Genomic DNA, 56,104 nt, shown 5'->3' with positions numbered 1-56,104 from the left:
TGATTCCATTGCTTGTTGTGGTGATGCTGCTGTTCGGTGCGGTCATGACCGTCACGCGCCGCGAGGGTCTGGTAGAGCGGCATGACTTCAGCACGTCCAGCGTGATCGGCACCTGTTCGGTTCTGTTCTTCGTGATCCTGCTGGCCCATGTGCAACTGCGCGAAGGGTTCGCCGGATCGCCCGTGATCTACATGGAGTCGTTCTTTTTCCTCATGTATTTCATGCTGCTGGCGGTTTCGATCAACACCTACCTTTTCGCGTCCGAGGCGGTACCGTCGCTGCGGATCATCCATTATCGGGACAACCTGATTCCAAAGGCCAGTTTCTGGCCTTTCGTGCTGCTGTGCATGGTGGCGATCACGGCCTATAATCTCAGCATCAAGAACAGTTCCGAACCGCCACCGATCAGCACGCGAGAGTGTTAGGCCACCGGTTCAAACCCGGGTTTGGGTTCGCCCTGCGCCATATCCAGCGTATAGTCGCTCACCACTTCGGATGTGCCCTCGCGCCAGCTTTTCAGGTATTTTTCCGGATCCGCGATCACATAGGCATAAGCGGGTTTCATCGCCCCCTCGACGACGACGTTGATCTTCTTGCGCACATAGACATTCTCGGGTGAGCCGGGGCCGTGATACCCCTCCAGCCTGTCCAGTTCGTCGAGGCCGGATTCGGTGACACGGTAGACCTCTCCAACCACTTGCTTGCCCATCCCCTGCTGATCCACAAGGGTTGCCATGCGATGCAGATATCCACAATTGGGATTGTCGCAGAATGGTTCCTTCGGGATGATCAGGGGCATCGGTTGCCGGGTGCGCGCCGTTCCCACGAAGTCGTTCAGAACTTTGCTGTGTGCGTCATGATTGGGGAATCCCTGCTTTAGGGATCCATAGGTGAAATACAGGTAAGAGGGTTCTTTGACGGCCACGAAGCTTTCGTCGCGCCCCTGTTCGGGGTCTGCCATCTTCAGGTTGTGATCTTGCGCCCATCTGTCCAGCATGGAACGGATTTCCGGTTCGATCTGCATGCCCTGAACGAACTCGATGCACGGGGTCGCATCCATGTCATCAGCACCCAGCAGAATCTCGACCATCTTCGGCGCCTTGTTCATCACCGCCACATGCAGCGCCGTGAACCCGTGGTCATTGACGATGTTGACGTCGATATCCCGGTCGATCAGGTCCTGGGCGGCCTCATAGTCGGGCTTGCCCAGATCATGGCCGCTTTCGCCCAGTTCGCCTTCACCGCCCGCTGCATAGTGCAACAGTGAATCTCCGTGGGCCTCGTCCACGATGTTGACGCCGACCACGCCTTCGTCGATGGCGCGGAACACGCGCTTCCATTCGTTGATGTCATCGGCGGCGGCGGCCTCGCGCGCCCATTTGCAGACGCGATACTTCTGGTCGTCCAATTCCTCGAACGCATCCGCCAAAGCTTCCATGATCTGGTCCGGCGTTGCCATCATACCGATGCCCATCCGGCCGTTCGACAGGCGACCTTCGCGCGGTCCGACGAAATCGACCCCAAGCGTCCTAAGCTTGTCGACGTTGTTCTGCGTGGTGATATTGTTCCACATATTCGTATTGCAGGCGGGGCAGAGGATCACAGGTTTCTTCTGATATTGCCAAGCCACGAAGACCGAGGTCAGAAGGTTGTCGGCGATGCCATTGGCAACCTTGCCCATCGTATTGCAGGTGATGGGGGCCACGATGACGCAATCTGCCCAGTCACACAGTGCCAGATGCGAAGCGCGCACCGGCATGTCGAACTTCAAATAGCGGAAATTCCATTCGTCGTCGTCGCGGTAATAGTCGTTATGGGTGATCTTGGCGTCGATCCGTTCGGCCCCGAAATCGCGAAAGAATTTTTCGGCCGAAACAGACGGGATCAGTTTCACGTTATGCCCCGCATCGACGATGCGTTCGACCAGCTCGGGGATCTTGTCCGCCGCCGACGACCCGCAGGCGCAGAGCAATACGTTTCGCTTTCCGGCGTTTACCTGATTCATCACCCCTTTTGGGTAGCCGAAGGGGTTTTTCTCAAGGCTGGGGGTTTCGTTCAGATCGGATACCGGCAGCCCTTCCTTGCGCATCCTGGCCTGCAATTCACCGACCTGGATCATGTCGACGATGTCTTCCAGCTTTTCGCTTTTGCTGATGCATTTCCCTTTGAAAAACAGATACGGCACGTCCGGTCTTTCCCCAAGCGTCACCAGTTGCCGCCGCATCCTGATCATATTGGGATCCCGCCCGCCCACGTCGATCTGCTTGACGGTCGTTGCCCCGATATTCGAAAGAATGCTGCGCAGCATATAGGACCACGGGTCCTCGTCCTCGTAGAACAGAACCATCGTATTGTGCTTGATGATGCTGGCAACATCGCTTGGGTTTTCGGGCGGCTCGACCTCTTCGATCACCAACAATGCAGGGTCTTCGAGATCCCGCAGACCACGGAAAATGTTGCCGCGCGGTGCTTGCCAGACCTGCGAGGTCGCCGGACTCATATCAACTATGGTCACAACGTCTTCACCCTCGTCATAGTCTATGCACAGGCACCAGAACTCTTCCAGCAACGCAGTTTCCCGAAACACGTTGTCCGGCGGGCGGATCGCCTCGATCCCGGTGACGCGATTGAAGTCGATGTTGATCATCAGGTGGCGATTGCTGTTCGTGGTCAGGCTTTTCAACTGCGCCTTGAACCAGTCCTCGGAGGTCTGGATTGATTTGTCGTCACGGGTTCCAAAGCTGTGGAACGAGCTGCTCAGATGCAGGTTCTCGGATTGTCTGATATACATTTCGACCATGTCGTGCATGTCTTTGGCGGTGGCGACCCGACGGACAGTATCCGTGAACGACACCTGGGCCGCCCGCAGCAACTCGTCCTCGTCCACCCTGTAGTCGCCGTGGATGGCGAGGCTTTCCACCAAAACGCCGATCGAGTTCATGTTGGGCGTTGCCCGGCGGAACAGGTTGCGGCGTTTCTTGGGATCTTTCGCCAGGTAACGTGTGCTGTCGACGTAGTTGCACCGCTGCTTGAAGGTCTTCAGATGCGTCTTGACCGCTGCCCGTGCCGAAAACCGCAACAGGCCGCGGGACCGCATCGAGGTTCCATCACGATCCGACATGGCTTGCCACAACCGTTCGACGGTTGTCACCCAAAGCTTGCCGTATTTTTCAGGGTGCACATCCATCATATGCACCAGCCCCGTGCTTGGATTGCACTTGGCGATGACGGCAAAATGGCCGCCGGGCATATTCTCTTTGCCATGGGCAAGACCGACCTGGAAATTCGCCACCAGAATGTCGTTGTCACCGCCCAGCCGGTTGGATTCGTCGATCGCCTCAAGCAGCAGAGGCACACTGGTTGTGTCTTCGTCCATGAAATAGGCCTGAACCTGAACCCTCTCGCGCAGCCCCTGCGTGTGAATGTAGGTGCAGGCGACGTCAAAAAGCTCGCCCAGCGAGATTCCGTCGTTCACGACAAAGGACGAGGGCAATGCGCATTCGCGGAAGATGTCATTGACTTCGCAGCTGAACCCCAGCGCCGACATGCTGAGAGCGGCCGCCGTGACGCTGCAACAATTGATTGGCTGCTGAAAGTTCTGCAACTGAACGCTGACCAGATCACCAAACATCGTTGCAAAACAGGGTTGCCGGACGCTCTCTGGTATCTGAAGCCAGTTCTTGCTGGACAGATACGCCAGCCGGGTCCCATCAAGCGCAAGCGCTTCAAGGCTGACAGGGATATCCGAGATTTGCAGGTGTTCTTCATAGAAGTAATCACCGACATCCGCGCTGGCCAATGGATTCCCGTTCTGGCGCAGCTGAACCACGCCGCGCAGCACGATATACATGCCGTTCGCCGGCAGAACCGCGTTTCCGGTCACTTCGATACATTCGAATTGTGGGTTGATGACGGCTGGGTCGGCGATCTGCGCCTTGCCCGGAAGGACATCATATATCATCTTCCAGTCTGCGTCGCTTGGGGTGTAAGGTCTGGATTTGGAAATTTGATCTATGGTCACAACTGTGTCCCCCCGGAGTTGCGTTGCAATATTTCAATCTTCGGTCAGCCAGTGCTTCTCGTTCTTCGAAGCTCGGACACCGGTCATTCAGAATAAAAGACCTGCCTGTTTTCCGTACTTGTTCCTGGCAAGGGCCGTGTTGCTGATAGAAAAAGTATGAACAAAATGGCCCAATTGGCTGCACAATATCCGATATTTGAATAAAAATCACGAGTGCAGTTGCGGCAGCTGCTGCTGCCTTGCGTGGCGGAACACTTGCCATCCGCGATTTGGATTGCGCAGGGCACAGGTGCCCAGTTTCAAGCACACAATCTGTGAAGGGCTTTGGGGATCAGTCGAGGAAAAGATAATCCAACTGCATGATGGCTTGGGCTTTGTCTTCGCCAACCCCAAGAAACCTGGCAATAACCGCTTCGTTCTCGGCGCGCGGGGCCGTTTCCCGCAGGCGCAGGTAATTGTCCAGCCGGGCGGCGCGGATCCGTTCGGATTCATAGCCTAGATCGTTGCGAAGGGTCGGCAGCAAGGAAGCAACGGTTTCCGTTGGACTGTTGTCTCCGGCCAGCCCGACGCGACGCGCGTGGCCGATCAGATAATCGTCCGAGTATTCGCATTCGATCTCAAGCACGTGGGTTTTGGCCTGGTCGCCGCAGAAATCCTCGAGCGCGTCAAGATTGGCCGGGTCAAGGCACAGCACCAGCTGATCCGACCCGAAACTGTCGAACAACAGGTGCAGAACGGCGCGCCGGTGACGAGAGCGCTTGGTCAGTGTGGATTCGATCCCGCCCAGGTCCGGCAGCAACGTGTTTTCTTCGTTGAACAGGTATTCGACGCAAGGAATATCCGTTTCAGATGCGATCTGATCGACAAGACGTTTGGCGACATGCCATTTCTTGCAGACGATCACGAACAGTTCCCGTTCCGGGCCGAGTACGCTCCCGGCTTCCCAGAAGCGTTGTCCGAACCGGCGGCCGATGCGTCCGCGACCGGTGAGAAACGCGTACAGATTGCGCCCCTCGTTCGAGATCGGGAAATCGACGCCCTCACTTGCATAGAGCGAACCGAGCCGGGCCTTCAACTCATGCGCCTCGGCGCTGATCTTGCGTGCGAACAGATAATCCTGGCCCAGCAACATGTCATAGTGGTCATTGTAGAACGTGACCGGCATTCCATAGTCCGAAAACATCAGGAATGTCGGCGTTCGGTTTTCAATCTCGTTTTTCGGGATCAGGTGACGCACCAGCGTCTGAAAGAAGGTTTCATCAGGGATCCACGTGGTCGAAAAAAACCGTATCACATCCCGGCGCTGGCGCAGGAAATCCAGAATCATTTCGACGGTTCTGCGACGCAGGCACCACCATTGGCTGCCGATCATCATCTGAATGTCCTGGGGGATGTCCCGCGTCAGACCGAAGCGCTTCTGCAATTCATAGGCGGCATAGAACAGCTTGGACTGCGTACGTTCGTTGAAGTAGTGGCGATAGATCAACCGGTCTTCTTTCATGCCGGTCTTGATCCAGTTGCTGTCAAAGAAATCGTGGCTTTCGATGAAATCCTTGTCGTGATCGTCGAGGTAACGGTGCGTGTATTCAGCGGTTTTGATCGCCATGCAGTCACCCGACAGCATGTAGAAATGCGTGGCGCGGGGGAAGGTTTCCACGGCGGCTTGCAGGGCGTTCAGCGTGGCCTGCACCAGCGACCATTCTCCCCAGCCGCATCTGACGCGCTTTTTCGCAAAGGTAACATTGGGGTTCTGATCCAGTGCGGACCGAATGCGCTCATAGGCTTCGGTGCTGGCGCTGGCGTCAAAATGGATGGCCATGCAATCGCCGACAGCTGTCAGTTGTTCGGCCTGAGCAATGATGGCCTCAGGGTCCTTGTGACACAGCAATATATAGGCGACTTTTGCCATAGAGATAACGCAATATCCGTTTCTGCCTGATTTCAACCGTGATACTGAGGATGAACGATTGAATAAACAGAATAATTTTGGTTCTTTGTAACCAAAAGCTGGCGTATCGCATCGAGACTTGGCCAGCGGAGGAGGCACAGCAGATGGGGTTTCCCGGTACCTGGATGACCGAGAGCGAAAGCATGGTGTACCGTGTGGTGCCCAAATGTGCCTGCTCGACCATTGGTCAGATCATGTATTTTTCGGATCACGGTCAGTTCTTTGACGGTGATATCCATGATGCCAAGGACGGCATGCACAAATGGGCATTTGATCAGAGCCAGAACCTGATCTCGAACAACGTGCGCAATCACGCATCCTATTCGTTCACTTGCGTGCGCAATCCCTACACCCGCATTCTCAGCTCATTCTTTGACAAAATCTGCGGCATTCAGCGCAACGGCAAGAGATACCGCGGCAATCTGGTGCCGACGCTGATCTACAACTACGGGATCGAAGTGGGCGGCGACGATGGCAAAGGAGAGTTTGACCAGATCGCCAGCTTCCGCCGGTTTCTGCTGTTTGCGCGTGATACGATCCGGTGGCGGCGCCCGATGGACCCGGACATTCACTGGTCTGCGATGTCAGGCCACGTGTCCACTTTCATCGTGAACGGCGGTCACTATGACCGGATATTCTGGACAGAAGCGTTCAATGACGGGATGCAGGATGTTCTGGACAATGTCGAGCTGAAGCACCCGGTCAAATTGTCCGAGATCCCACGGTTCAATGAATCCGAAGGGCACGGGCCAAAACGTGCGCATCCGGTCGAGGACTACTTTGACGATCTGTCAATGCATCTGGTCTACGAGATCTACAAGCAGGATTTCGAGCTGTTCAAATACGACTTCGAAAACCCGGCCAACAAGATGCCGATCGGCGAAATCGATCTGGACGAAATCCACGCCAAACTGGGCGACTGACCGTGGGGTGCTCCCGCCCGTCGTCGATTTTTCTTGCGAAACATCTCCTCCGGTTGGGCCCGGCGCCGCGCGTTGCGCGGCGCCGGGCCCAAGGCCAAACGTGGCATCAGCAAAGCTGATGGTGCGATTTGGGCGCGGGAGTTCTTGAAGACGGTCGAAATCCCGGCTCGCCGCCTCAGCAAGCCGGTCCCGCAGGCGCTCAGACTTGGCGAACAGCCCCTTTTGCTGCGCTGGTCGTCAGCTTTGCATAGGCCTTGAGCGCAGTGGACACCTTGCGTTTGCGGGGCGCGGCGGGCTCCCACCCCTTTGCGTCCTGTTCCGTGCGGCGGGCGGCCAGCTCTTCGTCTGACACAGCCAGATGAATGGTGCGGTTGGGGATGTCGATCTCGATCGTGTCGCCATTCTGCACCAGGCCGATCTCACCGCCTTCGGCCGCCTCGGGTGATACATGTCCGATCGACAGGCCTGATGTGCCGCCCGAGAAACGACCATCGGTCAGCAACGCGCAGGCTTTGCCCAGTCCTTTGGACTTCAGATATGACGTCGGATACAGCATTTCCTGCATCCCCGGACCGCCGCGCGGGCCTTCATAGCGGATCACCACCACGTCGCCTTCTTTTACCTTGCCGGTGAGAATGTCGTTGACCGCCTGATCCTGACTTTCGCACACGTAAGCCGAGCCAGTAAACTTCAGGATATTGGCGTCCACGCCAGCAGTTTTCACGATGCAGCCGTCGCGGGCGATATTGCCGAACAGAACGGCCAGACCACCATCCTGGCTGAACGCGTGTTCTTTCGAGCGGATCACGCCGCCTTCACGGTCGGTATCCAGTTCCTTGTACCGGTTCGACTGGCTGAACGCCTGTGTGGTGCGCACGCCGCCGGGGGCGGCTTTGAACAGCTCCTGCGCCTTGGGATTGTTGGCGACCTTGATGTCCCAGTTGGCGATCGCTTCGCCCATCGTGGCGGAATGCACCGTGTTGCATTCCTCGTGCAGCAGGCCTGCGCGGCTGAGCTCTCCGAGAATCGAGAAGATACCTCCGGCGCGGTGGACGTCTTCCATGTGCACATTTTCGGTGTTGGGCGCGACTTTGCACAGGCAGGGAACGCGGCGGCTCAGGCGGTCCATGTCGGTCATGGTGAAATCAACGCCACCCTCATGCGCGATCGCCAGCAGATGCAGAACCGTGTTGGTCGATCCGCCCATGGCGATGTCGAGGCTCATGGCGTTTTCGAATGCTTCGAATGTGGCAATCTCGCGTGGGAGAAAACCTTTTTCATCCAGATCGTAGTGGCGCTTGGTGATCTCGACGATGCGGCGACCTGCCTCAAGGAACAGCTCTTTGCGGTCGGCATGTGTCGCCAATGTCGAGCCGTTGCCCGGCAGGGCCAGGCCCAACGCTTCGGCCAGGCAGTTCATCGAGTTCGCAGTGAACATGCCCGAACAGGACCCGCAGGTCGGGCAGGCATTCTCTTCGATGTGCTGAACCTGTTCGTCGGTGAATTTGTCGTCTGCCGCGGCCACCATCGCATCGACGAGGTCGATTTTCTTGGCATCCAGATCAGCGATATCGATCTTGCCGGCCTCCATCGGCCCGCCCGAGACAAATATGGCCGGGATGTTCAGGCGCATCGCGGCCATCAGCATGCCGGGGGTGATCTTGTCGCAATTCGAAATGCAGACCATCGCGTCGGCACAATGCGCGTTGACCATGTATTCGACCGAATCCGCAATGACTTCGCGCGAGGGCAGCGAATACAGCATGCCGTCATGGCCCATGGCGATGCCGTCATCCACCGCGATCGTGTTGAATTCTTTTGCAACGCCACCGGCGGCCTCGACCTCGCGCGCAACCATCTGGCCCAGGTCCTTCAGGTGGACGTGACCGGGCACGAACTGGGTGAACGAGTTGACGATGGCAATGATCGGTTTGCCAAAATCATCGTCTCCCATGCCGGTGGCACGCCAAAGGCCGCGTGCGCCAGCCATGTTGCGGCCATGGGTTGAGGTTCTGGATCGGTACAATGGCATGATGCTGTTTCCCTGTTGCCTCGGGTTGCATGTCTTGGGGTTCGTACGTTATAGCGCACGTACCACATGTGCGCTATAACGCACAAGAGGATTCGCGGGACGATGAGATGGACTCTGACGAAATAACGCTGAAACTGCGAGACGTGCGTGCGGCATCGGGCCTGAGCCTGTCGAAAGTGGCCGAGATGACGGGCGTGAGCAAAGCCATGCTGGGGCAGATCGAGCGCGGCGAATCCAGCCCGACCATCGCAACACTGTGGAAAATTGCCAAGGGGTTTCAACTGCCGCTCAGCGCGTTGATCGATACGATGAATGGGGATCCTTCGGTTTTTCAGACCGTCACTTTCCCCGGCTCGATCGAGGTCAAGATCGTCTTTCCCTTCGATCCCGCTCTGGGGGCCGAGACATTCCACGTCAACCTCACACCGAACCAAAGCCACGAGTCGCCCGCCCACGCGACAGGCGTGACCGAGGAGGTCTTTGTTCTGAACGGCACGCTTGAGATCCTGCGCGGAGACGAGTGGGTTTCCCTACAGGCCGGGCAGGGGTTGCGTTTCGCGGCGGATCTCCCGCACGGGTATCGCGCCGGTCCAAAGGGGGCGGCCTTTCTGAACATGCACCATTACGCCCAACACACCGAGTTTGTAGAGAACGGCAAGGCCCATTCATGACCGCATTTTTCGACAGTCTGACCATCGTTGACGCCATCGGCTCTTTCGGGGCCCTGATCGTGGTCGCCGCGTATTTCGCGACACAGATGCGGATGATGAACTCGGATGATCTGGCCTTTCCGGTGATCAACCTGGTTGGCTCGGTGCTGATCGTCTATTCCCTGCTCCAGAATTTCAATCTCGCATCGATGTTGATCGAGGGGTTCTGGATTCTGATCAGCCTCATTGGGATTATCCAACATTTCCGCCTGCGCAGCGCCAGGTGAGCGCTATCCAGCCTTGAACCCCTATGCTGCCGGGTATAGGGAAAAATCAAGCGCGCTTAGGGGAGGCTTTGATGCAGGACGATCCAAAAACCCTCGTATCCACCGATTGGCTGGCCGCGCATATAAAGGATCCGGATCTGCGGATTCTGGACGGGTCGTGGTACTTGCCCGCGCAAAATCGTGATGCAAAGGCCGAGTATGATGCAGGCCACATCCCCGGTGCGCGGTTCTTTGATATTGATGAGATATCTGATCACCGTTCCGACTTGCCGCACATGGCGCCTCCGGTCGAGAAATTCATGTCGCGCCTGCGCGCGATGGGGGTGGGCGATGGTCATCAGGTCGTGGTCTACGATGGCGCCGGGCTGATGTCGGCCGCGCGGGTCTGGTGGCTGTTCCGTCTGATGGGGCAGGAAAACATCGCGGTTTTGGATGGTGGATTCCCCAAATGGCAGGCGGAAGGGCGCGAGGTTGAAGACCTGCCGCCGGTCATCCGTGATCGTCATATGACCGTTCGGGTGCAAAATCAGCTTGTCCGGGACGTCACGCAAGTGTCCGCCGCCGCCAAGCTGGGTGATCATGAGATTATCGACGCCCGCTCGGCCAGCCGGTTTTCCGGGGCCGAGGCCGAACCGCGCGAGGGGCTGCGCTCGGGGCATATCCCGGGTTCACGCAATGTCCCCTTTGGCCAGTTGCTGAACGCCAATGGCACCATGAAGTCGCCGGAAGAATGCCGCGCCATATTCGAGGCGGCGGGCGTCGATCTGTCGAAACCGGCGATCACTTCGTGCGGGTCCGGCGTGACTGCCGCGATCCTGAGCCTTGCGCTGGAGCGCATGGGCAAGAAAGACCACTCGCTTTATGACGGCTCATGGGCTGAATGGGGTGCCTTCCCGACCCTGCCCGTCGCAACCGGAGAGACCTGATGTTCGAGAACCTGAAACCGCAGCCTGCCGACAAGATCCTGGCGCTGATGCAGATGTACCGCGAAGACCCGCGCGATCAGAAGATCGACCTGGGTGTCGGCGTCTACAAAAACGCAGAAGGCATTACCCCGGTCATGCGCGCCGTCAAAGCGGCCGAGCAGCGCATCTGGGAAGAGCAGGAAACCAAAGCCTATACCGGGCTGGCCGGCGACCCGGCCTATGTGGATGCGATGATCGGTCTGATCCTCGGCACCTCGGTTCAGCGCGGCAATATCGCGGCCGTGGCGACACCGGGCGGCACCGGCGCCTGCCGTCAGGCGTTCGAGATGATCCGCATGGCGAACCCGTCGGCCCGCGTCTTCGTGTCGAACCCGACATGGCCGAACCACTTGTCGATCCTGAACTACCTTGGGATTGAGACGGTTCAATACCGCTATTTCGATGGTGACACACGTGGCGTCGATTTCGACGGCATGATCGAAGACCTGAAGACCGCCAAGGCGGGTGACGTGGTTCTGCTGCACGGTTGCTGCCACAACCCGACCGGCGCCAACCTCAACATGGTTCAATGGCAGGAGGTCGTGAACCTGATCAACGCACTTGGCCTCGTTGCAATGATCGACATCGCCTATCAAGGCTTCGGCGATGGTCTGGAAGAGGATGCGCAAGCAACACGTCTGGTCGCGTCTTCGGTCAAGGAATGCCTGATAGCGGCATCATGTTCGAAGAATTTCGGCGTGTATCGCGAACGCACCGGTTTGCTGATGGCCATCAGCGCCGATGCCGGGCAGACCGCTTTGAACCAGGGTACATTGGCATTCCTGAACCGCCAGAATTATTCCTTCCCGCCCGATCACGGCGCACGTGTTGTGACCACGATCCTGATGGACGAAGCCCTGCGCGCCGACTGGATGGCCGAACTGGAAGAGGTGCGTCATTCGATGCTGGGCCTGCGTCGCCAACTGGCCGATGAACTCCAGCGCCTGAGCGGCTCGGACCGCTTTGGTTTCATCGCCCAGCACCGCGGCATGTTCTCGCGTTTGGGTGCGGCCCCGGAACTGGTCGAGAAACTGCGCGTTGAACACGGCATCTACATGGTCGGCGACAGCCGCCTGAACATCGCCGGTCTGAACGCGGCAACCGTGCCGATTCTGGCCAAGGCCATCATTGACGTCGGCGTCTGACTATCAGACATTCCCAAACAAGAAACCCGGGCACGAATGCCCGGGTTTTTTTGTTTTGGTTGAAGTGGGCTCAGCCTTTCGAGAACTCGGGATAGGCTTCCATACCCAGTTCGCCCATGTCGAGCCCGTTGATCTCTTCTTCCTCGCCGACCCGCAGGCCGACGGTGGCCTTGAGGATCGAGAACAGGATGAAGCTGACCACGAAGACGAAGAGACCGATGGCCGCGAAGCCGATGATCTGGGTCACGAAGGACGCATCACCGTTGGTCCATGCCACGATAAAGGTGCCCCAGAAGCCTGCGATCAGGTGAACCGGGATCGCACCGACCACGTCGTCGATCTTCATGCGGTCCAGCATCGGAACGGTCAGGACAACGATCACACCGCCGATTGCGCCAATGATCAGTGCCTGAAACAGCGACGGTGCCAGTGGTTCAGCGGTGATTGACACCAGCCCGGCCAGCGCGCCGTTCAGAACCATGGTCAGGTCAACCTTGCCGTACATCACCTGCGTCAGGATCAGAGCGGCGACGGCACCGGCGGCAGCGGCCATGTTGGTGTTGGCGAAGATACGGCTGATATCGGCCATGTCACCGATCGTGCCCATTGCCAGCTGCGAACCGCCGTTGAAACCGAACCAACCCAACCACAGGATGAACGTCCCCAGGGTTGCCAGCGCCAGGTTCGAGCCGGGGATGGGCACAACTTTTCCCTCCTTGTTGTATTTACCGATACGAGGGCCCAGGACGATGGCACCGGCCAGAGCGGCGAAACCACCTGCGGCATGCACCAGGGTCGAGCCGGCGAAGTCGCTGAAGCCCATCTCGGACAACCAGCCGCCACCCCACTGCCAGGACGCTTCGATCGGGTAGATGATGCCCGTCAGGACGATCACGAAGAAGAAGAAGGGCCACAGTTTGACGCGCTCGGCCATGGTGCCCGATACGATGGACGCGGTGGTGGCGCAGAACATCAGTTGGAAAAAGAAGTCTGAACCGACCGACGCATAATCCAGCGCGGTTTCGGTGTTGGCCAAACCAACCGGCTCGAGCGACGTTGGCGAGAACGCGCCCAGAATGCCTGTGATGGTCCAGCCATCACCGGGGTACATCAGGTTGAAGCCGACCAGCCAGTACATGATGGCCGCAAAGGAAAACAGGCCCATGTTCTTGACCAACTGCATGGCCACGTTTTTCGAACGCACCAGACCGGCCTCGAGCATGGCAAAGCCCGCGGCCATCCAGAATACCAGAAAACCGCCGACCAGAAACAACAGCGAAGTCAGGATGTATTGCGTATGCTGTGCGGTCTCGCCTGCGGCCTCTTGCGCCAGGCCCATCTGCGGCAGCGCGGCAATCGCGGCGGCAGGGATGAGAGATTTCATCAGGTTCATGTGTCTTCCTCGAATGAGTGTGATTGGGCGCGCTTTACAGCGCGTCCTCGTTGGTTTCCCCGGTCCGCACGCGCAGCGCCTGCTCGACATCGAGGACGAAAATCTTGCCGTCGCCGATCTTGCCGGTCTTGGCGGTTTTGGTGATGGTCTCGACGATCTGGTCGGTCATCGCGGCGGGCACCACGATTTCCAGCTTGATCTTGGGCACGAAGTTCACCGCGTATTCGGCCCCCCGATAGATTTCGGTGTGGCCGGATTGCGAGCCGAAGCCCTTGATCTCGGTCACCATCATGCCGCGCACGCCGGCCTCGGTCAGTGCTTCGCGCACCTCCTCCAGCTTGAACGGCTTGATTGTCGCAATGATCAGTTTCACGTCTTTCCCCTCTGGTTCTCCGGTGGAGCCGGTTTGTTTGCACCCGCAGAAAAATGCGCGACTGAACGTGGTAAGAAACGGCTCTTGGGGGCGAAAGGGCTGCCAAATGGTGAAAAGTTGCACATTTTTTGCACATGTCGGGTACATTGATTAAATAACAGGCGGTGTTGTGAGGGGAATTTTCGGAAAATCGGACCTCTACATACTCAGGTCAGCGGGGTATGGTGGCGCAAAAGAAAAACCGGGCAGAGTTTGAGCATGACTGAGTCCAAGCGACGCAAGCCGAAATTGGTTGCGGATAGAAGGTACCCGTCAAAGGGCCGTAAACCGTCGGCGTCCAAGCGCCCGGCGGGCAAGAAGGCAACGGCCCGCAAGACAACCACGCGCAAAACCGCGCGCAAGAAGACGCGCAAGAGATCGGGCGGCAAGGGCGGCGGGATCTTGCGTCGCTTTTTCCGCTGGGTCTGGCGTATGGTCTGGGGTCTGACCTGGCGGGTTGGCGCAGTTGTGGCCATTGTGATCGCTTTGGCAGTGGGCGTCGTCTATACCTCTTTGCCGGACCTGGATGCCTTGTTGGACGGGCGTGCGCGCGGGTCGGTCACGCTGCTGGACCGGGACGGCAAAGTGTTTGCGTGGCGCGGCGACCAGTTTGGCGGGGTGATCACGGCTGATACGGTGTCCCCGCATCTAAAAAACGCCGTCATCGCGACCGAGGACAAACGCTTCTATCGCCATTTCGGTGTCAGTCCGCGCGGTGTGGCAAGCGCCGTACGCATCAACCTGAGCGAAGGGCGCGGCCCGTTGTCCGGGCATGGCGGGTCAACCATAACGCAGCAAACGGCCAAACTGCTGTGTCTGGGCGTGCCTTATGATCCGACTGAATGGGAATCCGAGGCTGCCTATGAATCCGATTGTCGTCAGGGATCACTGTGGCGCAAGGCCAAAGAGGCTGTTTACGCAATGGCGATGGAGGTGAAATACTCCAAGGATGAAATTCTGACCATCTACCTGAACCGGGCTTTCCTTGGTGCAGGCGCGCGCGGGTTCGAGGCCGCAAGCCAGCGATACTTTGGCAAGTCCGCGGCCGAAGTCTCGCCGGCCGAGGCAGCGATGCTGGCCGGCCTGCTGGTTGCGCCCACACGCTATGCGCCGACGAACAATCTGCAACGGTCTCAGGACCGGGCCCGCCTTGTGATCGGTCTGATGGAGGATCAGGGCTATCTGACCACTGCGCAGGCCAGCGAAGCACGAGCGCGACCTGCGCAACTGTCCGAGGCGGCGGCTGCGCGGGCCGGGGGGTACTTTGCGGATTGGGTCATGGCCAGCGGGCCCGAGTTCTTTACCCGCAACACGACCGAAGATGTGGTGATCCGGACGACCTTGGATCAGCGCATCCAGACTTCTGCGGAAGAGGCGCTGAAATTCATCTTTCAGGAAAAAGTCCGCGAAGGATCAAAGGCGCAGGCGGCCATTGTCGTGATGTCGGCCGACGGCGCGGTACGTGCCATGGTTGGTGGGCGCAAAACACGCGTGTCTGGCGCGTTCAACCGGGCGACACAGGCGCTGCGTCAGACGGGATCGTCGTTCAAGCCGTTCGTCTATGCCACCGCGCTGGAACTGGGATATTCGCCGCTGGATACGGTGATGGATGAACCCTATTGCGTCGATATTCCGGGGTCAGGCCAGTGGTGCCCCAAGAACTATACCAACAAGTATTATGGGCGGGTGACCTTGGCCGATGCGCTGAAAAACTCGCTGAACATACCGGCGGTGAAAGTGGCCGAGATTTCCGGCCTGGACAATGTTCGGACGGTCGCCAGCGGCTTTGGGATTGCCAGCGACCTGGCACAGGGGCCCGCGCTGGCGCTTGGTGCCTCTGAAAGCACGTTGATCGAGATGACCGGCGCATATGCGGGTATCCTGAATGGCGGGTCACAGGTTGAACCTTATGGGCTGACCGAACTGAAGCTGCTGGGCGACGAAACACCTGTCATGGTCACGACAACCGGTATTGGCGAGAGGGTCATCAATGAAAAGGCTGCCAAACAGCTGACCTGGATGATGGAACGTGTGGTCTCTGAAGGAACCGGCGGGCGAGCCAAATTGCCCGGCTGGCAGGTGGCGGGCAAGACCGGAACGACCCAGGCCGCGCGCGATGCGTGGTTCATCGGGTTCACGGCGGATTATGTGGCCGGGGTCTGGATGGGATATGATGACAACACGCCTTTGTCCGGCGTAACCGGGGGCGGGTTGCCTGCCGAGATCTGGAAGGAAACCATGCTGCGCGTGACCGAGGGGATGACACCCACACCCTTGCCGATGATGGCGCCGGAACCACCGGTTCAGGTCGCCCAGCCGCAGCCCCGCCGAAAGCGCGGAGGTTTTGCCAATGACATCAACAATCTGCTTAAGAACATTTTCGGCGGCAACTAAAGCAAACTCGAAAAACTGAAACAAGAAAAAGGCGGTGCACCGGGCACCGCCTTTTGTCATTCACTCTTTTTCGTGACTTAGACGCTTGCGTCCAATGCAGACAGGATCGCGTCGCCCATTTCGCTGGTCGACACGGGCTGAACGCCCTCATCCGCCAGCAGATCGCCGGTGCGAACGCCGTCGGCCAGAACTTTCTCGATCGCAGCTTCCAGCCGATCCGCTTCCTCGCCCTGATCAAAGCTGTAGCGCAGAGCCATCGCAAAGCTGAGGATACAGGCGATCGGGTTGGCTTTGCCCTGACCTGCGATATCGGGGGCCGACCCGTGTACGGGCTCGTACATCGCCTTGGGGCGTCCATTGGCCATCGGAGCGCCCAGCGACGCCGACGGCAACATACCCAGAGACCCGGTCAGCATCGCGGCGCAGTCCGACAGGATGTCGCCGAACAGGTTGTCGGTCAGGATCACGTCAAACTGCTTGGGTGCGCGCACCAGCTGCATGGCACCGTTGTCGGCGTACATATGGCTCAGTTCGACCTCGGGGTAGTCAGCGGAAACGCGGTTGACGACTTCGCGCCACAGGATGCCCGATTCCATCACGTTGGCCTTTTCCATCGAGCACAGTTTTTTGTTCCGGCGCATCGCCAGTTCAAAGGCCGAGCGCGCGGCGCGTTCAATCTCGGATTCGGTGTAGCGCTGGGTATTGATGCCAACGCGTTCATTGCCTTCCTCGAAGATACCGCGCGGTTCACCGAAATAGACGCCCGAGGTCAGTTCGCGCACGATCATGATATCCAGACCGGCAACGATGTCTTTCTTCAACGACGAGAAATCGGCCAACGCGTCAAAGCACTGGGCCGGGCGCAGGTTCGAATACAGGTCCATTTCCTTGCGCAGGCGCAGCAGGCCGCGCTCGGGCTTGAGGCTGAAATCCAGATCGTCGTATTTCGGTCCGCCAACGGCGCCCAGCAGAACCGCGTCGACCTCTTGCGCCTTGGCCATCGTCTCATCGGACAGAGGCTTGCCGTGGGCGTCATAGGCGGCACCGCCGACAAGGTCCTCGCTCACGTCAAATTGAAGACCGCGATTGGCGCCGAACCAATCGATGATTCTGCGCACTTCGGCCATGACTTCCGGGCCAATTCCGTCTCCGGGCAGGATAAGGAGCGAAGGGTTGGACATGAAGGGTCTCCTTGCGTTTTGTTGCACAGGGCCTAGCGTCTGCGTTGCATCGGGTCAATGAGACGAACCTGCCAAAACAGAAGGAAAACACATGCTGACTCCTGGAAATCCGGTTCCTGCGCTGAAAATCGAAACTGTTGCCCATGGCAGCTTTGATCTTGACGCGGACAAGGGCGAAAACGGGACGCTGGTGATTCAATATCGCGGGCTGCATTGCCCGATCTGCATCAGGCAGATGGCCGAGGTCGAAGCGGCGCTGGATGACTTTGCGGCGCTGGGCGTCGAGGTCATCATGATCACCACCGATCCAGCCGAGCGCGCGACGCAAGCCGCCGACAAAGCCGGAGCGTCGCGCCTGCGTGTGGGTCACAGCCTGCCGCTGTCTGCTGCGCGCGACGATTGGGGACTGAACATCTCGATCAAGCGCGAAGGCAGCGCTGAACCGGACCTGTTCGCAGAGCCCGGGCATTTCTACATCGCACCCGACCGGACGCTGTACTATGCGTGGCAACAGACCACGCCTTTCGGTCGCCCGTCCATGGCGGATATTGCGGGTGGTTTGAAGTTCACTCTGGGCAACAACTATCCCGCGCGCGGCACTTATACCGGCCCTCTTTGATCGTCAGAGACTGGCTTTGAGCCCTTCGGCCAACAAATCCCAGACCCTGCGAATGCGTGGGGTCTGGCGCATGGCCTGAGGTGCGGCCAGCCACACCGGAAGAATCGGGATGTCCACATCCAGCGGCAGGATTTCCACGTCGGGGTCGGCTTCGGCAACCTGTACCTGACTGAAGCCTATGCCACAGCCCGCCCGGATCAGTTCCCAATAGGCGCTTTGCAGGTCACAGCGGGTGGCAAAGCTGTCGCGGCTGGCGGGCCATCCCTTTTCACGCATGGCCTTGATGATTTCCTGGTTCGCGTCAAAACCCACCAGGTCATGCGTAAACAGTTCTTCCGGCGTCTTGGGGCGCCCCTTCCGGTCCAGATAGGACTTGGCGGCACAAAAACACAGCGGCACATCCCCGAGATAGCGGGAAATGAGATCCACCTGAGCAGGGCGATACATACGCACGGCGATATCCGCCTCGCGATAGAGCAGATTCTCGGTGGTGTCGGTGGCCACCAGTTCAAGCTGTATCGTGGGTTCCTGCTTGCGGATGGACGCCAGTATCGGTGGCAGCAGGTGATGCGAGGCAAAGACCGATGCGGTGATACGCACCGAGCCTTCAAGCTGTTGCGATTGCCCCGCGGCGGCAAGACTGAACGCGGTCATGGCGCTGTGCATCTGCTGGGCCATCGGCAAAAGCTGTGAACCCGCTTCGCTGAGCTTCAGACCGCGCGCGTGGCGATCGAAAAGCGAGACACCCAGCTCGTCCTCGAGATTTTGAACCTGTCGCCCCAAAGTGGGTTGGCTGCGATTGAGATGCCGTGCGGCGGCAGACAGCGATCCGGTCTCGGCCACGGCCAGAAAGCACTGGATCAGAGACCAATCTGCATGTGTCAGTGCTTTATCCATTCATAAATGAATACACGTTCTGCGTTCTGCGGCAATTCCTTGCGCGAAGTGAATGGGTAGATTGATCTCAGTCAGGAGGCAGACATGGCACGATCAGCACTGGTATTGGGCGCATCAGGTCGCTTTGGACGCAATGCAGCACAGGCATTCAGGCACGCGGGCTGGGACGTGACAGAATTTGACCGCAGGTCCGATTCGCTGTCACAGGCGGCGCGCGGCGTGGATGTCATCGTGAACGGATGGAACCCGCCCTATCCCGATTGGGCGCGCGATGTGCCTGTGCTGACCAAGCGGGTGATAGATGCGGCCTCAGATACGGGGGCGACCGTGATTGTGCCGGGCAATGTCTACGTATTTGGCGAAGATACGCCGGGTCCATGGTCGGGCGGAACCCCGCATCAGGCCACCAATCCTCTGGGTCGGGTCCGGATCGACATGGAAGAGGCCTATCGCGCGTCGACCGTGCGCACCATCCTTTTGCGTGCCGGGGATTTCATTGACACCAATGCATCCGGAAACTGGTTCGATCAGGTCATGATCAAGCGTTTGTCGCGCGGTCGGTTCGTTTATCCCGGTGATCCGGAGGCGCCGCACGCTTGGGCCTTTCTGCCTGATCTGGCCCGCGCCGCCGTCGCGCTGGCTGAGATTCGCGAAGACCTCCCCCGATACTGCGATGTTCCATTTGAAGGGTATACTTTGACCGGGACGCAGATCGCTCAATCGCTTTCGCATGTCACCGGCCGGACGGTTGCAGTGCGGCGCATGAAATGGTGGCCATTGCAATTGGCCCGCCCATTCTGGCGCATGGCCCCTCATTTGATCGAGATGCGGTACCTCTGGCACGTGCCGCATCAACTGGATGGCGGCTATGTGAAAGAATTGCTGGGCTCGTTTCCCAAAACGAATTTGGAGGATGCCTTGCGTTCCGCCATTCCGCCCCAACGGGCCGCTTCATCGCCAACAACCGGGAACAGGGGCGAGGTTCTAGGGTAGGATTATGTCAACCCAGACCAGTCGATGCCTGCTGGCGCGTCGGGCACTGTCGTACAGCGTGTCACCTTCCACGGGCCAGACAATGCCGGTTTCCAAGATTTGCAGATCACTGGACGGCAACACATAGTCAACGCGCATTTCCCCGGTGGCTTTCCATTCGACTGTTGCTGATGAACCCGATGGGTCCTTTGGCATCGGGTCCTGCAACTGGGGATCGGTCAAAAGCGCGCGAATGGCCTGCTTGTGGCCTTCTCCGCGGGTCGGGTCGAGATTGGCGTCCGCAGCTATCACAAAGGGGCTTTGAGGAACTGGCCCCAGACCGCCATTCAGCAAAACCGACCACAGGCGAATCTCATCCCTGTTGCGCAGACCATTGCGATCTTCGGGGCCGTCAAAAACCGGTGGGGCAGCGTGAAAGGTCATCAGGCTGAAACGCCCATTCGGGGTTTCGATCGGAAGCACCCAATGCACGGTCGAGGACAGGCGCTGAATGTCGTGCGCAGCTTCAGACGGGAAGGGAAGGCCGTTTTTGCTTGGTAAAGTGGCCCCAGGCAGGTCTTTCCACCGCAGATCGGTGTAATCCTGAACGTCATCGGTCAGGATTTCGAAACGGGACAACACCGCCACCCCTCCGTGGCCGGTGAACTTTCCCCAGCCCTGCGCGTCGCCGGGACCTTGCGTTTGGCCATCGCCGTCCAGATCCAGCGGTGTTTCCAGCCCTGCATTTGGTCGGGCGGAAAAGTGATAGGGGAAATCCAGACCGGCATCGCGCAGTTTTTCGGACAGGGCGCTCAGGGCTGCGCCTTCCAGATCCCAGTCGATGCCTTGCAGGGCTATGACATCAGGTCGCGCGGCGGAAATGACCTCGACGACAGCCGCAACCTGCGCATCATCCCGCTGAATGTCGCGCAGCAGCAGGCCGGGGCCGTTTCTGCTGAGTTCAGTGTTGTAGGTGGCGATGCGATAAACCTCTGCCTGTGCCGAGAAAGGCAGCAGCAGCAAAGCAAGGGCGCGGATCATGCGGCTTGCGTTGTCTCGCTTGTCGAATAGGCGCGGCGCTTTTCCACGATCAGACCTGCGATGCGAAGCGTCGCCATGCCGCGCATGATCATGCTGGCGGGCAGGAAGGCCCAGGCGCACATGGTCCAGATCAGCGTCTGCGGATTGCTCAGCGAGATCGGGGCGACAACGCTGCTCATGAGCTTGATGACAGCGGGGATGACGAAGGGAAGCAGAACACCAATACAGATATTCAGGCGTCCGTCACGTTGCAGGCGGGTAACAACATCGCCGCCCTTGGTGGGATCAAACAGCGGTAGATTGGTCCACACGTTGAAGGCGCCATTGCCCGTGGGCCAGCCACGCACCTTGACCGCATAGGCAAAGCTGGCGACGGTGACCAAAGCAGCGACGTAGGCTACGCTGGCTGCGATCCGAACCAGTTCGATCAATGGCTGGCCCGCATCCAAGGGGAGCATCAGCACGATCAACCGAACCGGGGAATAGGGGAAGTCCGCGACATTCGCGACGGCCAGACCCACAGCGTAGGCAAACGTGGTCAGTTCAGTCGGTTCATAGGCGTTTTTGCAAACCAGCGTCAGAAAGGTGACCATCGACATCAACCCGACAAATCGCAGGCGGTTCACCGGTGGAGCATCGCGAAATTCAATAAAGCTGGGAAAGGCGGAATTGTACTCGGCGAACGTCAGGATGAACGCGAGAATCGCGAGGAAGACCAGAATCTCGGTCCCGTTCGTCGATGATACAGGCAGGTACAACGCGGGTGTCAGCACCATCAGTGCCACAAGTATTCCGCGTATCGCCGCCCCTGTTGTGCGCGCAATCACTATCCGAACCCTTTTTCAAACCGGATAAGCCGATCTTCGCCGACTTACATTCCAACTTGTTCCCATCGTCTCGAGTTTTGACGGATGCCTCTTTAGCGCCAACATGGACGATAAGCGGCATTTCGCTCAAGACAGGGTGCAGAAAACACGTGATTTCGGGCAAAATGATGGCGCAACTGGTGCGGGATTGCATCATTTTCGACGCAAATCCGACGTGTATCTCAAAGTGAGATCAAGATGTTGTGGTTCTGTGAAAATCAACCCCAAGAATGAGAGCGGGGCCGCCTTGGCGACCCCGTTAGGTTGTATGTCCAAAGAATCGGCTCGGGCCTTACACCCAGGGGCGGGCCTGACTTGCGTGATCCTCGAATTTGTCGATGTGGTGATTTTTCTCCATGGTCAGACCGATGTCGTCCAGACCGTTCAGCAGACAGTGCTTGCGGTGCGGGTCGATGTCGAATTCGATCACGACCCCGTCCGAAGTGGTGATCTGCTGATCTTCCAGGTGCACGGTCATGCGGGCGTTCTCACCCTTATGGGCGTCTTCCATCAGGATCGCGTGATGTTCTTCTTCGACCACGATCGGCAGGATGCCGTTCTTGAAGCAGTTGTTGAAAAAGATGTCGGCAAAGCTGGTCGAGATCACGACCTTGATGCCGAAATCCTTGATCGCCCATGGCGCGTGTTCGCGTGACGAGCCGCAGCCGAAATTGTCGCCGGCGACCAGAATTTCGGCCTCGCGATAGGCGGGCTTGTTCAGGACGAATTCTTCATTCTCCTGCCCGTCATCATGATAGCGCATTTCATCAAACAGCACGACGCCAAGGCCGGACCGTTTGATGGTTTTCAGATGCACTTTGGGGATGATCATATCAGTGTCGATGTTGATCAATGGCATCGGGGCGGCCACCCCGTGGACTTTTTCAAACTTTTCCATGTCTACACTCCTGCAGGAGAGGGCCGCGCCCGTGTCCTGCGATTAAGCTTCTTTCGCTTTGGTTGTTTCGTCCTTGGGTACGTTTTTCAAGAAGAGCGCCATGAACACCAATCCGAACCCGTTGAACAGCATCTCGATTCCCAGCAGGATACCCAGAAGGCTCAGCAAGGCGGCGGGTTCGCTGCTTGCGTAAGACCAGATGATACCTGCGAGGATGATCGACAAGATGCCCGAGATCATCGTGGGCCAGAAAAACTGTGTTCCTTTCATCTGGAACGACAGAATGACCCGTGCAATGCCGCCCGCCATGAACAGGATCAGCATCACGGTCGCCAGCGTCAGCGTTCCCTGTAGCGGGTGATCCAGAAAGGACCAGCCCAGGAACAGCATGACCGCGCCCATGATGAGTGACAGAATCTTGTTGCCGGTGCCTTCGACGGTGAAACCGCCGACCACCTGCAACGCGCCCGCAATCAGCAGTAGCGCACCGGTCACGACCGTTACGGCAAGCGAAGCCGCAATCGCATTGCCCAGCGCAAAGATGCCGAACGCTATCGATAGAAGCCCCAACAGGAGCCATTTAATCCAGTCACTCATGTCTTCAATCCCTCAAATATCTAGATATGAGGGCAGCTTACATCAATTCACGGACGTCTGTCAGCCGTCCCGTGATTGCCGCTGCGGCAGCCATTGCCGGGCTCAGCAGGTGTGTGCGCCCGCCGCGACCCTGACGGCCCTCGAAGTTACGGTTCGAGGTGGCGGCACAGCGTTCACCCGGTTGCAACTGGTCCGGGTTCATCGCCAGACACATCGAACAGCCTGCCAGACGCCATTCGAACCCGGCCTCTTTGAAGATGTCGGCCAGGCCTTCTTCTTCGGCCTGGGCGCGGACCAGCCCCGAACCAGGCACGACCATGGCGCGCATCCCGTCCTTGATCTTCTTGCCTTTCAGGATTTCGGCCGCGGCACGCAGGTCTTCAATACGTCCGTTGGTGCAGGACCCGATAAAGACGGTGTCGATTTCGACATCGCTCAGCTTCTGACCGGCTTTCAGACCCATATACTCGATTGACCGGCGGGCCGCCTCGACCTTGCCGCCTTCGAAATCCTCGGGGTGCGGCACGGTTGCCGTGATCGGCAGAACATCCTCGGGGCTGGTGCCCCAGGTGACGACGGGCGCGATGTCTTCGCCACGCAGGGTGATGACCTTGTCGAAATGCGCGTCTTCATCGGTATAGAGCGTTTTCCACCAATTCATCGCGGCTTCCCACTGCGCACCTTTCGGCGCATGCGGACGGCCTTTGACATATTCGAACGTGGTCTCATCCGGTGCAATCAGTCCTGCGCGTGCGCCGCCTTCGATGGCCATGTTGCAGACGGTCATGCGGCCTTCCATCGACAGGTTGCGGATGGCTTCGCCGCAATACTCGATGACATAGCCGGTGCCGCCAGCAGTGCCGGTCTTGCCGATCACGGCCAGGGTGATGTCCTTGGCGGTCACGCCCGGCTGCAATTTGCCGGTGATTTCCACCTTCATGTTCTTGGATTTCTTCTGGATCAGGGTCTGCGTGGCCAGAACGTGTTCGACCTCGGACGTGCCGATGCCGTGGGCCAGCGCGCCGAAGGCGCCGTGGGTGGCGGTATGGCTGTCGCCGCAGACAACGGTCATGCCGGGCAGGGTCCAGCCTTGCTCGGGGCCGACGATGTGCACGATGCCCTGACGGACGTCATTCACCGGGTAATAGTGAATGCCGAAATCCCGGGCGTTCTTGTCCAGTGCTTCGACCTGAATGCGCGATTCGGGGTTTTCAATACCGTTCACCCGGTCCGGTGTGGTGGGTACGTTGTGGTCCGGTACGGCGATTGTCTTTTCCGGTGCGCGCACCTTGCGGCCCGCCATGCGCAGACCTTCGAAGGCCTGCGGGCTGGTGACTTCGTGCACCAGATGGCGGTCGATATACAGCAGGCAGGTGCCATCATCGGCTTCGTGCGCGACATGGGCATCCCAGATCTTGTCATAGAGTGTTTTGGGGGACATCGGTCCTCTCCCGTATGTAATGAGAAATGGCTGGCGAGTTGGCTCAGGCGACGGGTAGGCGTGCCAGGACCGTGCGGGCAGCCCCAAAGAACCGTTCGCGCAGACGCGCGCGGTCTTCCAGATTCTGTTCTTGGGCCACATTGAGTCTCATGCGGTCCAGATATACTGCGCCCTTGCTGCAATCAAGGTTCAAAACCGGTGTCAGGCTTGCAACGCCCGGCGTTGCTGTCCAAGCTGCGGTGCAGGAGGCGCGCATGAACCAAGATCTGATCCCCGGCTCACTGTCTGACCTTTACAACAACATGGTCGCGGGGTTCTCTTCGGAATTTCAGGAACTGATAGAGTTGGTGATTACGCCGGGCTGGCGGCAGTATCAGTTGATCATCATCCTTTTTCTTTGGGCGCTGGCTTTCCTTCTGAAAACTCTGACACAGCCGCGATGGGATGCCTGGACGCGTGCCCGCACCGGATGGCCGAAATGGCGGCTTCGCATCATGGTGCAGATGATGCAGCGGCTGACACTGGTCTATTTCGTGCTGCTGTCCTGGTTCCTGTATCAGGTTATGCAGCATGTCACCTGGCCTTCGCGCAGTTACCTCATTGGGATCATTGCAACTCTGGCAACTGCGTGGCTGGCTATCGCATTGGTCGCGAGGCTTGTCCGCAACCGGACGCTGCGCCGGATATTCAAGTGGGCAATGTGGGTCTATGCAACGCTTGTTGCGTTGAATCTGACGGATGACGTGGCCGAATTCCTCGATGGGGTCGCGATTTCCGTCGGGGAACTGCACATTTCTGTGCTGGGCATTCTCAAGGCCATCCTGCTGATCGGAGTCCTGTTGACGCTGGCCCGCATCGGCACGCGCGCGGCCGAGCGTGGCTTGCAGAGCAATGACGACATCACCCCGTCCATGCAGGTGTTGTTGGCCAAGGGAATTCAGGTGCTGCTGTACGGTGCGGTCTTTCTGGCCGCGATCCGCACGCTGGGCTTCGATCTGACCGGCATAGCGCTGCTGTCGGGCGCAATCGGAGTGGGCATCGGGTTCGGCCTGCAAAAAGTGGTGTCGAACCTGATCTCGGGGATCATCATTCTGATGGACCGGTCGATCAAGCCGGGCGACGTGATCTCGCTGGGTGACACGTTCGGTTGGATCAACGCGCTGGGCGCACGCTATGTCTCGGTCGTCACGCGGGACGGGCGGGAATACCTGATCCCGAACGAGGACCTGATTACCAACCAGGTGGTCAACTGGTCGCATTCCGACAAATTCGTACGGTTGGATCTGGATTTCGGCACCAGCTATGAGGATGATCCCCACAAAGTGCGTGCAACCGCGATCCGGGCTGTAAAGGCGGTGACCCGCGTGCTGAGTGGCGGAAAACATGAACCGGTTTGCCATATCACCGGCTTTGGTGACAGCAGCGTGGATTACGTTCTGCGGTTCTGGATCAGCGATCCGACCAAGGGGCTGACCAATATTAGGGGTAATGTCTATCTTGCGCTATGGGATGCGTTTCAGGACGAAGGCATCTCGATCCCCTTCCCGCAGCGCGAGGTTCGGATTTTGCCCGAAAACGCAAACATGCAACAAATCGCAGAAGAGTGATCACCTGTGGACGGGGCCGGACGCGCTTTCATTGAAATGTTGCATTCCCCTTGTTACCTTATTAGTACCCCGGCGCCGGGGTTTGGCGGCGCGCAGCAAAGGAGGACTATGTCCTGTCTCTACATACACAGGCGGGTTTGCCCGCCGAAGACGGGGCCGGTGTAATGGCCCGCTCTCAGTCAATCAGCGACAAGCTGCTTGAGCGTATCCTTTCCTCACTTTCCGATGACAAGGCCGAAGACGTCGTGCAGATCAACCTGCAAGGCAAGTCGTCTGTCGCGGATCACATGGTGATTGCTTCGGGTCGGTCGACCCGTCAGGTCTCGGCCATGGCGGAAAAACTGACGGATCGCATCAAGCAGGAATTCGGTTTCACCTCGAAGGTCGAAGGCAAGGATGCCGGCGACTGGGTGCTGATCGATACGGGCGACGTGATCGTCCATATCTTCCGCCCCGAAGTGCGCGAATTCTACCAGCTGGAAAAGATGTGGCTGCCTCAGGGCGGCAGCGCCTCGGCGAACTGAGGCGCCATCCCGGCCCGTATTGAGGGGCCGGAGGCGAGAGAGATATGCGTATCAGCATAGTTGCGGTCGGGCGATTGCGCGCCGGACCGGAGAAATCCCTGCTTGATGATTACCTGACCCGCTTTGACCGGACCGGCCGTGGCCTGGGTCTTGGTCCTGCGAAGGTGATCGAGGTTGAAGACAAGAAAAACGCAGGCATGGGGGCCGAAGCCGCGTTGCTGCGCAAGGCGCTGCCCAAGGGCGCGGTGATCTGTACGCTGGACGAGCGCGGGCGCGTGATGTCTTCGCCCGATTTTGCCAGGAAACTGGGTGGTTGGCGCGATGCGGGGCGGCAGGATCTGGCGCTGATCATCGGCGGGGCCGACGGAATAGACCCTGCTTTGCGGGCAGAAGCCGACTTTTCCCTCTCGTTCGGGTCGATGGTCTGGCCTCATATGCTGGTCCGTGTGATGCTGGCCGAGCAACTGTATCGGGCCGCGACCATTCTGTCGGGCGGTCCCTATCACCGGGTCTGACATGGCGCAGCTTCTGATCGTTTACCACTCGCGCACTGGCGGTGCCCGGCAGATGGCCGAAGCGGCGGCTGAAGCAGCGCGGGGTGAGGCGGACACGAAACTCGTTCCCGCGGATCAGGCCGGGCCTGAAGATGTACTGGCCGCCGACGGCTACATCTTCTGCGCGCCAGAAAATCTGGCGGCGATTTCGGGCCTGATGAAGGAATTTTTCGACCGCTGCTATTACCCGGTGCTGGGAAAGATCGAAGGTCGCCCTTATGCGCAGATGATTTGCGCCGGATCGGACGGACAGAATGCCGCCCGCCAGATTGCCCGGATTGCCACTGGCTGGCGGTTGAAAGAGGTTCAGCCTCCGTTGATCATCTGCACCCAAGCACAAACGCCCGAGGCCATTTTGGCCCGGAAAGCCATTCCGGAAGATGAACTGGATCGGTGTCGCGAGATCGGTTCCGCGCTGGGTGCGGGTCTTGCCATGGGGATATTCTGAAGGTTAGTCCAATTTGACCAATGTGGTGTCTTCATTCCAGCCATGCACATTGCACCGCGCCTGAATCTGCACCTGCGAAACGCTTTCCGGAATGACCACGCCACCAAGCGAGCGTGTAAAAGGCTGCTCGGTCTCATGCGGATGGTGCAGCACACGCATTCCCAGCTCATTCCCGTCCATGTCCAGAACGCGCCAGCCGTCGGCGTAATGATCCCAGCCTGTATCGGGATGCCGGATCGTCACGTCGAACCGCCATGTGTCACCTGTGGCACTGGCGCGGACCTGTTCGACTGTCGGCGGGTCGGCAAGGGCTGGGGCAGCCAGAAAGGCACTGAGAATCACATATCGCATGGATCGAACGTACGGTGTAACGCGGCGCATGGGGATCACGTCTCTGTGTTTGAGGTTTGGGCCATGAGGATCGCGCGGGACTGCGATGCAAACTCGCGGCGATACAGGACACCGAATGTGATCATCGTGCCCAAAACCAATGCCATCGGCCCAAGAAACCATGCCAGCGAAGCAAGGGCGAAATAGGTGGCGCGGAGACCACGGTTGAAGCTTCGGGCGGCGGTCACGCAGATCTCGGCCGCCTGACCGGCCCGAGGATAGGCGTTCGGGTCTTCGGGGTCGTTGGGGACCGAGGCCATCAACACGGCGCAGTAGCCAAAAAGACGATGTGCCCAGACGTATTTCAGAAAAGCATTGGCCAGCAGCAGGACGACGACAAGAATCTTGATTTCCCAGACCATCGCCGGAGCGCTGCCGATGGCAAGATCCGTAGCCACCCCGGCCAATCGCTCGGTATTGCCCAACAGGGCCAGGCCACCCCCGATGGCAATCATCGTGGTTGAGGCGAAAAAGGTACTGCCTTGACGCATGGCGGCCACGACCTGAGCGTCGAACATGCGTGGCTGGCGCGTCACCATCTCGTGCATCCAGCCGCGGCGGTAGCCATCCATCACAAGGGCGACGGACGGCTTTTGTGGTGACGGGTGTTCGATCTTCCATCCGATCCACAGCCACGCACCCAGCAATATTGCGATGGCAGCATAATCCAGAGGGGAAAACAGGGCGGCACGTTCGATCCAGGTCATGGTGCGACAGTACGATCGGAGATCGGAACTTGCCAGTGCGGTAAATTGGTAATATTATTTTACCAAAGGGAGGGACGCCATGGAAATGCCAAAGCCAAGCCCGGACGTACTGAACCGGAAAGGCGCGATCGTTTCGCGGCTGTCGCGGGTTCTGCCAGATACGGCAATTATCCATGATCCGGTTGAAACCCGAGCCTATGAATGCGATGCCCTGACGGCTTACAAATGCCCTCCGATGCTGGCCGTGCTGCCGTCGAGCACGCAGGAAGTCTCGGACGTTTTGCGCATTTGCCATGAAGAAGGCGTGCCGGTCGTGCCGCGCGGTGCGGGTACGTCGCTGGCCGGCGGGGCGTTGCCGACGGCCGATTGCGTCATTCTGGGCGTCGCGCGGATGAATGAGGTGCTGGAAGTTGACTATGACAACCGTTTCATCAGGGTGCAGACGGGGCGCACAAATCTGAGCGTCACCGGTGCGGTCGAGGAAGAAGACTTCTTCTATGCGCCGGATCCGTCTTCGCAACTGGCCTGTGCCATTGCCGGCAATATCGCGATGAATTCAGGTGGTGCCCATTGCCTGAAATATGGTGTGACAACGAACAACCTTCTGGGCGTGACCATGGTGATGATGGATGGCAGTGTTGTCGAGATCGGCGGCGCGCATCTGGATGCGCCCGGGCTGGACCTGTTGGGCGTCATTTGCGGCTCGGAAGGTCAGTTGGGCGTGGTGACCGAAGCGACACTGCGCGTTCTGCGCAGACCCGAAGGCGCCCGGCCGGTTCTGATGGGGTTCGACGATAACGAAGTGGCGGGCCGGTGTGTCTCGGACATTATCAAATCGGGTATTCTGCCGGTTGCGATCGAGTTCATGGACACGCTGTGCATAAAAGCATGCGAAAACTTTGCGCATGCCGGATACCCCGACTGCCATGCGCTGTTGATTGTCGAAGTGGAAGGGTCTGAAGCGGAAATCGACCATCAGCTATCGAAAATCATCGAGATCGCCAAACGCCACAACCCGGTCGAACTGCGAGAAAGCCAGTCTCCCGAAGAAAGCGCAAAAATCTGGCTTGGTCGGAAATCGGCCTTCGGCGCCATGGGGCAGTTGAACGATTACATGTGCCTGGACGGTACGATCCCGGTGTCGGCCCTGCCGACGGTGCTGCGCCGCATCGGTGAGTTGAGTGAAGAATTCGGTCTGCCTGTCGGGAACGTTTTTCACGCAGGGGACGGGAACATGCATCCGCTGATCCTTTTCGATGCCAACAAACCGGGTGATCTGGAAAAATGCGAGGCATTCGGGGCCGAAATTCTGAAACTATGCGTGGACGAAGGCGGTTGTCTGACCGGTGAGCATGGCGTGGGCATCGAGAAGAGGGATCTCATGTCGCATCAATATGCCCCTGTCGATCTTGAGGCGCAGATGGCGGTCAAAGATGTGTTCGACCCCAAGTGGCTGCTGAATCCTGCGAAAGTTTTCCCTTTGGATGTGTCTCGGGCGCGGCGCATTGCGGCGGAGTAAGGGGGCTCTGCCCCCTTGCCCCCGGAGTATTTTGGAAAAGATGAAGCAAATGAGACCTGAGACGGAAGCTGAATTGGCCGAACTTGTGGCCGGGCTGAGCGGTCCGGTGCGGATTGCCGGAGGTGGTACGCGCGGTGTGACCGGGAGGGAGCCCGAACTGAAGGTATCCGGGCTGAGCGGTATTACCCTCTATGAACCCGGGGCGCTGACACTTGTGGCAAAGGCGGGTACACCGCTGGCTGAGATTGAGGCGGCGTTGGATGGGGAAGGGCAACAACTGGCCTTTGAACCGATGGATCACCGGGGTTTGCTGGAGACTCGGGGTGAGCCGACGATTGGCGGTGTTGTGGCGGCCAACATCTCGGGCCCGCGGCGGATTCAGGCCGGGGCGTGCCGGGATTACCTTTTAGGAGTGCGCTTTGTCGACGGGCGCGGGCAGGTGATCAGGAACGGCGGGCGGGTGATGAAGAACGTCACCGGCTACGATCTGGTCAAGCTGATGGGTGGGTCTTGGGGCACTTTGGGCGTTCTGACCGAGGTGTCGTTGAAGGTGCTGCCCAAGCCGGAGCGAAGTTCAACCCTTTCCGTTGCAGTCTCAGACATCGGCGTTGCTGTGCGGGTTCTTTCGGCAGCACTGAAATCTCCATTTGAGGTGACGGGCGCGGCCTATGACCCAAATCTTGAAAAAGCCTTGATTAGGGTCGAAGGTTTTGTGGATTCGGTTGCATATCGGACAAGCAGATTGACAGCTGAGTTGGAAGGTTTTGGGGACGTTGCTGAGGAAAGCAAGTCCGAGGCGCTTTGGGCTGGAATACGTGACGTTCACCCATTTCAGGGCAAGGAGGGGGACGTCTGGCGGCTTTCGGTAAAACCGGGTGACGCGGCGGAGATTTCGGCGCGCGCCGAAGCGGATCAAGCGCTGTTTGACTGGGGCGGTGGTCTTGTTTGGCTGCGGGTCCCGGCTGGCACGGATGTGCGTGCCCGGCTTGGTGCGTTTTCGGGTCATGCAACTTTGGTACGATCTGACCACGCGACGTTCGGAAAACTGGGGCGGTTTCATCCGGAATCCACATCAATATCGGCTCTGACAAAGGGCTTGCGTGCGAAATTTGATCCGCGCGGTTTGTTCAACCCAGGACTGATGGGATAGGGCGATGCAGACAAAATTCACGGAAAAGCAATTGCAAGACCCGGCCATCCAGCGCTCGAACGAGATTCTGCGCAACTGCGTCCATTGCGGATTTTGCACGGCCACGTGCCCGACATATCAGGTGCTGGGAGATGAGCTCGACAGTCCGCGTGGGCGCATCTACCTGATCAAGGACATGCTGGAAAACGAGCGTGTGCCCGACGAAAAGACGGTCAAGCACATCGACCGCTGCCTGTCCTGTCTGGCCTGCATGACCACCTGCCCGTCAGGCGTGCACTATATGCATCTGGTCGATCATGCGCGCGAATACATCGAGGCAAACTACAAGCGCCCGCTGACGGATCGTGCGTTGCGTTGGGTTCTGGCGCAGATCCTGCCCTATCCCATGCGATTCCGTTGGGCCCTGATCGGGGCCAGGCTGGGCCGTCCTTTCCGGTTCCTGATGCCTGATGCCCGGCTGCGCGCGATGTTGGACATGGCGCCCAAGCATATCCCGCCTGTCAGCCGCAACGATGATCCGCAGAGTTTTGTGCCCGGCGGCGAACGAAAAATGCGGGTGGCGCTGATGACGGGCTGCGCGCAAAGGGCGCTGAACACCGATATCAATGACGCCACGATCCGCCTGCTGACTCGATTGGGGTGCGAGGTCGTGATCGCCGAAGGTGCCGGGTGTTGCGGAGCTTTGACCCATCACATGGGCAAGGTGCAAGACAGTCATATGGCGGCAAAAGCCAATATCAGAGCCTGGAAACGGGAAATGGACGGTGAGGGGTTGGACGCCATAGTCATCAATACCTCCGGCTGTGGCACCACCGTGAAAGATTATGGACACATGTTTCGCAATGACCCGCTGGCCGAAGATGCGGCGCGTGTGTCTGCAATCGCCATGGATATCAGTGAACTTCTGATCAAGTTGGATCTGCCGACGGGCGAAAACCAAAACCTGACCGTCGCCTACCATGCGGCCTGTTCGTTGCAGCATGGGCAGAAGATCAAATCCTATCCCAAAGATTTGCTGAAACACGCGGGTTTCTCGGTTGTCGAACCCGCCGACAGTCATTTGTGCTGCGGCAGCGCGGGAACGTACAACCTGATGCAGCCGGAAATATCGGGCCAGTTGAAACAGCGAAAAGTCAGAACACTTGAGGCGAAAAAGCCTGATATCATTGCCGCCGGCAATATCGGGTGCATGATGCAGATCGGTTCTACTACGCAACTGCCGATTGTTCATACGGTAGAGTTGCTGGACTGGGCGACGGGCGGGCCAAAGCCACCGGCCTTGCACAGAACAGGCAACGCCGTTCCCGTCCTGCGGTGAATCGTGCTGATGCCAGCGCGCATCATTTTCCAGGGAAATACCTTTGGTGCCTGACCGCCCTATTTTCGCCCAACGCGGCACGTAGGACAAAAGCTTCGAAGTGAGTCTCGGAGAACCGCGTGCGCAACTGGATCAAGGCGATCGTGCTCTGTGTCTTGCCATTGGCGGCCACGGCGCAGGACACCGGGCTGGAAAGCCTGGATACGTCGGATTCCGGGCGCGAGTGGATGGCTGTCGGGCGGTTGGATATCGCCGGGGCAGGGTTTTGCACCGGAACGCTGGTGTCGCCGACCCTTGTACTGACTGCGGCGCATTGCCTGTTCGACAAGAGATCCGGTCAACGGATCAACCCCGCAGATATCGAGTTTCTGGCCGGGTGGCGTTTGGGACGTGCGTTGGCGTATCGGACCGCGCGCCAGGCTGTGATCCATCCGGATTACCAATATGGCGTCGATTCTACGGCCGACCGGGTAAGTGCGGACGTGGCTTTGATCGAGCTGTGGCAGCCGATCCGTAATACCGCGGTAATTCCATTTGAGTCGGGCGATCAGCCCAAACGCGGCGCTGAAGTGGGCGTTGTGTCTTATGCGCATGACCGGTCAGAAGCTCCGTCTCTGCAACAGGTCTGCTCGGTCATGAACCGGCAGGCCGGGGTTTTGGTCATGTCCTGCGATGTTGATTTCGGGTCTTCGGGGGCACCGGTTTTTTCTTTCGCGGGCGCGCGTCCTCAGATCGTATCGGTGGTAGCGGCCAAGGCCAGCATGGACGGCCAGAGTGTTGCAATCGGAACCGCGGTTGAGCATTCGCTGCAATTGCTGCGTGACGAGCTTTCTGCGGGGCGGGGATTTGGGCTTTCCTCGTCCGGATCGGGAGCGAACAAGAACATAGGCGCAAGGTTCATTCGACCATGATGAGAGTCTTCTGGAGCCTGTTATTGGGCCTGAGCGTCCTGGCGACAGCACCGCATGCGCAATCCAACAAGCGTATGCTGACTGACCGAGAGGATCTTTTGGGTTGGGAGGCTGTCGGACGGCTGGATGTCCGCGATGCCTCGTATTGCACCGGTACGTTGATCGCGCAGGACATGGTGCTGACCGCGGCCCATTGTGCGGTGGATCGTCGTACCGGGAAGACTTACGTGCCCGAAGACATCACGTTTCGTGCAGGCCTCAGCAACGGCAACGCCTTGGCCGAACGTCAGGTCACGCAAATCGCGGTTCATCCCAGCTATGGTTCGCAGAACCCGCTTTCGCACGAAGGTGTCCAGTTGGACGTCGCACTGATGCGGCTGAACGAGCCTATTCCGTATTCGGTCGCCGACCCCTTTGCGCTTCACAGCGGCCGTGTTCCGGGCAACGAGATCAGCATTGCCTCGTATGGGCGGGGCCGGTCCGAGGCGATCACCCGAGAACGGTCGTGCCGTATCATCGACCGCAGGCAGGGGCTGATCACCTTTGATTGCGACATTACGTTCGGGTCTTCCGGGTCTGCAATTCTGGCGAAAAACGGTGCGCGCTGGCAGATCCTGTCCGTGGTTTCGGCGGTAGGGACAAACGGCCGCAGAAAGGTGGGGTTTGGTATGGAGCTTGACGGGATAGTCGCAGAACTCAAGGCCATCATGCGGCGCGACGCACCTCGGCCCAAGGCGTCGATCCGACGGTTGCAGGTCGGGTCCGGCAAGTCAGAATCCGGTGCCAAATTCATCCGTTCCGGCGGGGGTTGAACTCGGCGAAATCGCTACCCATGTGATCAGTATCGGACCGCCTGAACGGGGTCCGGTGTTTGGTATTGCCCGTCCGATGCGAGGGCACTGATCACAAATCGCTCAAGAATGAGGATATGACACATGCGTACGTTTGATTTTGCACCGCTGCACCGCGCCACCATTGGCTTTGACCAGATCGCCGACATGATGGATCGCGTTCTGACCAACGATGGCGCCCAGCCCAGCTATCCACCTTACAACATCGAAAAAACCGATGTCGACACCTACCGAATTTCGGTGGCCGTTGCCGGTTTTTCGGAAAACGACCTGACCGTAGAAGTGAAAGAGAATTCACTTGTCGTGTCAGGCAAGAAAGCCGCTGAAGACAAAGAGCGCACCTATCTGCACCGTGGCATCGCCACCCGCGCGTTCGAGCGTCGGTTTGCCCTGGCGGATCATGTCCGCGTCACCGGTGCGAGCCACGAAAACGGTATGCTGAACATCGAACTGAAGCGCGAGGTTCCAGAGGCCCTGAAACCGCGCCGGATCGAGATCACCTCGGCCAAAGCCATCGAAAAGGATGTGGTGGACGCCAAAGCCGTGAACTGAGGCTTCTGACTATCCCGTGGCAGTCCACTCCTCCCGGGCTGCCGCATCACACGCCCCGCGTTCCTCCAGACGCGGGGCGTTGTGTTTTGGGCATGCGCGAAAATTGGTTCCCAGCAAATTATCCGCCTGATAGTCTTGGGTATTATGGAAAGCCGACCAAAACGTCGACTAGCAGCTATCCTGGCAGCCGACATCGCCGGCTACTCAAGATTGGTTGGTCTGGACGAAGAAGGTACCATCGCAAGACTTCGCCTGATCCGCAGCGAAGTCATAGAGCCGGCGATCGCCCGGCATTCAGGACGTATCGCGAACACTGCTGGAGACAGCTTTGTGATCGAATTTCGCAGCGCCGTCGATGCGGTTCATGCCGCCGTGGAAATTCAGGCCGAGCTTGCAAAGAGAAATGCGGGAACCGATCAGGATAGCGTCATCACGCTTCGGATCGGACTGAATGTCGGCGATGTGGTTTCGAACGGGGATGACATCCTTGGCGACGGCGTGAACGTTGCCGCGCGGCTCGAGGCACTGGCAGACCCCGGTGGTATCATTGTTTCACAATCCATCGTCGATTATGCGCGCAACAAAGTGCCTTACGATTTTGCTCCGATCGGGCCACAGAACGTCAAGAACATCGCAGACCCGGTTCAGGCCTTTCGCGTGGAAGCGGAAACTTTGCCTTCCCCGCGAAAAAGCCGCACGAAGAGGAAATCCCGCTGGCTGCCACTGTCGGCTCTATTGGTGATGTTGGCGGTCGTTGGGCTTTTTCTGACGAAACCGTGGAAGACCGGCCAATTGCGTGCCTCAGAGGCGCAGATGGTTTACCCCTTGCCGGATCTACCTTCCATCGCAGTGTTGCCGATTGCGAATTACACCGATGACGCGTCCAAGGACATGCTGATCAACGGTATCTCTGAGGATTTGATCACGGACCTGTCCCGAATATCCGGTTTGTTCGTCATCGCGGGCAACTCATCCTTCGCATACCGCGACAGAAACATAGATATCGCACGTTTTGCCGAAGAGCTGGGGGTTCGTTACGTCGTTGACGGCAGCGTGCGACGTGCGGATGAAGATTTCCGGATCAATATTCGCCTGACCGACACATTGAACGGGCGATTGATCTGGGCCGAAAGACTCGATGGTGCGATTGATGACATCTTTGAGGTACAGAAAACCATTGTTCTCGCAATTGCTCAGGAGCTGGATCTTCCACTCGACCCTCAAAGCCGGCAGGCCATCGAAAGCGTGGAAACCCAGACCATTGCAGCACGCGAAGCCTTCCAACGCGGGTGGGAGTTGTATTCGCAGTTCAACGAACAGGACAACCTTGCGGCAATTCCCCATTTTGAAAAGGCCGTGGAACTGGACCCGGATTATGGGCGTGCCTGGGCGACGCTTGCCCTGGCGCATTTGCGACCGCACATCTTTCATCATTGGAATGGGTTCGCAGGGTCAGGCGCGCAAATGCACATTGGCCTGTTTTTCAAGTATTACCGGGATGTGATAGAGCAGGACACCGCCCTGGTGCACGTCATCCGGGCTATTGTCAGTCTCAGTCTTCCGGATTGGAACAGTACCGAAGGGGTAGGCCGGGGGACGGAAGACGCCAGACGAGAAGCAGCGAAAGCCATTGCGCTGCAACCCAGTGACCCCGAGGCGCATCTGACGATGGGATGGGCCTTGATTGCAGCGGGTGAGCCCGAGGAAGGACTGGCCTTTGTGCAGGCCGCGACCCGGCTGGATCCCAATTATCCCAGCCACTACGCGCTGTTTGAAGCGGCGGCTCTGTACGCATTGAATGACCTGACGGGCGCAGCAGATGTGATCGAGAAAGAGTTGAACAGAAACCCTCAGGCAACCGAGCTGATGCCATTTGCAGCCTCGGTTCTGGCCCTGAATGGAGATCGCCGTGCGGGCAGGGCCATCATCGACCGATGGCAAAAGGGCAAGCATGCCGGTGTCATACAGGACGCTGTTCAGAATTACCTTTTTATCATCCACTGGGTCGGAGAAAACCAGCATCTGAACGCCCGGCTGAACGATGGGCTTCGTCTGGCGGCGTTGCCTCCGGAAAAAACCATAGCAAGTCTGAGGGCAGATCTGTCACGGGGGGATGCCAAAGATCAGAGGACGGCAGCCCAATCACTGGCCCTGTTTGGTCCCGAGGCAGAGCCAGCGGTGCCGGAATTGATCGCGCTTCTTGAAAGCCCGTCGGTGTTTGTCCGGAAAGAGGCAGCAATTGCATTGGGGAAAATAGGTGGCGCGGCGTCGTCTGCATTGCCCGCGCTGGAAGCGATGGTGGACGGTTCGTTGCAGGGAAAGTTCGCGGCCCGCGCAATCGAACAAATCCGGGACAAATCCGCAGACTAGCCGTGTCACCGTCGACTGGGCCGCCGCTATACACTTGTTTTTACAACGACGCGATCGCGTTTCCGGATGCGGGGTCTCTGCCCGCCGCAATGGGACAGAGACCGTATTGGATCAGACCGACATGCAGACGTATTTCATCTCCAGATAGTCTTCCATGCCGTGATGGCTGCCTTCGCGGCCCAGACCGGATTGCTTGACGCCGCCGAACGGGCCCAGCTCGGTCGAGATGATGCCGGTGTTCACGCCGACGATGCCGTATTCCAGCGCCTCGGCCACCTTGTAGACGCGGCTCAGGTCCTTGGCATAGAAATACGAGGCCAGACCAAAAATCGTGTCATTGGCCATGGCGATCACGTCGTCTTCGTCTTCGAACTTGAACAGCGGGGCCAGCGGGCCGAAGGTTTCGTCCTGCGCCACCAGCATGTCCTGAGTCACGCCGGTCACGATGGTTGGCTGGAAGAACGTGCCGCCCAGATCATGGGGCAGGCCGCCTGTCAGAACCGCGCCGCCCTTGTCGGTCACGTCCTTGATATGTTCTTCGACTTTGGCGACCGCGTCGGCATTGATCAGCGGGCCGGTGGTGGTGCCTTCGGTCAAACCGTCGCCGATTTTCAGCGCTTCCACTGCCGCTTTCAGTTTGGCCGCGAACGCGTCATAGACACCGGCCTGCACATAGATTCTGTTCGCGCAGACGCAGGTCTGACCGTTGTTGCGGAACTTGCACAGCATCGCGCCTTCGACGGCGGCATCCAGATCGGCATCATCGAACACGATGAACGGCGCGTTGCCGCCCAGCTCCATCGAACACTTCATGACCTGATCTGCCGCCTGCCGCAGCAGAATGCGCCCCACTTCGGTCGAGCCGGTAAAGGTCAGCTTGCGCACGCCGGGGTTTTCGCAGAACTCCTTGCCGATCTCACTGGCCCGGGATGAGGGCACCACGTTGAACACACCCGCGGGCACGCCGGCCTGTTCCGCCAGCAGCGCAAGTACCAGCGCCGACAGGGGCGTTTCGGTGGCCGGACGCGCCACAAAGGCGCAGCCGGCGGCCAAAGCCGGGCCTGCCTTGCGGGTGATCATGGCATTGGGAAAATTCCAGGGCGTGATCGAGGCCGCAACGCCGATTGGCTGTTTCATCACCATGATCCGCTTGTCGCGCTGATGGCCGGGAATGGTCTCGCCATAGACACGCTTGGCCTCTTCACCGAAGAACTCGATGAAAGACGCGCCATAGCCGATCTCACCGATGGCCTCTGCCAGGGGCTTGCCCTGTTCAGCGGTCAGGATTTTGCCCAGATCCTCGGCGTTTTCCATCATCAGATCGAACCAGCGCCGCAAGATGGCTGCACGTTCCTTGCCGGTCAGCTTGGCCCATTCTTTCTGCGCGGCTTCAGCCTGCGCGATTGCTCCGGCGACCTGAGCGCGGCTGACGTCTGCCACCTCGGCGACCACATCGCCCCGAGCGGGGTTTGTGACTTTGAACGTGCCATTGTCACCGTCTACCCACTGACCGCCGATATAGGCTTTGGTTACAAGCAATTCGGGGTTCTTCAGAATTGACTTCAGATCGGTCGTTGCGTCCAGCATGATAAGCCTCCGGCGTGAATTGGGTTGCGCGCACCCAATCAGGTGATGTCTCAATTGTCTATGGCCACTCTGGATGTGGAATCAATCCAGATTTGATCAAAAATTTACTTAACAAGTTAATCTAATGAAGTCACTCGATATCTGTTTCTTTCATTCGGCGGTCTCGCCTTTCCTTTTGCAAAGGAGTTTGTCAAAGTCTGGGTGAATTTTGAGGCCCAGGGGATGTAAATCGGTGTAACATTCCCTATCTTATTGGGTAAATAAAGAAAAAGAGGACAGCAGAGATGTCGAACCAGCAATTCGAAGCGTTGATAGAAGAGACTCAAGCCAAAGTGCGTGAAAGCCAGTCTCAGATCGAAGGGCTGACTTCGCGCATTGAAGCGGCGCGCGCCAAGATCGGCACGGCCGAGGCGGATATCGACATCGAAAACGCCACGCTTGAGGATGTGCATGCCCATACCGAGGTGATGAACGCCAATATTGCCGAGCTGATTATGGGCTTGGATGATGTTACCAGTGCGTTTTCGAAGGATTTCGACGAGATGCGCTCGAAATCCGGGTGGGAGACGTTTGTCGGTATCTTCTCAAAAGGTAAATCCGAGTCGATGCGGCAGGAGCGGATGCGCACCGCTAATATCGACGACAAGTTGCAGGACCTGATCGCCAAGTCCGACGTGATCGTGAAGCTGTTGGAAGGCCAGCTTTCCGTTCTGGAAGAACAGCGCGTGAAGGTTGAAGAAAACCTGACCGGTACGCTGGACGACCGCGAGGCCACTGTGGCTGAGCTGGAAGCGCTGCGGGCTGAGATTCAGGGCATGGACCCGACGATCATCACGCTGGAAAACAAGATCAGCGTTGAACAGGACGCCGCTGCGCGGACGCAGTTGGAAACCGAACTGGCCGAGCTGAACAAGCAATACAACGCCAAGGTTCAGGAAGAGCAGGTCAAGCTGGCCAAAAGCCAGACGCTGGAGCGCTATATCGAAAAGGGCAAGACCTGGGTCGACTCCCTACAGAACCAGGCGGCGACGCAGATGGTGTTGATCAACAAGCTGCAGACAGACACGCAACAGCGCGTGGTGCTGTATGACGCCCTGACCAAGTCGTTGAAAACCGCCCAACAGCAGGACGTGGCCCACCGCATCAACGAGATCGGCGTGCAAACGGACCAAGAGGCGCAAACCGCCATGGCCGCCATCGGCACCGCGACCAACCAGAAAATGGCCGACATGCTTGAGGCGCATGAGGACCACATGGTCTTCGCCCGCGACGTGCTGGAGAAAAAGGCCAAGGCGGATGAACGCTTTGCGCGCCGGTTTGCCTCGATTGTCGAGAAGCATGATAAGAATTTGTATGGCGGGTGAGGCGCTTCAGTGACGTTCCGTTCCAAAGGCAAGCCAAAAGGAATACGCTACAGGTTCAGGATAGGGATTCTCTTTGTTGTTTTTGGCGGGTTCCTGACTTTGCTTCTTCTGACAGCTGATTGGATGCCAGACCATTTGGTGATCAAACTTGTGCTGATCGTGGGTGTTCTTCTGGCAACGTTCTGCCTCTGCGTATTGTTCGCCAACGGTCTGATCAAACTTGAACAGCTTGATGAGAAGTTATTCGGCCACCGACAAAGAAAAGAGCGCGTGGATAATGACTGACCCCACCCAAGACCATGTCGGCCTGACCGACACTTTTGCCTCGCGCCGCTATTTCCGCAAATTCGAGGTGATCACCGTCCACCTCCTGCGCGTGGCCGCGACGATGGAGGCGGAGGGTGCGATCTCGAAACAAGAGGTGCGGATCGTGTCGCGCTACCTCTCGGGGTTGCTCTACACCTTCCGCGCGCTCTCCATGAAGTATCTGCTGGTCGGGCGCGATACGGGGCGGTTCTTTGGCAGCCTCGCCATGGACAAACGTGACAGCGGGTTTCCGGTGGCGGCCGAGTTGCTGACCATGGCCAATGACGCGCAGCAGGCGCAGGTGCATCTGGCAAACATGCCCTCGGAAGAGGACCTGAAAACCGACATGGTGCGAACGATCATCGGCGATCAGGAAATTCCCACCAAGCTGCAATTTGCGCTGTCCCAAAGGCTCTATTATGAGGAATTGCTGAAAGGTCAGCTGTTCTGGGCCCGTAATGATCCCGAGTGCCACTGGATCGGAAATGAGGGGGACCGACGCAAATTCCTGATCCACTGGGCGGTCTATGACAGCCAGATCAACCTGCCCGTCATCTATCTGATGCAGCTTGAGGACAGCGGCAAAACTGCCCTGCCCAAGGATCAGCGCCGCTGGCCCGAGGTTCAGGCGCATCTGATGGCGCAAGCGCTGGGTGGGTTGAAACTGGTGACGATTGCCAAAGGCTTCGATCAGGATTTCGACGACCTGCATCCCAAACACCTGCGCCGCATCCATGTGGGTCCGATGTATTCCTCGGCCTATACCGAGCAATCCGGCCCCCTGCGGCAGGTGCTGGAGGACGCGCAATCTCCGCAAGGTCAGGATTGGGCACTGGCCTGGACCACCGAAGAACTGGAGAGCGAAGAGGTGATCGAAGAGCGCTCCGGGTGGTTCTCGACCGTCGAGCGCGAGATTTTTGCGCTGGACCCGTTCGGCGGACAGGGGGCCGAGACCGGGGCCACGCGCACTCAGCGCTCGATCATCCTGCCCCAGCGTCCGTTTCAGGTGCTGGCCGAGCGCAACCCGCCGGGTTTTGCCGATGTGCGCAAGTTCGTCGTCAGCAAGACCGGGCAGGTGTTGAGATATTGAATTTTTCGCCTCCGGCGGGAGTATTTTTGAAAAGATGAAGCAAGGGCGGTTTTTGAGATGAGTTTGACGTCAGATCAGATGGAATTGCGCGAAGACGACATTCGCAAGCATTATCCCGCAGCAACCGCCTTGCTGAACGGGTTCGAGCATGCACCGCGGATTGCCAAACCCCTTGAGGCCGCCGTCGAACGCTCTCCGGGTGTGTCAACGGCACGGCGGTTTCGGTCGACGACCCCAGGGTTGGTGACGCGGCGCACGGTGCGCGCGGATGGGGTACATCTGGTCGAACGGATCGAGGCGTCGGATGATGGCGATGCATTGGTCTCGCCACCTCAGGCCACAACGCAGCAGGCCATTCGTCGGGCCATTGCCATCGCGCTGGCCGTGGCTGAAGCTTATGCCGAACAAACCCCGTTGGCCGATCTGAAGCGGGCGAATCTGGCCGGGGATCTGCCCGCCGCCCGCAAGACCGAATTCTCGGAATTGCTGACCGCTGAGGCTTTGATCACGCTACATACGTTCGGCAACGCGCTTGCCTATCTGATGTCTTCGCATCTGGGCGAAATCACGGTTGATCTCGGTGAGATCGAAGAGGTTCTGACCGACAATGGCCAGCTTGCCCTGCATGGCGCGCTGTGGGAGCTGGATCAGGTGCTGGCCAAACACGCCCCCGACGACGCCCGTCTGATCGCGGCCACCAGCGCCTATGCCGAACAACTGATGGAGAAAGCCGCCCTGCGTGCAGGGTCGGCAGGCCATCTGGCCCCGTTCCAGAACGCCGCCTGGCATATCGAGGCAGACGATCTGACGATCCGGGGGTTTGAGCCGGCCTCAAAAGCCAAATCCACCACCCTGACCATGACGTTCAAGAAGCCGAACGAGGTGGTCGGCAACCATATCGCCAAATATCAGGCCATGAAGCTGGCCAAGATGGTGATGGCCTATGATTTCGACCGCCGCCTGAACCCGTTTGCCGAGCTTGGCGGGTTCATCTTTACCTTCATGGGCGACGGCAAACCGGGCACCGGTAAGACCACCCTGATCCAGATGATGGCCGGGCTGATCAACGACTATTGCCAGAACGCGGGCTATCCGTTCCGCTATCAGAACCTGAGCACCGACAATATCGACAGCTATCAGGGCAAGTCCGGTCAAAACGCCAAGGCGTTTATCAACACGATCATCGACCCTTCGGTTATCGGGTTCGGCACCATCGACGATATCGACCAGCTGGCGGGCAAACGCGGCGACCGGCAGTCGTCAGCCGGTCAACTGGAAATCACCGCCGTGCTGATGGAGAGCTTTGCGGGCGCCAACACCGTCGTGCGCGGCAACTGCACCTTTGGCATGTTCTCGAACTACCCCGAGAATGTGGACGACGCCCTGCGTCAACGGGCGGGTGCGCGGTTTCTGGTGGACGGGCCACAGACGCGCGAGGATTACATCGACATCCTACACCTGCTGATGGGCCGCAACCATGACATCCCGCTGGGTGAGCACGAGGCCTATGCCGCGCAGGAAATCAAAAAGGCTGTCGCCGCCAGTTTCGAAAGCCACTCCCGCCCGCATGAGGACGCTCTGCTTCAGGTCTATGACCGGGTTTCGGCTGAGATCGGCCAGATGGACACCATCGCCAAGCTGGGCACCTACCTCAAGGCGATCCAGCAGGCGGATGAGCGCTTTACCGGCCGCGCGATCAAGAACATCACCGACGCGGTCAAAGTCCGCGCGATGGATTTCGAACTGCCCGACGAGTGGATGGAAAACCCCGACCTGTTCCTGTTCCGCGACTACGACACCAAGAAAGCGATGATCGAGGACCTGCGCCAGCCGATCACGGTTGAGATGGTGATGCAGGAAATCAACCGCTACGCCGACAGCGAGTTCCGCTATGCCGACAAGAGCGACGAGGTCGCCATCGAGAACGCGGTGCGCGAGATGGGCCGGATGGAAGAGGCCAAGCGGCGGTATCTGGAGGGGAAGGGGTGAATTATTTGATCGCCATAGGTCTGCCTCTACTGCTGAGCACTGTGGTTGCTGTTCCAATAGGGTTCCGAGCCTATCGAACGTCTCGCGCGGCTAAAGAAAGCGGAAAGGAATGGTTGCTTCTATTCTTAGCATATGGCGCGGCTTGCACTGTTCTTACAATTCTTGCCAGCTACACTTTGATGGATTTTTTTGTCGACCGATTTGCCGTGGACGTTGGTAACGCAAATCCCGCAGATGTTATGGTCTATTTTCAGCTACAGTTCTGGTTGATTGCAATACCCCTTGGTTTCGCGATCATTTTTGCATTTGCAAAAGGACTGAGAGCATGAGTTTCGAATTCATGGAGTACAGGTTTCTTTTTGAGAGTGATATCGCGGCGCAGCCGCGACGCGCCCGACCCGCCCCCCAGGGCGGGCGCGTTCAGCACCCACCCTCAGGCCGGGCGCATCGCTACCGTTGCGCGGGAAGGCAATTGTTATGATCCGCCTCATCGAAAAAGGCCTGATGTTCGGCAATCTCGTCCACATCTCCAGCCCGGCTCTGGTCGAACGGTATAACCGCGCGTTGCAGCATCTGGCGGGCAAGACCACGGCGCTGACGGATTTTCATGTCGATATCTCGGGCTATTCGCCGGAGGTGGGGATTGAGCTGGACGACCCGCTCTACCTCAACCCCAACGGGGTCAACCGGCAGTTCATCCTGCTGACGACCGAACAAAAACGCGCGCCTTTGCTGAACGTCAAATTCTCGACCTCGCGCGATATTCTGCGAGACTTCATCGAGATGAACGAGGCGCAGCTGTTCGCCCTGACCGCCACCGATGCGGTGGCCGGAGAGTTGGTGAACTCGGTCTTCAAACTCACCACACCGCGCGACCTGCTGAACCTGCGCAAGATCGAGATTGAGGCCGACACAACAGGCGGCACCCTGCGCAAGGCACAGCAACTGGCAGGCATGGTCGAACGTTTCAAAACCAAAGAGGACGCCTGGTTCGATGATGTGCTGATCGCCAAGATGATCGAAACCGCCAGGGAAACCGGTGACGTCACCCGAAACCCGGTGCGCCTGCGTCATACGGATTTTGAGCAGCGAAACTTCTGGACGGCACATTTCGGTGGGCTTTATCTTTTTCCCGACGTTGATCACCCGGCAGCGATTTGCATGGGTGAAAAGCCTGACGACCTGCCGATCAAATACACGTTTGATCCGTCGCAGCGGAACCAGATTGCCAAATTTCTGGACTACAACGATCTGGTTGAGCCCATCGTCAAGGCGCGCGGCGTGGATGCGGCCGCGATCCTGCAACAGAAGATGGATTTCCTGACCGTCGATGCGGCGGCGGATGCCGATGTCAACCTGACCGGGCTGGATCGCAGCGACATGCGGCGGTTGGCACGGAACCACGCGGATCGCCTGCCGCAGGCCTATCACGGGCTTGCGCAACTGCTGCGCTGGGCAAGTGATGGGGGTCCGTGGCCGCGCATCACTTCGGACCATCCGGCCTATTTCTACACGCTACGCGCCGCCGATACGCCGAACCGCGATCTGGTGAACATGCTGCTTTCCGAATTGGCCCCGCTGGACCCGCGCCAGATGTTCATCTGCCACAAAGAATTGTTCTACCGAACATATTCGGGCTGGCCCGAGAGCAAGAAGGCCTATGTGGCCGACTTCCTTGCGCGCGAATATCAGGTGGACAAACAAGGCGCCCGCGCCGCCCTGTTCGGACATGAGCTGGATATGAGCGGCGACGATCGCGTCAGCGATGACATAATTGCCCGGGTCGGTCCGTGGGGTTCGGTGAGGAAAGGTTGAAATGATTGGATTATTGCGCCTTTTGCTGATCTTGCTGGTGATCCAGACGATTGCCTATGTCGGGCTGTCTTTCTATTCGCGCGGCATACGTCGGCGCAAATTGGAGAACTGGTGGGACGAAAAGGGCAAGACGGGCAACAAAGAAGCCTTTGTCGAACGCGGATTGCATGTGTATGACAACTCGTTTCGGCGTAAACTGATCCTAGGTGTCTATATCGTGCCGTGGGTGGCGATTGGCGCGCTGATCTACATCGTGAATTACATGTGAGGGTTTAGGCATGGCCTATGTGAAATGGGCGTTCATTATCATTTTCTGGGGCACGATTGCCGTGATCCTGCAATATTCTCTGCCCCAGCATGACATTGTGCGCATCGTCAACACCTATGAAGAACGGCAGGATCTGAACGACTGGACCCGGATCTTCTGGTCAGAGCCGGAAGATCAATCCACCAGCCTGTCCAACCGGGATGTGCAGTTCATTCAGGCGGTGCGGGCCAATGGAAAACCCATCGTGTACCGAAATGAGGATACCGGCTGGGGATGGCCGCCGTATTTCAAGTTCGACACGGCGAACCTGTATACCGAGGCCAATGATGCGAAATCGACCAAGGAGAACCCGAAATGGGTGGTCGTGACCCATTACGGGTGGCGCAATGAATTCATGTCGATCTTTCCCAACGCCATTTTCATCAAGCATGTGGATGGCCCGGATGTGCGGATCATTCCATGGTTCAATATCATCTTCCTGACGATCTTTGCGGCGTTCGTTTGGGCGGTATGGGTGCGTTGGCGCAGGTTCCGGCAATCCCGGATCGATCCGATGATCGAAAACGTTGAAGACGGCCTGTATGCGGCCGGTGATGCCATTGAAGAGCGGCGCAACAGGTTTCGCCGCTGGCTGGACAGCTGGAAATCGAAATAGATCGCAGCTTAGGCGGGCGTGGCAGCAGCACGCCCATCCGGCTGGCTGTGCCCTTCACCTGACGATGAATTCCGCATGCAGCGCGCCTGCTGCCTTGATCGTTTTCAGAATGTCGATCATGTCCTGAGGCGAGACCCCAAGCGCGTTCAGGCCTGCGACGACCTCGGACAACGTGGTGGCCTCGGGGATTTCGGCGAGGCCGGTTCCCTCTTCTTCTTCGATCCCTGCGATTGTCCGTGGCACGACCACTGTTTCACCTCTGGCGAACGGGTTGGGCTGCACTGCAATCGGTGCTTCCTGAACCGTCAGAGTCAGGTTGCCTTGAGACACCGCAACACGCGAAATTCGGACCTCTTGCCCCATGACAATAGTGCCAGAGCGCTGATCGACAACAACGCGCGCTTTCGATTCCGGTTCAACCAGAATGTTTTCAATGCGCCCAATGGCATGGGCTGTCGAAACCGCCTGAGTCGCCGCGACGTTGAGCTCAACCGTGCCGGAATCCCGCATAATCGCCACGGCTCTGTTGAACTCGGTGTTTATCGCGGTTTCGATGCGCGCGGCTGTGGTGAAGTCTGGCTCTCTGAGTGCGAGGCGCATCTGAGTGAGAGTTGACAAGTCGAAGTCAATTTCACGCTCGACCCTCGCGCCGGATGGGATCACGCCCGAAGTTGGCACCCCGCGCACGACTGAAGCTGCCTCTCCTTCAGCCGAAACGCCGCCCGCAAGGATTGTGCCCTGAGCGACCGCATAGATTTGGCCGTCGGCCGCGTTCAGCGGGGTCATGATCAGAGTGCCCCCCAAGAGGCTGCTGGAATCGCCTATGGCTGAAACCGTTACATCGATTTGACCACCCACCCGTGCAAACGGCGGAAGGCTGGCCGTGACCAATACCGCTGCCACGTTTTTGGGCCGGAAATCCTCACCGGTGACGTTGACGCCAAGACGTTCGAGGATGTTGGACATGATTTCTTCGGTGAAGGGCGCGTTGCGTAATCCATCACCGGTTCCGTTCAAGCCGACCACCAGGCCATAACCCACCAGATCGTTGCCCCGTACACCGTCAAAATCCACGAGGTCCTTGAGACGGATTGTCCCTGCCCAAGCCATGCCGGGAAGGAGAAGCAGGAGAAGTATCAGCGCCCTCATCTCAGAAAGTTCACCAGTGAAAGGTTCGCATTGCGAACGGTTACGGAATACAGGCTTTCCAATTGAAATTGCACCGTTTGCAGTTTTGCTGCCGTCTCATAAGGATCGGCCGCGATCAGTTCGTTCCGGCTGAATTCCAAGCTGGTCCGGGCCGAGGAATTGCGTGTTGCAGCCTCTTCGATGCGGGCTTCGGCCGCCCCGACTTTTGCCCGGAGTTTTACGGTGGCATCCTGTGCGTTGGCCAGATCGACCCCTAACTGCGTGAACAATGCGGTGCGCTGATCGGGCGAAAGTGCCAATGCGCTGTCGGTGGCCAGCGCTGCAACGGCGACATCCCTGAGTGCGGCCTTGAACGCCGGATCCGTTGCCGTGATCGGCAGCGTGACGCTTTCGTTTTCCGAAATCTGCATCGGAGACAGTGTGCTGCTTGACCCCTGATAAATCACGGCGTCGAAACCGGCCGGGTCATTGAACCAGTTTTCTGCCGCCAGCCTGATATCAGCGACCGTCGCAAGCCCCGTCAACTGCGACTTCAGCGCCGTCAAAAGATCGTTCAAAGATTGCAGAGGCGACACATCGGTGGCGGTGCCGGAAAACAGGCTGCGCCCTCCCACGCGTGTGTTCAGTGCCGAGATCATCGTGTCCAGCTCGTTTTTCGCCTGTTGGGACGCTTGTTCATGATTGACGGGCTGATTGGCGGTTCCGTAGGCCAGCAAAGACGCGGTCATGTCTCCGACCGAATCTCCGAAGGTTTTCAGGCTCAGTTGCATGGTGTCGGTGAACAGGGCGGCTTCGGACGTTGCGATGCCAAAGGCGTCGAGTCTGGCGAGGCTGCGGTCGAGATCCAGAATTTGCGAATAATCCCCGCCAAGCCGACCCGAGACGTCCTGTACCCGCCCGGTGGACATTTCATAAGAGAGGGTTTCGATCTGGGTTTTGATATCTGTTGCGCGGGTTCGCAAGGTCATTCCTCGCGCCAAATCGCCGATAGAAGTGATGTTCATGGTCACAACCTCAGAAGAGTTTCCATAAGCTCGTCAACAACCGAGATGACGCGGGCGTTCGCGGCATAGGTCTGTTCGACCTGCATGAGCCGTTGCAGTTCCTGATCGGTATCCACGCCCTGCGCGGCCTCGATCTGCGCCATTTGCTGCTGGAAGCTGTTTGCAAAAGTCTTGCGTTGATCCGCGGCATGGGCGTGTGCGCCCGCTTTCGACAACAGGGCCTCGGTCAACTCGGCAGCGCGCATGTTTCCCGTGCCGAACAGCCCGCCGGGTACCGGGCGTGCGTCGTTCAATATGTTCCCGAACGCGCGCAGTTGAGCCGCCTGCCCGGGGTCACCCGGTGTTGCGGCACCCAGACCCGCGCGCAGTTTCCAACTGTCCCCGCCATTGTCAGGGTCGACCGTCGAATTGAGTGAGATCCGTGATGCAAGTCCGACAACAGATGCAGGATTGAATCGGTTGCCGTCGTCGGTGAACAGACCGGGATCTGTCGCAAGAGCCGTCGAATCCAAACCGGGCGTTTCAAATCGTTCAATCAGGTCCCTTGCAACCGTGTCGAGCTGAACCTGTGCCTCGACTGCCAAATCGTCGCGGATGGTGAACTGCGCCATCAGTGCCCCGCCGCGGATTTGAGCGTTACCTCCGCTTGTCCGCACCGGGTTGCCGTTCATCTCCAGACCGGACAACAGACCATTTGCCACGGTCATGTGAGGCTTTGTTTCACCGGTCGTGGAAAAAGTGAACTCCGAGGCCGTGCCTTCCAGCAGGATCAGCCCGCCCTCCGAGTACAGGGATACCTGATCATTGGCGCGGGGCACGACATTGACCGGGATCAGGGTATTGACCTGGTCGATCAGGACATGCCGCTGGTCCAGCAGGGCACCGATGTCACCGCCAGAGTTTTGAATGGCAGGAATCTTGGCGTTCAGGTCTTCGATATCTTTCAGAGTCTGATTCAGGGTTTCGATCTGAGCGCCAATTTTTCGATCAGCATCCGAGCGTGCCTGGCGTACGCCTTCTGATGCTGCGTTCAGCTCGTTGGTCAGATCGCGGGCCGAGCGCGCAACCTGATCCAGCCGTTCGATCGAGTCAGGCAGACTGGCCGCCGTGATGAAGGCGTTTTCCAACGAGGACAGACGAGTCGACAGCGAAGGGCCGTCATCAAGAGACCCCACCAGATGTTCGAACCGAGAGTGAAAATCTGAAACGTCCGACCGAAAGGCGAGTTCAGCATCAGAGGAACGTCTGTTGGCTGTCAAAACCGGATCCTGATGCCGGATCACGCCTACGGTGCGTACGCCATTTCCGGATATAGGGCTTGTTGCAAGCTCGAGGGACCGGCGCGCATAGCCGGGGGTCAGCGCATTCGCGATGTTTCCGGACACCACAGCGGCCCCGCGACTGGCCGCAGTCAGCCCGCCCAGTGCGTTATTGAGTGCTGTCGACATGTTCATGAGGCCGCTCCTTTCTTTGGGTCAGAGCTGGATTAACGTTTCAGGTTTGTCGTTTCCTGCAACATCTCGTCCACCGTCTGGATCACCGTGGCGCTGGAGGAGTAAGCACGTTGCGTCTGAATCAATGAGGTCAGCTCGGTCGCTACATCCGTGGTGGATTCCTCACGCGCGAAAGAAACAAGATCCCCAGTCGGGCCTTCGCCCGCATTCCAAAGAAAGAACGTACCGCTTTCACGGGAAGGCGCGTAAGTTTGGCTGTCCAGCGCGGTCAAACCGTTGGGATTGGGGACATCTGCCAGCGGAATCTGATACATTCGGCGGCTGACGCCGGTGTCGTACAACGCATAGACATATCCGTTCTCATCAACCTGGACGCTGGTCATTGTGCCAACGGCAGAACCATCTCGTGTGATCGAAACGGGCGCGAACGTATCGGACAATTGGGTTATACCGTCTGCATCCCCGATCAGGCCAATATTTACCTCCATCGGTCCGCCGGCGACGTTGACCATGACACTGCCCGTTGCTGGATCATAAGCACCGCCTGAAACAGCTGTGACGCTGGCCAGAGTGCCACCTGCCGTTCGGTTGTCGGTGAATGTCAGCGTGTATTCACCGATGATCGCGCCACCCGAGGCCGAGTCACGCAAGACCATGGTCCATTCGTTGCTGCTGCCGGTTGCGGGAACAGTTGGAACCAACTGGATATCGACGCTTTCAGACTTGCCGAGATTGTCGAAATACTCAACTGACAAAGGTTGAATGTCGCCCGGCGCGCCCGCATCTGTCGCCGTGGCCGGAAGGTTCATACGCAGTTTCATTTCCGTGGTTGGGGAACCCGACAGCTGATTCACGCTGAGCTGAATGGGTTCAAGCGCGGCGGGTGTGTCGCGCGAAACCGGTGGAATAGTGCCATCAGGTGCCGCCCGCCACCCCAGAAGAACAAGACCGGATTCGGTAACCAAATACCCCTCGTCGTTGGTGCGGAATGACCCGGTTGTTGTCAGCAGCATCTCGTTCGAGCTATTCCCGATCTGCGAACTGGGGCGCACAGGCAACATGCCGCGCCCGCGAACTGCCAGATCGGTTGAGTTGCTGGTCGTGACCAGGGGCCCGCGTTGATCAATCATGCGCTGGCTTGTCGTCCGCACGCCGCCTGCCGAATAGCTGCCACCCTGGCCCGACGTGACCATTGAATGAAAATCCGTCTCGACCCGTTTATACCCATAGGTCGAAGAGTTCGCGATGTTGTCGGAAATCGTCGCCAACCTGTTGGCATTGGCTTTCAGCGCCGCCACACCGGCATTGAGCGAAGAGGAAATGGTCATGGGTGCGCCCTTCTGTTGCGTCCGTCTTTGATGCAACAGGTAACGCGCTGCCCCTTAACAGCGCGCTAACATGTAAAATACGCTCTATCATTTAGGGCTGGCGCAGGAAGATCACTTCGATCCTGTTGTTCCGCGCAGCCATGGGATTTTCGGCGAACAGTTCTCTGTCGGCATGGCCCGTAACACGATCCATCCTTTGTGCCGCAACGCCCTTGTCTTGCAGCAACTGGCGCAATTTTTGGGCCCTTGCCGTGGACAACTCCCAGGCTGTGTTGCGCGCCTGTACGACCGGAGATGCGCTGACATGCCCTTCGACAGCGATCGAATTGACGACAAGATCCGAGGCTCGGGCGAGGATCAGGGCCAGGGACCGCAGAAAGCTGGTTGGTTTGTCAGAGCCCGATTCGAACAATGCCTGATCGTCGGTGTCGAACAGTTCCACCACCAATCCTTCATCTGTGACCCGTGTGACGATATGCTTGAGCAGCTTGTCCGAGACCTCGCTTTCACCCGTGCGCCCCAGCAGTTGCGCCTCCAACGTAGTGAAGTCTTCCTTGTTCCCTTTGCCGCCGCCCTCGGCATTCACTCCGATCGAGCCGCGGGCCTGATGCGATTCGGTCGGGTGTGTGGTCGTGGCACCCTGACCGTCCCGCAGCAGCACTTCTTCAGACAGCATGCTGTCGCCGCCAAACGCCCCGTCTCCGCCGCCGGATTCCGGGCTCAGCGGGATCGTTGGCGCGAAATAATCCGCCAACCCTTTTCGTTGCTGTTCCGTTGTTGCGTTCAGCAGCCACATCAACATGAAGAAGGCCATCATGGCCGTCACAAAGTCGGCATACGCGACTTTCCACGCGCCACCGTGATGGCCATCGCCACCCGATACACGCTTCTTCTTGATGATGATTGGCGCCGCATTGGTTTGCGCACCCATCTCCACCACCTTTTTATCACCCGACTATCGGGATAGCAGCGCAGGTCTTAAGGTGGCCTTAACACTTAAAACTGTTCAGAGTTCGCTAACGCGGCAGGCCGGCCGAAGCACGGCGCAGAATCAGGGACAGCCGGTTAAAGCTGTTTTCAATCCCTTCGGAATCGGGTTTGCCGAAAAATGCGTCCAACTCCTCATGAACGCGCACGGCCTGATCCAAGAGCGGGTCTGATCCTTCTGAATACAGCCCGGCCTTTATCATGACTTCGGATTGTTCGTAGCTGCCGACAAGTTTGCGGGTTTCGTTGATCATCTGGTTCTCGGCCTCGGACGCGGCCTCTGGGAGGCTGCGGGATACGGATTTGCTGAGGTCAATGGCCGGGAAGCGCCCGCGTTCGGCAATCTCGCGGCTGAGTACGATATGCCCGTCCAACACACCGCGCAGTATGTCGGCGATTGGTTCATCCATGTCGGAGCCCGCAACCAGGACACTGAATACGGCGGTGATATCACCCTGCTCCTGCGTGCCAGGGCCTGCGCGTTCACACAGATTGGCAATCAGGGGGGTGACAGAGGGCGGATACCCTCGGAGCGACGGGGCTTCGCCCATGGCAACGGCGATTTCACGGTGCGCTTCCGCGAAACGGGTTACCGAATCGGCCAGAAACAGGACGTTCAGCCCCAGATCCCGCAGAAACTCTGCCGCCGACATGGCCGACCACGCGCACCGTCTGCACGCCAATGCAGACTGGTCGGACGTCGCGGCGACTACGATAGTGCGCTTCATGGCTTCCGGGCCTATGGCGCGGGCAACAAATTCGTTCACTTCACGCCCGCGTTCGCCGACAAGAGCCACCACAACCACGTCAGCCTGCATGAAGCGCGCCAGCGTCGACAGCAGCGTTGATTTCCCCACACCCGATCCCGCAAACAACCCAACGCGTTGACCGCGTACAATCGGCAGCATGGTGTTGAGAACGGATAGTCCGGTGGCCATCCGCTTTCCCAATGGCTTGCGCGCCACCGCAGGCGGGGGGGCTTGCATGATATCGCGATCCTGTGGCCCGTTCAGCAGGGGTTTTCCGTCCAGCGGTTTGCCAAACGGATCAATGACGCGCCCAAGCCAGTGCGTTGCGGGCGCGAATCCAGGCGAGGGATCAAGGTACACACGGTCCCCGAGGCTGACACCGTCAGGGGCGGACCCCGGAATCATGTGGATATGGTCTGCACCGACATGCAGCACTTCACCGGCCAGATCGGGCCCTGCGCGCCGCCGCAATGTAAGCAGGTCTCCGATTCGCGCATGTTCATTGAGGCCACTGATCTCGATCAATCCTTGTGCGACACCAATGACCAGGCCGACGTGGCGGATCGAAGTCATCCGATCGAATTCATGTTTCAGAAGCATCGGGTCGAGATCAGACATCTTGGGTTCTCCAATTGGGTTCTGAAAACGGTTTCTAAAGGAATCGGGGTTAAGCCTTGATTGAAATTGATCGAGGGAGAAGCCCCGATGTTCTATGACTTGAACGTCCTTAAGACTGCGTACGCAATGGCAACCCATGCCGGGCAACGGCAGGCGGTGATTGCGCGCAACATGGCCAATGCGGATACGCCGGGCTACCAGCCGCGCGATATCGAACCCTTCCATACAGCACTTGAAACCTCGGGACGCGAAGTGACCATGGTGGCTACGCGGCGGGGTCATCTGCACGGCGGTACAGGTGCGCAGCCATGGGCAGAGCATCAGGCCGTTCCGTCGGGTGATCCAAATGGCAACGGTGTATCGCTTGAAGAAGAGATGCTGAAATCGGTCGAGGTCAAACGACAGCACGACCGCGCGTTGGCGATCTACAAATCCTCGATCAACATCCTTCGCACCAGTCTGGGACGTGGATAAGGGGGCCGAGGATGAGCGATTTTTCCCACTCACTTGCGGCATCCGCCAGCGCCCTGCGTGCGCAGGCAGCCCGTCTGCGCCACGTGTCCGAAAACATATCGAATGCGGATACGCCCGGGTATCGGCGCAAGACGGTGCCGTTTGAGACCATAGAAAAAGATGGTCAGAACGTGGTGCAAGCCGGCCGCGTAAAGCTTGATCGACGCGACCTGACACGAATTTTCGACCCCGGCCACCAGATGGCAGATGCCAGTGGTCACTATCTGGGATCGAATGTCGATCTGATGATCGAAATAGCCGACGCGCGCGAGGCGCAACGGAGCTACGAAGCCAACCTCAAGATGTTCGATCAAACACGGCAAATGTCGTCGTCATTGATGGAACTGCTCAGAAAATAAAGGACAGCCAGAATGGACATCCGATCATTGAACGCCGCGCAGAATTATGCCGGCGCCCGTCCTGCAACCCAGGCCGACCCCGATCACCCGGGCATGGTGCAGGGGCTGAAGGCAAGTTTTCAGGACTTTGCATCCACGTTGAAACACAGCGAGCAGATGTCGCAGACCGCGATGGTCGGGCAAGCCGACCCGCACGCGCTGGTGCAGGCGCTGGCACAGACCGAACTGGCCGTTGAGACAGCTGTGATCGTTCGCAACAAGGTGGTCGAGGCCTATCAGGAAATCCTTCGGATGCCGGTCTGATACGATGCTGAGCGAAGGTCTTTTCTATGACATCGTGCGTCAGGCTCTTTGGATCGCCGTCATCACATCGGTCCCGATTCTGGCAGTTGCTCTGGTGTCAGGCCTGGTCGTTGGTCTGTTCCAGGCTCTGACGTCGATACAGGAAATGACGCTGACCTTTGTTCCCAAACTGATCGCCATCGTCGTCGTGTTCTGGATCTCGATGGGGTTCATGACTCAGACCCTTGTTACGTTTTTCACCGGTACGCTTGTTCCATTGATCGCAGGAGGTCGCTGATGGACACCGCCTATGTCACCCTGTCCCGCCAGTCCGGGCTGATGAATGAAATGCGCCTGGTGGCGAATAACATCGCAAATGCCAACACGACCGGCTATCGCCAGCAGGGGCTGGTGTTCTCGGAGTACATTCGAGATATGCCGAACAGCCCCTCCCTCTCCATGAGCCGGGCCGAGGCGCGAAATACGTCAATGCAACAAGGCGTGCTGACGCAAACCGGCGGGCAATTTGATTTTGCCATCGAAGGCGACGGTTTCTTCATGGTCGAAACCCAGGATGGCAACCGGCTGACGCGAGCTGGCAGCTTTTCTCCCAATGCCGATGGCGATCTGGTTTCAATGGATGGCGCGCGCGTGCTCGATGCCAATGGCGCGCCTGTGTTCATCCCGCCTGACGCGGCGTCAATCGATGTCGGCAGCGACGGAACGCTGAGTGTCGATGGTCAGCTTCTGGGTCAGCTGGGCGTTTTCAACGTCGCCGATACGAACGAACTTGTACGCGAAGGAAACACTCGTTTCCGCACCGACGGTGCAATTGAGCCGGTCGACGAGCCGGTGGTTTTGCATCGCTTTCTCGAAGGGTCAAACGTGAATGCGATTCAGCAAGTGACCCGTTTGGTGGAAATCCAGCGCGCCTATGAGCTGGGGCAAAGCTTTCTTGAGAGTGAAGATGAGCGCGTGCGTGGAGCACTCAAGGCGCTGATGCG

Annotated in this window: 55 protein-coding genes (2 of these 55 only partly in view); 33 read left to right on the top strand and 22 right to left on the bottom strand. The window is 58.4% G+C overall.

The features are described from left to right. Window positions 1-425: the final stretch of a hypothetical protein gene (locus AC2FFD_RS12125; protein WP_170345747.1), read on the top strand. Its footprint begins 739 nt before the window's first position; only the last 425 of its 1,164 coding nucleotides appear in the window; its start codon lies beyond the left edge, outside the window; the stop codon is at window positions 423-425. Here AC2FFD_RS12125 and AC2FFD_RS12120 read toward each other — a convergent pair. Both AC2FFD_RS12120 and AC2FFD_RS12115 read right to left on the bottom strand, forming a co-directional pair. Beyond that, window positions 422-4,021 (bottom strand): flavoprotein, encoded by a 3,600-nt coding sequence (locus tag AC2FFD_RS12120; RefSeq protein ID WP_496873165.1) that lies wholly within the window; start codon window positions 4,019-4,021, stop codon window positions 422-424. The two genes, AC2FFD_RS12125 and AC2FFD_RS12120, sit on opposite strands and share 4 nt — an antisense overlap. A 331-nt stretch (window positions 4,022-4,352) precedes the next feature. After that, complete coding sequence (locus tag AC2FFD_RS12115) at window positions 4,353-5,930, bottom strand: DUF5928 domain-containing protein (RefSeq protein ID WP_496873164.1); 1,578 nt, start codon at window positions 5,928-5,930, stop codon at window positions 4,353-4,355. Between the two features lie 143 nt (window positions 5,931-6,073). Here AC2FFD_RS12115 and AC2FFD_RS12110 point away from each other — a divergent pair, with 143 nt between their 5' ends. Next, window positions 6,074-6,892 carry a sulfotransferase family protein gene (locus AC2FFD_RS12110; protein ID WP_496873163.1) on the top strand — a complete coding sequence of 273 codons (819 nt, stop codon included), beginning with the start codon at window positions 6,074-6,076 and terminating at the stop codon, window positions 6,890-6,892. A 199-nt stretch (window positions 6,893-7,091) separates the two neighbouring features. On the opposite strand, the gene ilvD is transcribed toward AC2FFD_RS12110, so the two are convergent. After that, complete coding sequence (gene ilvD, locus AC2FFD_RS12105) at window positions 7,092-8,924, bottom strand: dihydroxy-acid dehydratase (RefSeq protein WP_425079403.1); 1,833 nt, start codon at window positions 8,922-8,924, stop codon at window positions 7,092-7,094. A gap of 107 nt (window positions 8,925-9,031) precedes the next feature. Between ilvD and AC2FFD_RS12100 the strand changes: the two genes are divergently transcribed. The 4 genes from AC2FFD_RS12100 (at window position 9,032) to AC2FFD_RS12085 (ending at window position 11,971) form a co-directional block, all read left to right on the top strand. After that, entirely contained in the window at window positions 9,032-9,595 is a 564-nt protein-coding gene (locus AC2FFD_RS12100; protein WP_496873162.1) for a helix-turn-helix domain-containing protein, read from the top strand. Further along, the gene (locus AC2FFD_RS12095) at window positions 9,592-9,861 is read left to right on the top strand and encodes a CBU_0592 family membrane protein (RefSeq protein ID WP_170345742.1); all 270 of its coding nucleotides are present in this window, start codon (window positions 9,592-9,594) and stop codon (window positions 9,859-9,861) included. Before AC2FFD_RS12100 ends, AC2FFD_RS12095 begins: the two co-directional genes overlap by 4 nt. 71 nt (window positions 9,862-9,932) lie before the next feature. Next, window positions 9,933-10,787: a 3-mercaptopyruvate sulfurtransferase gene (gene sseA / locus AC2FFD_RS12090; RefSeq protein ID WP_496873161.1), complete on the top strand. Its 855-nt coding sequence runs from the start codon at window positions 9,933-9,935 to the stop codon at window positions 10,785-10,787. Beyond that, window positions 10,787-11,971 carry an amino acid aminotransferase gene (locus AC2FFD_RS12085; protein WP_496873160.1) on the top strand — a complete coding sequence of 395 codons (1,185 nt, stop codon included), beginning with the start codon at window positions 10,787-10,789 and terminating at the stop codon, window positions 11,969-11,971. Before sseA ends, AC2FFD_RS12085 begins: the two co-directional genes overlap by 1 nt. A 70-nt stretch (window positions 11,972-12,041) precedes the next feature. On the opposite strand, the gene AC2FFD_RS12080 is transcribed toward AC2FFD_RS12085, so the two are convergent. Then, complete coding sequence (locus AC2FFD_RS12080) at window positions 12,042-13,364, bottom strand: ammonium transporter (RefSeq protein WP_496873159.1); 1,323 nt, start codon at window positions 13,362-13,364, stop codon at window positions 12,042-12,044. Window positions 13,365-13,398: 34 nt separating this feature from the next. Then, on the bottom strand, window positions 13,399-13,737 hold the full coding sequence (locus AC2FFD_RS12075; RefSeq protein WP_170345738.1) for a P-II family nitrogen regulator: 339 nt from the start codon (window positions 13,735-13,737) through the stop codon (window positions 13,399-13,401). A gap of 258 nt (window positions 13,738-13,995) precedes the next feature. On the opposite strand from AC2FFD_RS12075, the gene AC2FFD_RS12070 reads away from it, so the two are divergent. After that, window positions 13,996-16,170, top strand: coding sequence for a transglycosylase domain-containing protein (locus AC2FFD_RS12070; RefSeq protein ID WP_496873158.1), 2,175 nt, complete (start codon window positions 13,996-13,998; stop codon window positions 16,168-16,170). A gap of 77 nt (window positions 16,171-16,247) precedes the next feature. Here the strand turns inward: AC2FFD_RS12070 and leuB are convergent, their stop codons facing one another. Beyond that, entirely contained in the window at window positions 16,248-17,351 is a 1,104-nt protein-coding gene (gene leuB / locus AC2FFD_RS12065) for a 3-isopropylmalate dehydrogenase (RefSeq protein ID WP_171120093.1), read from the bottom strand. 91 nt (window positions 17,352-17,442) lie between these two features. Here leuB and AC2FFD_RS12060 point away from each other — a divergent pair, with 91 nt between their 5' ends. Next, complete coding sequence (locus tag AC2FFD_RS12060) at window positions 17,443-17,970, top strand: redoxin domain-containing protein (RefSeq protein ID WP_496873157.1); 528 nt, start codon at window positions 17,443-17,445, stop codon at window positions 17,968-17,970. A 3-nt stretch (window positions 17,971-17,973) separates the two neighbouring features. Here AC2FFD_RS12060 and AC2FFD_RS12055 read toward each other — a convergent pair whose 3' ends face one another. Next, window positions 17,974-18,867: a LysR family transcriptional regulator gene (locus AC2FFD_RS12055; RefSeq protein WP_170345734.1), complete on the bottom strand. Its 894-nt coding sequence runs from the start codon at window positions 18,865-18,867 to the stop codon at window positions 17,974-17,976. A gap of 84 nt (window positions 18,868-18,951) precedes the next feature. On the opposite strand from AC2FFD_RS12055, the gene AC2FFD_RS12050 reads away from it, so the two are divergent. Next, window positions 18,952-19,860, top strand: a complete 909-nt coding sequence (locus tag AC2FFD_RS12050) for a Rossmann-fold NAD(P)-binding domain-containing protein (RefSeq protein ID WP_496873156.1) — start codon at window positions 18,952-18,954, stop codon at window positions 19,858-19,860. Here AC2FFD_RS12050 and AC2FFD_RS12045 read toward each other — a convergent pair. The 6 genes from AC2FFD_RS12045 to AC2FFD_RS12020 form a co-directional block, all read right to left on the bottom strand. Continuing rightward, window positions 19,852-20,880, bottom strand: coding sequence for an endonuclease/exonuclease/phosphatase family protein (locus AC2FFD_RS12045; RefSeq protein WP_170345732.1), 1,029 nt, complete (start codon window positions 20,878-20,880; stop codon window positions 19,852-19,854). The genes AC2FFD_RS12050 and AC2FFD_RS12045 overlap by 9 nt on opposite strands. Next, window positions 20,877-21,707, bottom strand: a complete 831-nt coding sequence (locus tag AC2FFD_RS12040) for a hypothetical protein (protein WP_170345731.1) — start codon at window positions 21,705-21,707, stop codon at window positions 20,877-20,879. The genes AC2FFD_RS12045 and AC2FFD_RS12040 overlap by 4 nt, the downstream gene beginning before the upstream one ends. A gap of 331 nt (window positions 21,708-22,038) precedes the next feature. Further along, window positions 22,039-22,644 (bottom strand): 3-isopropylmalate dehydratase small subunit, encoded by a 606-nt coding sequence (leuD, locus tag AC2FFD_RS12035; RefSeq protein WP_170345730.1) that lies wholly within the window; start codon window positions 22,642-22,644, stop codon window positions 22,039-22,041. 42 nt (window positions 22,645-22,686) lie between these two features. Further along, window positions 22,687-23,241: an HdeD family acid-resistance protein gene (locus tag AC2FFD_RS12030; RefSeq protein WP_170345729.1), complete on the bottom strand. Its 555-nt coding sequence runs from the start codon at window positions 23,239-23,241 to the stop codon at window positions 22,687-22,689. A gap of 37 nt (window positions 23,242-23,278) precedes the next feature. Further along, window positions 23,279-24,682 (bottom strand): 3-isopropylmalate dehydratase large subunit, encoded by a 1,404-nt coding sequence (gene leuC / locus AC2FFD_RS12025; protein ID WP_496873155.1) that lies wholly within the window; start codon window positions 24,680-24,682, stop codon window positions 23,279-23,281. 43 nt (window positions 24,683-24,725) lie between these two features. Continuing rightward, window positions 24,726-24,821, bottom strand: coding sequence for an isopropylmalate isomerase (locus AC2FFD_RS12020; RefSeq protein WP_224857982.1), 96 nt, complete (start codon window positions 24,819-24,821; stop codon window positions 24,726-24,728). Between the two features lie 115 nt (window positions 24,822-24,936). Here AC2FFD_RS12020 and AC2FFD_RS12015 point away from each other — a divergent pair, with 115 nt between their 5' ends. The 4 genes from AC2FFD_RS12015 to AC2FFD_RS12000 all read left to right on the top strand — a co-directional run bounded on the left by AC2FFD_RS12015 (window position 24,937) and on the right by AC2FFD_RS12000 (window position 27,815). Beyond that, window positions 24,937-26,289 carry a mechanosensitive ion channel family protein gene (locus tag AC2FFD_RS12015; protein ID WP_496873154.1) on the top strand — a complete coding sequence of 451 codons (1,353 nt, stop codon included), beginning with the start codon at window positions 24,937-24,939 and terminating at the stop codon, window positions 26,287-26,289. 164 nt (window positions 26,290-26,453) lie between these two features. Beyond that, window positions 26,454-26,813, top strand: coding sequence for a ribosome silencing factor (gene rsfS, locus AC2FFD_RS12010; protein ID WP_217358180.1), 360 nt, complete (start codon window positions 26,454-26,456; stop codon window positions 26,811-26,813). A 44-nt stretch (window positions 26,814-26,857) separates the two neighbouring features. Continuing rightward, entirely contained in the window at window positions 26,858-27,328 is a 471-nt protein-coding gene (gene rlmH / locus AC2FFD_RS12005; protein ID WP_257599796.1) for a 23S rRNA (pseudouridine(1915)-N(3))-methyltransferase RlmH, read from the top strand. 1 nt (window position 27,329) lies between these two features. Beyond that, the gene (locus AC2FFD_RS12000; RefSeq protein ID WP_496873153.1) at window positions 27,330-27,815 is read left to right on the top strand and encodes a flavodoxin family protein; all 486 of its coding nucleotides are present in this window, start codon (window positions 27,330-27,332) and stop codon (window positions 27,813-27,815) included. A gap of 3 nt (window positions 27,816-27,818) precedes the next feature. Here the strand turns inward: AC2FFD_RS12000 and AC2FFD_RS11995 are convergent, their stop codons facing one another. Together AC2FFD_RS11995 and AC2FFD_RS11990 are read right to left on the bottom strand one after the other, a co-directional pair. Next, a complete protein-coding gene (locus AC2FFD_RS11995) occupies window positions 27,819-28,196 on the bottom strand; it encodes a hypothetical protein (RefSeq protein ID WP_496873152.1) in 378 nt (125 codons plus the stop codon). Window positions 28,197-28,201: 5 nt separating this feature from the next. Further along, entirely contained in the window at window positions 28,202-28,912 is a 711-nt protein-coding gene (locus AC2FFD_RS11990; RefSeq protein ID WP_496873151.1) for a DUF599 domain-containing protein, read from the bottom strand. Between the two features lie 79 nt (window positions 28,913-28,991). Here AC2FFD_RS11990 and AC2FFD_RS11985 point away from each other — a divergent pair, with 79 nt between their 5' ends. The 7 genes from AC2FFD_RS11985 (at window position 28,992) to AC2FFD_RS11955 (ending at window position 37,583) form a co-directional block, all read left to right on the top strand. Continuing rightward, a complete protein-coding gene (locus AC2FFD_RS11985) occupies window positions 28,992-30,431 on the top strand; it encodes an FAD-linked oxidase C-terminal domain-containing protein (RefSeq protein WP_496873150.1) in 1,440 nt (479 codons plus the stop codon). A gap of 49 nt (window positions 30,432-30,480) precedes the next feature. Then, window positions 30,481-31,581 (top strand): glycolate oxidase subunit GlcE, encoded by a 1,101-nt coding sequence (gene glcE / locus AC2FFD_RS11980; RefSeq protein ID WP_496873149.1) that lies wholly within the window; start codon window positions 30,481-30,483, stop codon window positions 31,579-31,581. Between the two features lie 4 nt (window positions 31,582-31,585). Continuing rightward, window positions 31,586-32,899 (top strand): glycolate oxidase subunit GlcF, encoded by a 1,314-nt coding sequence (gene glcF / locus AC2FFD_RS11975; protein ID WP_496873148.1) that lies wholly within the window; start codon window positions 31,586-31,588, stop codon window positions 32,897-32,899. Between the two features lie 119 nt (window positions 32,900-33,018). Beyond that, a complete protein-coding gene (locus AC2FFD_RS11970) occupies window positions 33,019-33,810 on the top strand; it encodes a trypsin-like serine peptidase (RefSeq protein WP_170345718.1) in 792 nt (263 codons plus the stop codon). After that, a complete protein-coding gene (locus tag AC2FFD_RS11965) occupies window positions 33,807-34,622 on the top strand; it encodes a trypsin-like serine peptidase (RefSeq protein ID WP_480685625.1) in 816 nt (271 codons plus the stop codon). The genes AC2FFD_RS11970 and AC2FFD_RS11965 overlap by 4 nt, the downstream gene beginning before the upstream one ends. A 123-nt stretch (window positions 34,623-34,745) precedes the next feature. Next, window positions 34,746-35,213 carry an Hsp20 family protein gene (locus AC2FFD_RS11960; protein WP_170345716.1) on the top strand — a complete coding sequence of 156 codons (468 nt, stop codon included), beginning with the start codon at window positions 34,746-34,748 and terminating at the stop codon, window positions 35,211-35,213. A 144-nt stretch (window positions 35,214-35,357) separates the two neighbouring features. Beyond that, window positions 35,358-37,583 carry a tetratricopeptide repeat protein gene (locus AC2FFD_RS11955; protein ID WP_496873147.1) on the top strand — a complete coding sequence of 742 codons (2,226 nt, stop codon included), beginning with the start codon at window positions 35,358-35,360 and terminating at the stop codon, window positions 37,581-37,583. Between the two features lie 111 nt (window positions 37,584-37,694). On the opposite strand, the gene AC2FFD_RS11950 is transcribed toward AC2FFD_RS11955, so the two are convergent. Then, window positions 37,695-39,170, bottom strand: a complete 1,476-nt coding sequence (locus AC2FFD_RS11950) for an NAD-dependent succinate-semialdehyde dehydrogenase (RefSeq protein WP_257599804.1) — start codon at window positions 39,168-39,170, stop codon at window positions 37,695-37,697. 284 nt (window positions 39,171-39,454) lie between these two features. Here AC2FFD_RS11950 and AC2FFD_RS11945 point away from each other — a divergent pair, with 284 nt between their 5' ends. From AC2FFD_RS11945 to AC2FFD_RS11910, 8 genes are all read left to right on the top strand, one after another. After that, window positions 39,455-40,534, top strand: a complete 1,080-nt coding sequence (locus AC2FFD_RS11945; RefSeq protein WP_170345713.1) for a coiled-coil domain-containing protein — start codon at window positions 39,455-39,457, stop codon at window positions 40,532-40,534. A 9-nt stretch (window positions 40,535-40,543) separates the two neighbouring features. Next, window positions 40,544-40,819 (top strand): hypothetical protein, encoded by a 276-nt coding sequence (locus AC2FFD_RS11940; RefSeq protein ID WP_170345712.1) that lies wholly within the window; start codon window positions 40,544-40,546, stop codon window positions 40,817-40,819. Beyond that, complete coding sequence (locus tag AC2FFD_RS11935; protein ID WP_480638563.1) at window positions 40,812-41,930, top strand: hypothetical protein; 1,119 nt, start codon at window positions 40,812-40,814, stop codon at window positions 41,928-41,930. The genes AC2FFD_RS11940 and AC2FFD_RS11935 overlap by 8 nt, the downstream gene beginning before the upstream one ends. A gap of 57 nt (window positions 41,931-41,987) precedes the next feature. Next, window positions 41,988-43,919, top strand: coding sequence for an AAA family ATPase (locus AC2FFD_RS11930; RefSeq protein WP_496873146.1), 1,932 nt, complete (start codon window positions 41,988-41,990; stop codon window positions 43,917-43,919). Next, entirely contained in the window at window positions 43,916-44,248 is a 333-nt protein-coding gene (locus AC2FFD_RS11925) for a hypothetical protein (protein ID WP_170345709.1), read from the top strand. Before AC2FFD_RS11930 ends, AC2FFD_RS11925 begins: the two co-directional genes overlap by 4 nt. Window positions 44,249-44,396: 148 nt before the next feature. Next, window positions 44,397-45,734, top strand: a complete 1,338-nt coding sequence (locus tag AC2FFD_RS11920) for a DUF6638 family protein (protein WP_496873145.1) — start codon at window positions 44,397-44,399, stop codon at window positions 45,732-45,734. Window position 45,735: 1 nt separating this feature from the next. Further along, the gene (locus tag AC2FFD_RS11915) at window positions 45,736-46,002 is read left to right on the top strand and encodes a hypothetical protein (RefSeq protein WP_171120117.1); all 267 of its coding nucleotides are present in this window, start codon (window positions 45,736-45,738) and stop codon (window positions 46,000-46,002) included. 10 nt (window positions 46,003-46,012) lie between these two features. Then, a complete protein-coding gene (locus AC2FFD_RS11910; RefSeq protein WP_170345706.1) occupies window positions 46,013-46,657 on the top strand; it encodes a DUF1523 family protein in 645 nt (214 codons plus the stop codon). 54 nt (window positions 46,658-46,711) lie between these two features. On the opposite strand, the gene AC2FFD_RS11905 is transcribed toward AC2FFD_RS11910, so the two are convergent. The 6 genes from AC2FFD_RS11905 to AC2FFD_RS11880 all read right to left on the bottom strand — a co-directional run bounded on the left by AC2FFD_RS11905 (window position 46,712) and on the right by AC2FFD_RS11880 (window position 53,928). After that, a complete protein-coding gene (locus AC2FFD_RS11905) occupies window positions 46,712-47,806 on the bottom strand; it encodes a flagellar basal body P-ring protein FlgI (protein ID WP_170345705.1) in 1,095 nt (364 codons plus the stop codon). Then, the gene (locus AC2FFD_RS11900) at window positions 47,803-48,810 is read right to left on the bottom strand and encodes a flagellin (RefSeq protein ID WP_425079384.1); all 1,008 of its coding nucleotides are present in this window, start codon (window positions 48,808-48,810) and stop codon (window positions 47,803-47,805) included. Before AC2FFD_RS11900 ends, AC2FFD_RS11905 begins: the two co-directional genes overlap by 4 nt. A 2-nt stretch (window positions 48,811-48,812) precedes the next feature. Further along, complete coding sequence (flgK, locus tag AC2FFD_RS11895) at window positions 48,813-50,264, bottom strand: flagellar hook-associated protein FlgK (protein ID WP_496873144.1); 1,452 nt, start codon at window positions 50,262-50,264, stop codon at window positions 48,813-48,815. A gap of 32 nt (window positions 50,265-50,296) precedes the next feature. Next, window positions 50,297-51,592, bottom strand: a complete 1,296-nt coding sequence (locus AC2FFD_RS11890; protein WP_170345702.1) for a flagellar hook protein FlgE — start codon at window positions 51,590-51,592, stop codon at window positions 50,297-50,299. A 91-nt stretch (window positions 51,593-51,683) separates the two neighbouring features. Further along, window positions 51,684-52,523 (bottom strand): flagellar motor protein MotB, encoded by an 840-nt coding sequence (locus AC2FFD_RS11885; RefSeq protein ID WP_170345701.1) that lies wholly within the window; start codon window positions 52,521-52,523, stop codon window positions 51,684-51,686. Window positions 52,524-52,608: 85 nt separating this feature from the next. Continuing rightward, window positions 52,609-53,928 (bottom strand): FliI/YscN family ATPase, encoded by a 1,320-nt coding sequence (locus tag AC2FFD_RS11880; RefSeq protein ID WP_496873241.1) that lies wholly within the window; start codon window positions 53,926-53,928, stop codon window positions 52,609-52,611. Between the two features lie 105 nt (window positions 53,929-54,033). On the opposite strand from AC2FFD_RS11880, the gene AC2FFD_RS11875 reads away from it, so the two are divergent. The 5 genes in view from AC2FFD_RS11875 to AC2FFD_RS11855 are tightly spaced (at most 12 nt apart) and all read left to right on the top strand, a layout consistent with a single transcriptional unit that may run on beyond the window. Further along, complete coding sequence (locus AC2FFD_RS11875; RefSeq protein ID WP_170345699.1) at window positions 54,034-54,420, top strand: FlgB family protein; 387 nt, start codon at window positions 54,034-54,036, stop codon at window positions 54,418-54,420. A gap of 11 nt (window positions 54,421-54,431) precedes the next feature. Then, window positions 54,432-54,818 (top strand): flagellar basal body rod protein FlgC, encoded by a 387-nt coding sequence (gene flgC / locus AC2FFD_RS11870; protein ID WP_496873143.1) that lies wholly within the window; start codon window positions 54,432-54,434, stop codon window positions 54,816-54,818. A 12-nt stretch (window positions 54,819-54,830) separates the two neighbouring features. Further along, window positions 54,831-55,121, top strand: coding sequence for a flagellar hook-basal body complex protein FliE (fliE, locus tag AC2FFD_RS11865; RefSeq protein ID WP_170345697.1), 291 nt, complete (start codon window positions 54,831-54,833; stop codon window positions 55,119-55,121). Between the two features lie 4 nt (window positions 55,122-55,125). Further along, complete coding sequence (locus tag AC2FFD_RS11860; RefSeq protein ID WP_170345696.1) at window positions 55,126-55,398, top strand: flagellar biosynthetic protein FliQ; 273 nt, start codon at window positions 55,126-55,128, stop codon at window positions 55,396-55,398. Continuing rightward, window positions 55,398-56,104, top strand: the 5' portion of a protein-coding gene (locus AC2FFD_RS11855; RefSeq protein ID WP_171617376.1) for a flagellar hook-basal body complex protein. Its footprint extends 4 nt past the window's final position; only the first 707 of its 711 coding nucleotides appear in the window; its start codon is at window positions 55,398-55,400; its stop codon lies beyond the right edge, outside the window. The genes AC2FFD_RS11860 and AC2FFD_RS11855 overlap by 1 nt, the downstream gene beginning before the upstream one ends.

Source organism: Ruegeria sp. YTSC002 (assembly GCF_059609845.1).
Note: the sequence above shows the minus strand (reverse complement) of the source record. Positions and strands in the feature narration are given on the sequence as shown.

What these genes read in the sequence shown, in the direction of transcription:
- AC2FFD_RS12115 (WP_496873164.1), bottom strand. Translation starts at nt 5,930, where the DNA reads ATGGCAAAAGTCGCCTATATATTGCTGTGTCACAAGGACCCTGAGGCC.
- AC2FFD_RS11930 (WP_496873146.1), top strand. Translation starts at nt 41,988, where the DNA reads ATGAGTTTGACGTCAGATCAGATGGAATTGCGCGAAGACGACATTCGC.
- AC2FFD_RS12030 (WP_170345729.1), bottom strand. Translation starts at nt 23,241, where the DNA reads ATGAGTGACTGGATTAAATGGCTCCTGTTGGGGCTTCTATCGATAGCG.
- leuB (WP_171120093.1), bottom strand. Translation starts at nt 17,351, where the DNA reads ATGTCCAACCCTTCGCTCCTTATCCTGCCCGGAGACGGAATTGGCCCG.
- AC2FFD_RS11965 (WP_480685625.1), top strand. Translation starts at nt 33,807, where the DNA reads ATGATGAGAGTCTTCTGGAGCCTGTTATTGGGCCTGAGCGTCCTGGCG.
- sseA (WP_496873161.1), top strand. Translation starts at nt 9,933, where the DNA reads ATGCAGGACGATCCAAAAACCCTCGTATCCACCGATTGGCTGGCCGCG.
- AC2FFD_RS12015 (WP_496873154.1), top strand. Translation starts at nt 24,937, where the DNA reads ATGAACCAAGATCTGATCCCCGGCTCACTGTCTGACCTTTACAACAAC.
- ilvD (WP_425079403.1), bottom strand. Translation starts at nt 8,924, where the DNA reads ATGCCATTGTACCGATCCAGAACCTCAACCCATGGCCGCAACATGGCT.
- AC2FFD_RS11955 (WP_496873147.1), top strand. Translation starts at nt 35,358, where the DNA reads ATGGAAAGCCGACCAAAACGTCGACTAGCAGCTATCCTGGCAGCCGAC.
- fliE (WP_170345697.1), top strand. Translation starts at nt 54,831, where the DNA reads ATGGACATCCGATCATTGAACGCCGCGCAGAATTATGCCGGCGCCCGT.
- AC2FFD_RS12100 (WP_496873162.1), top strand. Translation starts at nt 9,032, where the DNA reads ATGGACTCTGACGAAATAACGCTGAAACTGCGAGACGTGCGTGCGGCA.
- AC2FFD_RS11935 (WP_480638563.1), top strand. Translation starts at nt 40,812, where the DNA reads ATGACTGACCCCACCCAAGACCATGTCGGCCTGACCGACACTTTTGCC.
- leuD (WP_170345730.1), bottom strand. Translation starts at nt 22,644, where the DNA reads ATGGAAAAGTTTGAAAAAGTCCACGGGGTGGCCGCCCCGATGCCATTG.
- AC2FFD_RS12080 (WP_496873159.1), bottom strand. Translation starts at nt 13,364, where the DNA reads ATGAACCTGATGAAATCTCTCATCCCTGCCGCCGCGATTGCCGCGCTG.
- AC2FFD_RS12045 (WP_170345732.1), bottom strand. Translation starts at nt 20,880, where the DNA reads ATGATCCGCGCCCTTGCTTTGCTGCTGCTGCCTTTCTCGGCACAGGCA.
- AC2FFD_RS11880 (WP_496873241.1), bottom strand. Translation starts at nt 53,928, where the DNA reads ATGCTTCTGAAACATGAATTCGATCGGATGACTTCGATCCGCCACGTC.
- AC2FFD_RS11950 (WP_257599804.1), bottom strand. Translation starts at nt 39,170, where the DNA reads ATGCTGGACGCAACGACCGATCTGAAGTCAATTCTGAAGAACCCCGAA.
- AC2FFD_RS11915 (WP_171120117.1), top strand. Translation starts at nt 45,736, where the DNA reads ATGATTGGATTATTGCGCCTTTTGCTGATCTTGCTGGTGATCCAGACG.
- AC2FFD_RS11860 (WP_170345696.1), top strand. Translation starts at nt 55,126, where the DNA reads ATGCTGAGCGAAGGTCTTTTCTATGACATCGTGCGTCAGGCTCTTTGG.
- AC2FFD_RS12085 (WP_496873160.1), top strand. Translation starts at nt 10,787, where the DNA reads ATGTTCGAGAACCTGAAACCGCAGCCTGCCGACAAGATCCTGGCGCTG.
- AC2FFD_RS11910 (WP_170345706.1), top strand. Translation starts at nt 46,013, where the DNA reads ATGGCCTATGTGAAATGGGCGTTCATTATCATTTTCTGGGGCACGATT.
- AC2FFD_RS11945 (WP_170345713.1), top strand. Translation starts at nt 39,455, where the DNA reads ATGTCGAACCAGCAATTCGAAGCGTTGATAGAAGAGACTCAAGCCAAA.
- AC2FFD_RS12110 (WP_496873163.1), top strand. Translation starts at nt 6,074, where the DNA reads ATGGGGTTTCCCGGTACCTGGATGACCGAGAGCGAAAGCATGGTGTAC.
- AC2FFD_RS11875 (WP_170345699.1), top strand. Translation starts at nt 54,034, where the DNA reads ATGTTCTATGACTTGAACGTCCTTAAGACTGCGTACGCAATGGCAACC.
- AC2FFD_RS11900 (WP_425079384.1), bottom strand. Translation starts at nt 48,810, where the DNA reads ATGAACATCACTTCTATCGGCGATTTGGCGCGAGGAATGACCTTGCGA.
- rlmH (WP_257599796.1), top strand. Translation starts at nt 26,858, where the DNA reads ATGCGTATCAGCATAGTTGCGGTCGGGCGATTGCGCGCCGGACCGGAG.
- flgK (WP_496873144.1), bottom strand. Translation starts at nt 50,264, where the DNA reads ATGAACATGTCGACAGCACTCAATAACGCACTGGGCGGGCTGACTGCG.
- flgC (WP_496873143.1), top strand. Translation starts at nt 54,432, where the DNA reads ATGAGCGATTTTTCCCACTCACTTGCGGCATCCGCCAGCGCCCTGCGT.
- AC2FFD_RS12055 (WP_170345734.1), bottom strand. Translation starts at nt 18,867, where the DNA reads ATGGATAAAGCACTGACACATGCAGATTGGTCTCTGATCCAGTGCTTT.
- AC2FFD_RS11905 (WP_170345705.1), bottom strand. Translation starts at nt 47,806, where the DNA reads ATGAGGGCGCTGATACTTCTCCTGCTTCTCCTTCCCGGCATGGCTTGG.
- AC2FFD_RS12000 (WP_496873153.1), top strand. Translation starts at nt 27,330, where the DNA reads ATGGCGCAGCTTCTGATCGTTTACCACTCGCGCACTGGCGGTGCCCGG.
- rsfS (WP_217358180.1), top strand. Translation starts at nt 26,454, where the DNA reads ATGGCCCGCTCTCAGTCAATCAGCGACAAGCTGCTTGAGCGTATCCTT.
- glcF (WP_496873148.1), top strand. Translation starts at nt 31,586, where the DNA reads ATGCAGACAAAATTCACGGAAAAGCAATTGCAAGACCCGGCCATCCAG.
- AC2FFD_RS11990 (WP_496873151.1), bottom strand. Translation starts at nt 28,912, where the DNA reads ATGACCTGGATCGAACGTGCCGCCCTGTTTTCCCCTCTGGATTATGCT.
- glcE (WP_496873149.1), top strand. Translation starts at nt 30,481, where the DNA reads ATGAGACCTGAGACGGAAGCTGAATTGGCCGAACTTGTGGCCGGGCTG.
- AC2FFD_RS11985 (WP_496873150.1), top strand. Translation starts at nt 28,992, where the DNA reads ATGGAAATGCCAAAGCCAAGCCCGGACGTACTGAACCGGAAAGGCGCG.
- AC2FFD_RS11920 (WP_496873145.1), top strand. Translation starts at nt 44,397, where the DNA reads ATGATCCGCCTCATCGAAAAAGGCCTGATGTTCGGCAATCTCGTCCAC.
- AC2FFD_RS11885 (WP_170345701.1), bottom strand. Translation starts at nt 52,523, where the DNA reads ATGGGTGCGCAAACCAATGCGGCGCCAATCATCATCAAGAAGAAGCGT.
- AC2FFD_RS12060 (WP_496873157.1), top strand. Translation starts at nt 17,443, where the DNA reads ATGCTGACTCCTGGAAATCCGGTTCCTGCGCTGAAAATCGAAACTGTT.
- AC2FFD_RS12070 (WP_496873158.1), top strand. Translation starts at nt 13,996, where the DNA reads ATGACTGAGTCCAAGCGACGCAAGCCGAAATTGGTTGCGGATAGAAGG.
- AC2FFD_RS11995 (WP_496873152.1), bottom strand. Translation starts at nt 28,196, where the DNA reads ATGCGCCGCGTTACACCGTACGTTCGATCCATGCGATATGTGATTCTC.
- leuC (WP_496873155.1), bottom strand. Translation starts at nt 24,682, where the DNA reads ATGTCCCCCAAAACACTCTATGACAAGATCTGGGATGCCCATGTCGCG.
- AC2FFD_RS12050 (WP_496873156.1), top strand. Translation starts at nt 18,952, where the DNA reads ATGGCACGATCAGCACTGGTATTGGGCGCATCAGGTCGCTTTGGACGC.
- AC2FFD_RS11890 (WP_170345702.1), bottom strand. Translation starts at nt 51,592, where the DNA reads ATGACCATTTCCTCTTCGCTCAATGCCGGTGTGGCGGCGCTGAAAGCC.
- AC2FFD_RS11960 (WP_170345716.1), top strand. Translation starts at nt 34,746, where the DNA reads ATGCGTACGTTTGATTTTGCACCGCTGCACCGCGCCACCATTGGCTTT.
- AC2FFD_RS12095 (WP_170345742.1), top strand. Translation starts at nt 9,592, where the DNA reads ATGACCGCATTTTTCGACAGTCTGACCATCGTTGACGCCATCGGCTCT.